This window comes from Ligilactobacillus apodemi DSM 16634 = JCM 16172 (genome assembly GCF_001434405.1).
Classification (GTDB): Bacteria; Bacillota; Bacilli; order Lactobacillales; family Lactobacillaceae; genus Ligilactobacillus; species Ligilactobacillus apodemi.
The window spans coordinates 346,029-403,699 of sequence record NZ_AZFT01000053.1 but is presented as its reverse complement, the minus strand read 5'-3'; the positions used below and the strand labels follow the sequence as shown (position 1 = coordinate 403,699).

Genomic DNA, 57,671 nt, shown 5'->3' with positions numbered 1-57,671 from the left:
TTTGACTGCACATTTAGGTTCATTGATATGTAAACATCCCCTAAATTTACATCCTGCTTGTAATACCGTAAAATCTGGAAATAGTAACGGTAAAGATTCCTTGTCAATATCAAGTAATTCAAAGGACGAAAAACCTGGTGTATCAGCTAATAAGTTATCACCGATTGGAAGCAAAGAAACCTTACGGGTCGTATGTCTTCCCCGACTCAAAGCCTTGGAGATCTCACCGGTAGCTAAATTTAGGTTGGGCTTTAATTGGTTTAATAAAGTTGACTTGCCTGCCCCTGTTTGTCCCATTACGACGATAACTTGCTGATGAAGGTTAGCAAGCATTTCAGTTAAAACATTTTGGTCAGCTGGTAGCCCCCCTAAATAAACTGGGTAAAATTGGCGATAATACTCAACTATTTCCGTAATTTTTTTAGCTTTAGTCTCATCTAAAAGATCAAATTTAGAAAAATATAACACCGGTGAAACTTGATTTGCTTCAAGCATTACCAATTGACGATCGAGCAGATTACTAGAAAAATCTGGTTCCACACAGGCAGTTACTACGATAGCCGTATCAATATTAGCCATTGGTGGACGGATTAATTGATTTTTCCGCGGATAAATCTCTAAAATATAGCCTTCGTCGACCTTATCTGCTTTAAATTCTACAAAATCACCTACTAATGGCGTTTGTTTTTTTTTCCGGAAATTTCCCCGTGCTCGTGTACGATATTCTGCTCCATCTTCGGTAACAACATCATAATAACCGCTTAAAGATTGTCTAATTTGTCCTTTTGTCAATTAATTTATCACCTTTCTTAACTTTTTGCTACGGTAACTTCCAAGACATCGCCAGCATGAAGTGGTGTGCCAACAGGAGGCTCTTGACTGATCACCGTATTTTTTTCGATTTCCGTAGTAACTTTTTCTTTTTTTACCACTAATGTTAAGCCGCATTCTTCGGCATACGCTTTAACTTCACTTAGCGTATAACCGATCAAATCACGCATACCTTCCGTATTAGGTCCTTTGCTGACCGTAAAAGTGACCGTTGTTTTTGAAAAATCAACTTTTTTTGTAGGTGAGATCGATTGTGCAATAATTTCACCACGTGCCACACTGTCAGAATATTGCGACTTCTTTTTGACGGTTACACCTTGTTTCTTTAGCCGTTGACTAACATCGCTATAAGAGCGTCGGCGATAGTCACCAAACGCCTTTTTTTGGACACCTTTCGACAAAACTATGTCCACTTCACTCCACTGTTTGATTTTAGTCCCGCTACTAGGAGTTGTTGCACTAATACATCCCGCATCGTAATGTGAGTCATATTGGTAACTGACTTTACCCAGGGTCAATTTTTGGCTCTTTAAAAGTTGCATTGCTTCTCTTTGATGCATTCCTTTTAAATTAGGCATGCTGATTTCTTTAGGAATAAAATACAGATAGGCTAATACCCCCAAAATAAGTAAAATCACGAACATCACAAAAAATCTTACTAGTTTTCTTTTTTTACCCTTTTTCTTTAGCTTAGGTGGTTTTGTGTTAGCAATGTCTGAGTGAATTTCAATCGTTTCAGCTAAGTTTTTCTTAGCTAAATCAGCTGCAAAAAAATCAGGTAAGATTTTCGTTTCATCATCCACGACTTTTTGTGGTCGCCACTTAGCTTCTGACTTGCGTTCTTCAGCTAAACAAGTTTTTAAATCAGCTGCCATCTCACGCACATTTTGGTAACGCTCCGCTAAATTTTTAGCAGTTGCATGCAAGACGATATTTTCTAAGGCTTGGGGAATATTCTCGTCATATAAGCGCGGTGATGGCATTTGGCTGCGATAATGTTTCAACACGATAGAAACAGCCGTCTCACCATCATACGGCACATGTCCTGTTAGCATTTCAAATAAGATTATCCCTAACGAGTAAATATCGGATTGTTGCGTGATCATACTACCCCTAGCTTGTTCTGGTGAAATATAGTGAACAGATCCCATCAAAGTATTGGTCCTTGTCATTGTTTCTTCTGCGACCGCAACTGCAATTCCAAAATCGGTAATCTTTACATTACCTGCTTCATCCATCAAAATATTTTGGGGCTTGAGATCACGGTGAATAATGCCATGATTATGAGCCTCCAAAACTGCATTTAAGATCTGTTCCATGATCTTTATTACATGCTCATAACTTAGGGGCCTATTTTTTTCAATGTATTGTTTTAGGTCTGTTCCCTTAACATATTCCATCACTAAGTATTGCATGCCTTGTTCTTCACCCACATCAAAGATTTCAACGATATGTGGGTTATCAAGCTCGATCAACGAATTTGCTTCACGATGAAAGCGACGCACTGCAGATTTATCATCGCGTAGATCTAGGCGCAAAAGTTTTACTGCCACATCACGTTTTAAAATTAGATCATGGGCCAAGTAAACATTTGCCATTCCACCTTCACCAAGGGTTCGTATCATTTGATAGCGGCCACCCAAGATGTAGCCACTTCTCATTTTGGTTTGCCCCCTTGATCTACCTTGATCAGTAATACCGTGATATTATCTGACCCGCCTGCCAAATTGGCCTGGTCGACCAACTCAGAACACTTATTTTCTAAACTAGTAGTCTCATCAACTAAAATCGTTTGAATCTTTAAATCATCGACCATGTTAGTCAACCCATCAGAACACAATAGAAAAATATCCCCCTGTTGTAAAGAAACAACTTGAGAATCGACCTTTGCTTGCTTAGAGATACCTAAAGTTCGGGTAATAATATTTTTATGCGGATGATGTTTGGCTTCTTCTTTACTGATCTCACCACGTTTAACTAATTCATTGACATATGAATGATCTTCTGTGATTTGTTCAAAATTACCATCCCTTAAACGATACGCTCGACTATCACCAATATTTGAGATCATCGCCTTGTCAGTAAACAGCAACGCACATACGAGTGTAGTCCCCATGCCAGCAAGATCTTGATACTGATCTGCCCGCTGTAAAATACTATCGTTTTCAACGACTACTTGCCCTTTTAACCATTCACTAGCATCAGTCACATTATCTAAGGATGTTTCTTCAAATAAATAACCTAAATGAGATACTGCCATATCCGAAGCAACTTCGCCACCTAAATGACCACCTAGACCATCGGCTACAAGTGCTAAAATATGACCTCTTTTATTCTCAAAAGCCCCTACACGATCTTCATTTACTTTACGGACTTTCCCTACATCACTCGTATATACGATCTGCATGTTTACACCTCAATTCTTCTTTACTAATGTTGCAATATAAAAGCCATCTGATAAATAATCATCTGGATAAATCGCCAAGCCTAATTCCTTGCGTTCAGGTTTTAGATTAGCTGCAGTCTGGGTTTTTACCTGTTCAAATTCTGGATGCTGTTGTAAAAATTCTGTCACAGTTTGTTGATTTTCTTCATCTAAAATCGTGCAAGTACTGTATGTTAAAATTCCACCGACTTTTAAGTGTGGTGCCACTGCATTTAAAATCTCTACTTGAATCCGATGAAGATTTTTAGAATCAGCTAGCTGTTTTTCATACTTAACTTCCGGTTTGCGTCGCATCAGCCCGATTCCAGAACACGGGGCATCGACCAAGATCTTATCAAAACTCTCTTTTTCAAATACTTCTGAAACTTTACGCGCATCTAACTGCTTAGCTTGGACTTGTGTTTGGACTTGAGCCCGCTTGGCATTTTCTTGAATAAGCTTTACTTTATGCTTATGAATATCTAGCCCATAAACCATGCCATCTGTTAAATTTGCAGCAATTTGGGTCGTTTTTCCGCCCGGAGCCGCACACGCATCTAGTACCTTGTCATTTGGCGCAATATTCATTGATTCAACTGCAAGCATCGCACTTTCATCTTGAACGATCACTTTACCAGCCTTAAACGTCTCGCTTGTGGGAATAAAGCCCGATTCGATCTGTAACGCTAACGGGGTCACCAAACTTGGCGTAGCAACGATTTGTTCTTTAGCCAAACTTTCAATGACTTGTTCTTTAGTCTCCAACTTCGTATTTATCCGAATAGTTTGCTTAGGTGCTTGATTAATTGATGATAAAATCGAGCTGGCCTTTTTTTCGCCCAGTTCTTTAACTAGTTGTTTAACTAACCATAATGGCGTACTCGTTTTGACACTTAAACGTTCAAGCGGATCATTGATCTGTTCGATCTTTGGCAAACCTTTGCGATCAATCGCATGTAAAACGCCAGTCACAAATTTTCTGATCCCAGCATGACCTTTAACCTTAGCGATCTCGATCGTTTCATTAAAGACTGCTCTTTTAGGAATATTATCCAAATAAAGCTGCTGATAAAGCGCAGTTAATAGCAATTGCTTGACCCAATTTTGTAATTTTTGGGGATTTTTGATAAATGGAACTAAATAATATTCCAAAGTCAATTTATGTTGGATCACCCCATACACGATATTTGTCAGTAAATGAGCATCGCGCTTACTTAAGTCATTACTTGTAATTGCTTGATTTAACGCTAAGTTAGAATAAGCGCCACTTTTTTCAACGCGTTCCAATAATTCGACTGCCAAGTAGCGCGGAGTTTTATTGATTTTGTTTGTCATCTACGATCACCTTTTGTCCGACCTTTAATCCTTGGCCCACTCCATTTAAATAATCGGTAATTTTTAATTTTGGTTTTCCAGCAGGTTGTAAAACATTGATCCGATAGACGGTATGATCAGCAGCCGTTAAATATAATTCATGTTTTGTAACATGAGCTACTACTCCTGGTTCAAACTCACTTTTCATTTCGATCGGTTCAACGTCCCAAAGCTTAGTCCGTTTTCCCTTAAAATCAGCAAAGTAAGCCCCTGGTGCTGGTCTTAAAGCGCGCACTTTCCAATCGATCTGTTGAGCTGTCATATCCAAAGAAAGAGTTTCTTCTTCCGGCTTGATCGTTGGTGAAAAGACAACTTGTGTTTCATCTTGAGGCGTAGCTTTTAGCTTACCAGAAATAAGATCAGGTAACAGCTCTAAGAGCGTATCACGCCCTAAAATACTCATTTTACTAAAGATCGAAGCAGTGTCATCATCTTTTTTGATTGGCATTTCTGCTTGCGCTAACATATCGCCTGCATCCATTTTTTTGACCATATAAATAATCGTTACGCCAGTTTTTTGCTCACCATTCATGATCGCATATTGAACTGGGGCACCCCCACGATATTTAGGCAATAATGAACCATGAACATTGATCGCACCTATTTTAGCAGCTTCGATCAATTTCATGGGTAAAAATTGCCCAAAAGCAGCAGTAACGATCAAATCTGGCGCCAATTCGATAATTTTTTGCATTTCCTCACTACCAGAGATTTTTTCTGGTTGTAATACTGGAATATCATATTTTTGCGCTATTTGTTTAACTGGAGAAGCAGTTAAAACTCTTTTTCTTCCGGTATAGCGATCTGGTTGTGTCACCACTGCTTTAACGTCATAATCTGCGTTGATCAGACCTTCTAAAATTGGGGCAGCAAAAGCTGGTGTTCCCATAAATACAACTGATGTCATTTTTAATTCATCCTTTTATCTCTTTAATTACTTATAAGAAATTGACCGGGTCACGATCGATCACGACCTGGATCCCTTTTCTTTCACCCTGCTGACTTTGCAACAATAACTCGTGCAAATAAGTTTCAAGTGCAGGTTCACTCTTATATTTTATCACTAATTGGTAATAAAACCGATTGTTGATCCGTAAAATCGAACTAGGCGTTGGTCCTAAGACAATTGCCTCAGGGCTTAAACATTGATCTAAGGACTTTTTGATCGCAAAACTTTCTTTAGCCGCGGCTGCCTCAGTTTTTGCGCTAACTGTTAACCTGATCGTATAGTAATACGGTGGATAGTGATTTAAATGACGCAAATTCATTTCATAAAAGAAAAAGCGTTCATAATCTTGTTTACAAGCTAACTGGATCGCATAGTGCTCCGGATTATAAGTTTGGATCACTACTTGACCACTTTTATCTGCACGTCCTGCACGCCCACTCACTTGGGTCAATAACTGAAATGTTCGCTCACTTGATCGGTAATCTGGCAATCCCAAAGCAGTGTCAGCATTTAAGACTCCTACTAACGTTACATTAGGAAAATCTAATCCCTTTGCGATCATCTGCGTCCCTAGTAAAATATCGGCTTCATGTGCGCCAAATTTTGCCAGTAACCGTTCATGGGCACCTTTTTTACGTGTCGTATCAACATCCATACGTAAAATCCGCGCGTTTGGGAGTAACTTTTCTAGTTCTGCTTGAACTTTCTGCGTTCCCGTTCCATAATATTGGATCTTTTTACTATTACAACTAGGACATCTCTGGGGAATTGCTTCTTCATGTCCACAATAATGACATTTCATTGAGTGCGTATCCATATGCAATGTTAAAGAAACGTCACAATTAGGACACTTCAAAACAAAGCCACATTCCCGACAAAGTACAAACGAAGAATAACCACGCCGATTTAACATTAAAACAACTTGTTCGTTACGAGCTAAACGTTCTTTGATCTGCGCCAATAAAACTTCCGAAAAATCTGGACGTGGTGCGGTTCTGATTGCCTGGCGCATATCAACTAACTCTACTTGTGGTAAAGCATTACCATTGATCCGTTTCGTCAATTTTAAATGGCGATAAACGCCCTTTTGTGCCCGTGCTCTAGTTTCAAGCGCCGGTGTAGCCGATCCTAAAATAACGGGACAGTGATGATACTTAGCACGCCATAATACTACATTCCGTGCATGATAACGGGGCATATCTTCTTGTTTGTAACTTGTTTCGTGTTCTTCATCAACAATGATCACGCCTAAATCACTGACGGGAGCAAATACCGCCGAGCGTGCCCCAACAACAACTTTAGCTTCTTTTCGTTCGATCCGTCGCCACTCATCATAGCGTTCACCATCTGATAGTGCACTGTGAAGCATGGCAACTTGACTCCCAAAGCGTGCTTTAACTCTTTGGACCATTTGGGGGGTCAAAGATATTTCAGGGACAAGCATCAAAGCTGTTTGACCATTTTTCAAAGCATGAGCGATAGTTTGCAAATAGACTTCTGTTTTTCCACTCCCAGTTACCCCTTGTAATAAAAAAGGTTGGGCTTGTTTAGCATCAATTGCTTGTGAAACAGCATCTACTGCTACTTGTTGTTCAGCAGTTAATTTTTGTGGTTGCGTCTTTTGAACTTCTTTAGTGGCATATGGATCACGATAAGCTTCTTTTTCTTCCAACTTGATCCAACCAAGTTCAGCAGCTTTTTTTAGTTGGCTTAAAGTTTGCACTAAATTTGTTGGTAATTCTGAGCGTGCAAAGGTTTGCCCTGATTTTTGCGCTAAAAAGGCTAATAACTCAAGCTGACGAGTCGCGTTTTTACGAACTTGTTTTTTTAGCATTTCATAATTTTCTCTTGTAACTAGTGAAGTGATCATCATAACCATTTTTGGTTTAGCTCGATCATTTACTTGATAAATAACTTCTAAAGCATCTTTTTTCCTTAACAAGGTTAATTCACGTAGTAGTTTTGTCGAAAGCTGCTCTTCATTAAATTCAACTTCCGCTTGACCGGCAAAAAATAGTTTCACTTCATCAGAAAGTAATTCAGGTGAAAGGACCCTTAGTTTTTTAGTGTAACTTGCGCGCATCACATTAGGTAACATCGCTTGTAAACAACTAATTTTAAAAGAAAATGTTTTTTGCGCTAACCAATCTGCTAGAAGTAGCCCTTCTTTTGCCAGGACTGGCGCTAGATCCATCGTACTGATAATTTCTTTGATTTCAATATTTTCTACAAACTCTTCTTTGGTCGCAAAACCGACCACAAATCCTTGGATCTTGCGTTCACCCTTGCCAAAAGGTACAATGACTCGCATCCCACATTCAAGTTGTGACTGCAATTTTGTGGGAATTTTATAAGTATATGGGCGATTGGTTTGCATCGTTGGGACATCAACGATCACTTGTGCATATTCAGCCATCTTATTCCCTTTCTTTCGCTAGTTCTAAAAGACGATCATAAATCAAATTTGCTAATTGTTGTTTTGTCATCTTACCCGTTTCCTGTGGTGCTTTATCTCTAGTCAATAATAAAGCTGCATTATCATTGGTCCCAAAACCAATATCTTTTCTTGAAACATCATTTGCCACCAATAGATCTACATTTTTTTGGCGTAATTTTTCGGTTGCATGTTTCACTAGTTCGGTCGTCTCAGCAGCAAATCCCACTAAAAGTTGCTGTTGTTTCAATTCACCTAGATGCTTTAAAATGTCTGGATTGCGAACCAAGTTCAATTGCCAAGTCTCACCAACTTTTTTGACTTTTTGCTCATAAACTTGGGCAAGACGATAATCAGCGACAGCAGCTGCCATGATCACAAAATCTGCTGTCGCGTAATGAGCTAACATTTCAGCTTCCATTTCACGGGCAGTTTTAACGTTGATCACTTCGACTCCTTTAGGTGCTTTTAAAGCAGTAGGACCAGAAACTAGTGTAACCTTTGCCCCTCTACTCTGAGCAACTTCTGCTAAGGCATAGCCCATCTTACCACTGGAGCGATTAGCCAAATAACGAACTGGATCGATCGGCTCGATCGTTCCCCCTGCACTAAGTAAGATCTTTTTTCCCGCAAGGTCTTTTGCAAAATTACTAGCTTGTGTTCCTTCGATCCAAGTTAAGATTTCTTCTGGTTCTGGCATGCGCCCTTTTCCGTCGTAACCCTCAGCTAAAAAGCCAGTTGCTGGTTCTAACACATTAACACCATCAGTTTTTAGTTGTGCAACATTTCTTCTAGTTGCTGGATTTGCCCACATTTTATTATTCATTGCCGGTACAACATATTTCGGGACTTCCGTAGCCAAAAGTGCCGTTGAAACAAAATCAGCAGCGATTCCTTGCGCCATCTTAGCTAAAATATCAGCAGTTGCTGGTACTACTACAGCCAGATCACTCCAATCGGCTAATTCAATATGTGGCACTGGTGAGCCATGTTTAGAAAATAAGTCTGTATAAACTTCATGATGCGTTAATCCCTTAAAGGTCAGCGGTGTCACAAATTCTTGGGCAGCTTTAGTCATAGCTACTCGAACTTTTGCTCCTTTTTTAATAAAAAGTCGCGCAAGCATTGCTGCTTTATAAACAGCAATACCGCCACTTATATATAATGCTATATGTTTATTTTTCACAAGATCAATCCCTTTATTAAAGCTATTTCCATTGTAGCAGAATTTAGAAATTTGATTAAAAACAAAAAATGAGACCAAGGAATTGCCCTGGTCTCATTTTATCTGCGGTCTTAACCTTCTTCGCCAACAGATTTGATCTTAAGATCACCTGCAACGATTTCTTCTAAAGCACGACCAACACTTTTTACTGATTCATATTCACTTAACATTGGGCGCGCACCAGCATCCAATTCATGGGCACGCTTAGAAGCAAGCATGATCAATGAATAACGTGAATCTACTCGTTCTAAAAGTTCATCAACTGATGGATATAAAATCATTACTTTACATCTCCTAACTGTTTCTTATAATCAGGTAAGAAGCGTTTTACCCGCCAACGTTCGGCGCGAATGATCGTCTTGATCTTTTCTGCTGCCTTTGGTACTTCATCATTTACCACAGCATAATCATAATTTTGCATCATTTCGATCTCATCTTTTGCCTTTTCCATACGCTTATTGATCGTTGCTAGATCATCAGTTCCACGGTTAATGATCCGTTGGCGCAATTCCATCAAATCTGGTGGTGTCAAAAAGATAAAAAGTCCATCTGGAACCTTTTTACGAACTTGCATTGCACCTTTAACTTCGATCTCTAAAAAGACATCCTTACCTGCATCAAGCATCTCATTAACGTATTTTAATGGTGTACCGTAGTAATTGTCAACATATTGAGCATATTCAAGCATGCCATCTTCTGCGATTTCTTTTTCAAATTCTTCCTTGGTAACAAAGTAATAATCCTTACCATCAACTTCACCCGGTCTCTTTTGCCGTGTTGTCATTGAAATCGAATAATCAAAGTTGTTACTATCTTCCGAAAAGATCTCTTTTCTAACGGTTCCTTTACCAACACCGGATGGACCCGAAAGAACGATCAACATTCCTCTTTTAGCCATGCTTAATAACTCCTCAATTTATAAGTTTATATACCATTTTGCACTTTTTTACTATTATTTTCAAGTCATCGTCGACGTTTTTTAGCATTTTCATTGAAATTTCTCAGAAAATTATTTTCAAACTAGCAACAACAGATAAATATATTTTAATTTAAAAGGGACTTGATTTATCGAACAAACGTTCATATAATATAAATATCAAACAAATGTTCTAGGAGGAGATATTTATGTCACTTAAAAAATTTTTTGACTCAAAAAAATTAAACCAACTAACTAAAACCTTCCATGATAAGGCACAGTCTTTCTTCGAACCTACTGAAATCACAGAAACACCCACAGAACATTATGCCGTTATTCCTCCAAAACAACTTCAACTATTTTTAAATCAAGCTATTAAATCAACCAAAACTGCTACCTTGATCCTTTTAAAACATAACGGTCAATTTGAAACAGTCAGTGGTAAACTTTATCGAATCGATAATCACTTAGATGCAGTTTATCTCAAAGTATCCCCTAAACAAAAACGACTTATTTTCACTAAAGACATCGTACACCTAGGCTTAAATCAAATCACATCACATGATTTCCCCACTTCTGACCAATTGATCAGCAACTAAAATAATCCCCTTAACGCTCCTGACCCGGAACATTAAGGGGATTAATTTCTTATTAGTAAAGTTCTAAGTATTGATCACGTTCCCATTGTGAAACTTCTTGACGATAAGCTTCCCATTCAAGACGCTTAGCTTCGATAAAGTTATTGTACAAGTGTGGTCCCATTGCGTTTTTGATCACATCATCAGTCTTTAATGCTTTTAATGCGTTATGCAAGGTCGATGGGAGATCCTCGATCCCACTTGCTTTACGTTCTTCTTCATCCATCACATAGATATTACGGTCAACTGGTTTTGGTGGTTCGATCTTATTACGTAAACCATCTAGACCAGCAGCTAAAACAGCAGCCACCGCTAAGTATGGGTTAGCTGAAGGATCAACACTTCTTAATTCGACCCGAGTTGATAAACCACGAGCAATCGGCACCCGAATCAATGGTGAACGGTTATGACCAGACCAAGCAACGTAAACAGGTGCTTCGTAACCAGGTACTAAACGTTTATATGAGTTTACCGTAGGATTCATAACAGCGGTATAATTGCGCGCATGTTTGAGCAAGCCACCTAAGAAGTAACGTGCTTCATCGGAAAGTTGTTCTTCACCATTTTCATCAAAGAAAGTATTACCGTTCTTATCAAACAATGACATGTTCAAGTGCATCCCTGAACCATTGATCCGATCAAGTGGTTTTGGCATAAAGGTTGCATGCAACCCATATTTTCTAGCTACCGTCTTAACGACTAATTTAAAGGTTTGGATATTGTCACAAGCGTGTAACGCATCAGCATATTTAAAATCAACCTCATGTTGACCTGGAGCGACTTCATGATGAGAAGCTTCGACATCAAAGCCTAGCTTTTCTAATTCTAATACGATATCACGTCGGCAATTTTCTCCTAAATCAACTGGAGCCAAGTCGAAATAACTACCTTTATCATTTAAATGTGTCGTTGGCTTACCAGTCTCAGGATCTAATTTAAATAAGAAAAATTCTGGTTCTGGTCCGATATTAAAGTCAGTGAAGCCCATTTCCTTCATTTCATCTAAGATTCGAATCAAGTTGTTTCTTGGATCACCATAAAATGGTGTACGGTCGGCATTGTAAACCTCACAGATCAAACGTGCTACTTTGCCATGTTCACTTCCCCATGGAAAGATCAACCACGTAGAAAGATCAGGGTAAAGCCACATATCACTTTCTTCGATCCGCACAAAACCGTCGATCGAAGAACCGTCAAACATCATTTTATTATCTAAAACTTTATCTAACTGACTGATCGGAACTTCAACATTTTTGATCGTACCGTATAAATCAGTAAACATTAGGCGTAAAAATTGGACCTCTTCTTCTTTTGCCATTTTACGAATATCGTCTTTAGTATAGCTAGGTTTTCCCATCATGATCGCTCCTTGTTAATTAATTAGAGTCCGTTATTTCGGAAAGAGAACTGATTTTGCTTACTCAAGCCACTGACCGCAACAAATTCATCGTGCAAGATCCGTCTGACATCTGCGTCAGTCAGTGATTTTTCGCGCTTAGCTTGCTTTTCGGCCTCTTCTTGTGCTCTTTCTTCATAGATTCGCTTGATCCCAGCCATATTGATCCCTTCAGCTAAGTAATCCTTAACTTCCAATAATTTATCAATATCATTCAACGAATACATCCGCCGATTTCCTTCGTTACGTGCTGGGATAACCAACCCTTGCTCTTCATAATAACGAATTTGGCGCGCAGTCAAATCCGTTAGTTTCATCACTGTTCCAATCGGTAAAACAGCGAGCGAACGTCGTAGTTCTTTTTCCTTCATAACACCCCTCCTTTGATCACTCCATAATCATAGCAACTTTAAAATTACTTGTCAATAACCTATGTTACATTTTATAACATGAAACTAAAAAAATAAAAGATGTTTCGCAAAATACGAAACATCTTTTAACATCAATTATTTATTTTCTTTGTAAAACGCTTCATTAGCAGCTGCCGTTACCGCTAATTTAACGTGAGCATAAGATAGACCACCTTGAATATATAAGCAGTATGGCGGACGCAATGGACCATCCGAGGAAAGTTCGATCGTTGAACCTTCAGTAAAACTCCCCGATGCCATAATAACTTGATCTTCATACCCATCCATATAACTAGGAACTGGGTCAACAAATGCATTCATTGGTGAATTATGTTGGATCGCTGCACAAAACTTGATCATCGGTTCTGGTTTACCAAATGTAACGGTCTGAACAAGGTCTGTCCGGGGTGCATCCCACTTAGGCGAAACATCCATCCCTAATTCTTCTAATAAAGCAGCAGTGTAAATCGCACCCTTAATTGCTTCACCTGTCGTATGAGGTGCCATAAAGACTCCTTGGTAAAAATCACGTTGATAACCCCAAGTAGGCCCTTCAGCTTTACCCAAGCCAGGAGCATAAAGTTGAGCTGCCGCTTGAGCGATCAAATCTTTACGCCCCACAAGAAAGGCACCCCCTTTAGCGATACCAGCACCAGCATTTTTAAAGAGCGATCCTGCCATTAAATCAGCTCCATAGAAAGATGGCTCAGTTGTTTCAGAAAATTCACCGTAGCAATTATCAATAAAGATAATCGCATTAGGCGCATACTCTTTAACAAATTCGATCATTTCACGAACTTCATCGACCACAAAACTTTCACGCGTAGCATAGCCACGAGAACGTTGGATCGCAACAACTTTGATCGAATCATCAGTAGTCAATTTTTCTTTAACACTATCGTAATCAACCTTACCGTTTTCTTTTAGTGGAGTATAGTCAAAATTAATGTCATACTCATGCAAAGTCTTTGGATTATCACCCACGATCCCGATCACTTGTTGGATCGTATCATAAGGCATTCCTGTCATATAATATAACGTGTCGTTTGGACGTAAAACGCCGTAAAAGGCAGTAGCGATCGCATGCGTCCCAGAAATCAACTGTGGGCGCACCAAAGCATCTTCTGCTTTAAAGTAGTCCGCAAAGATTGCTTCTAATTTTTCACGTCCCATATCGTCAAAGCCATAGCCCGTCGAACCAACTAGATCTTCTTCGGCTACGCGATGTTTTCTAAAAAGGCTAAGTAGACGTTGTTGATTATACATCACTTGTTCATCGATCAGTTGGAGATGATCTTTGATCTTTTCATCTACTTTTTCAACTTTTGCAACTAAATCAGCTGGTAAATCAGCTTTCCAAGAATTTAAAACCATTTTTTTATTGCTATATCTCTATCCTAAAATATAGCTTTCCTTTCTCAATTTTTATTTTGCTAGCCAGTCTGCTACTAGGTCATCAATCTGACTTCTTTGCTCTGGATGTTGAACAATATCAAACCAATTTACATCCATTTTATTGCGAAACCAAGTCAATTGGCGTTTCGCATAATGGCGCGAGTTTTTTTGAGCTGTTTCGATTGCCTCAGTTAACGAAATATCCCCAGAAAAATAAGGATAAAACTCTTTATACCCGATTCCTTTTCCTGCAGGTAACTTCTCGCCCCCATTTTCGTAGAGGTAACGTGCTTCGTCTAACAGTCCATTTTGAACCATTAACTCAACGCGCTGATTTATCCGCTCATAAAGTAACACACGCTCAGTTGTCAACCCGATCACTAAAGGATCAAATTCCTGATTTTTTTGATCTGCTTGACTTGAAAACAGTTTACCTGTTTTTTCATAAACTTCAAGTGCACGTACAATGCGTTGTTCATTTTGTACCGGGATCTTAGCTGCAGCTTTGGCATCGATCTGCGCCAATTTATCCCATAGCTTTTGTTTTCCATGTTCTTTAGCAAATTGATGCCATTTTAACCGATTCTTGATTTGCTCATCGTAACTATCTTGCCCCAAATGAAAATCATTTAGTAGTGCATGCAAGTAAAAGCCTGTTCCACCTGCAATGATCGGTAAAGCTTCATTTTGGGCGATCGTAGCGATATCAGTTTGACAAAGCTGAATAAAATCAGCAACTGAAAAACGTTCATCGATCTCATTTATGTCTAGCATGTAATGCTTTACACCTTGCATTTCTTCGGCAGTGACTTTAGCCGTTCCAACATCAAGTTTACGATAGACTTGCATCGAATCTCCCGAAATGATCTCACCATTAAACTTTTGAGCTAATTCGATCGACAACGACGTTTTGCCAACAGCTGTTGGACCCACGATCAATAACAGCTTTTGTGTCATCGTTTTTCCTTTCTAAGATCACAGTTTTTAATCTTTCAAAAAATTAATACTAACCCATTTTAACACTTCCGCTTAGCTTTTTTTAGCCCAATTTTTAGATATTTACTTTAAATCCAACTCAGTTCGTAGTATAGTTACTGTAACAAAGATGTATTACTGGATATTTTTTTAACAATCATTCATAATAAAGTTGTTAGTAATTCAAAAAGGAGGAATTTCCTATGAAGACATTTGGAAAAGGCTTCTTAGTTGGAGCACTTACAGCATTTAGTGCTGTAGCAGGTTGTGTTTTTGCCTTTAAGAAGACCGTTATTGAACCAATCGAAGAACGTGAAGCTGTATTAGACGAACACCGTAGACGCGCATTGCGTAAACGTCGTTCTTCACACCAAGGATAAAAATAAGCTGACCACATCAAAATTTTTGGTGTGGTCTTTTTTCTTCCCTTCAATGATATCATTGTGATATTATTAAGCTATAAATAATCAGGTCAAATAGGGGTTTTTTATGGAAAAAGATGATATGACAACTTTTTTATTTCGCTTACCAACGTCACTCAAAGAGAAACTCAGTAAAAAGGCGAAACAAGAAAACAAAAGCGTTAATGCAACTTTACAGACGATCGTCAACGAATCATTATCACTTAAAGGCAATTCTTCGGAACCCTTGGAACAAAGATTATTTTTAGGAAAACTCGTCAAGCCCGAACAATTTGATGAAATCGATGGTCTAGTTAAAGTTGAGGGAATCTACTATCGTTATTTGATCGAAAGCAACCAACCTTTTGAGCCAAATTTAAACTACATCATTATTGAAGTTTTGGGAAATATTTTGACACTGCGTCCGTTAAAACAGGAAGGGGAAAAATAACTATGCTTGGAATAAAAATCGTACGTCAAAACTGTAAAGGTCTCGTTGAAACGTTGGGAAAATATTCATATTCAGTCGATGCAGGGTTAAAATTTTACATTCCGGTTTTTCAAAAGATCCGGATCGTCGAACTCGCAATGCATCCACTACGCTTACAAAAATATTCTGTTATCACGCAAGATAATGCTGATATCGAAGCGAGCGTGACCCTAAATTACCACGTAACAGACGCACAAAAATACACCTACGAAAACTCTGATTCAGTTGAATCGATGGCCCAACTCGTTCGCGGACACTTACGCGATATTATCGGACGAATGGATCTTAACTCTGCTTTAGGTTCAACTTCAAAGATCAATGCTGAATTAGCAGCTGCGATCGGCGATTTAACTAATATCTACGGAATCAATGTTGATCGGGTCAACATTGACGAATTGACACCTTCAAAAGAGATCCAAAAGGCAATGGATAAACAATTGACGGCTGACCGCGAACGTGTCGCTGCAATTGCAAAAGCTGAAGGTGAAGCACGTAACATCAAACTAACGACCGATGCCAAAAATAAAGCATTAGTCGAAACAGCGCAGGCACAAGCACAAGCAACTAAAACTCGTGCGGATGCTGAAAGCTACCGGATCCAAAAAATCCAAGACGCCCTTCGCTCAGTTGACGAAAACTACTTTAAAGACCAAAGTATCTCTGCTTTCACAACATTAGCAGAATCAGATACAAACTTAATAGTTTTATCAAAAGAAGACATCACTAATTTAGGACAAGTTCCTGTAATCAAAAAATTATTGGAAAAATCCTAATCAACTAATTAACCGTAAATCAAAATAACCTGTCTCCAAAATTCGAGACAGGTTATTTGTTATATATGTGTCTAGCGCTTAATTCTTTTTACTCTTCGTTTTGCCATCCCACTTCGAATAGCCACCCTTTAACACATAGATTTCTTTAAAACCTTCTTTTTTCAAACGAGAAGCGATTCTGATCGGCATTGCCCGTGTCGTATCATAAAGATAGACTGGTGCATCCTTACGTAAAGAATTTTCGTATAATTTAAATTGTGCAAATGGCATGTTACGAGCACCTAAAATATGAGAACGATCAAATTCAGCACTATCACGTAAGTCAACGATCTGTCCCTTACGTAAACCCTTTTTAAATTCTTCACTATCAACGATATGAGCAACTTTTTTGCCACGATACCACCAATATAATTGCGTTCCCAGCATCCATAACAAGATTAATACTAAAACTAGATCGATCCAAAACCATGCAGATATTTTACCCAACATCAAATTCATTTCTGAGCCCTCGCTATAAAAATATAGCATTCCTTTCTTACTTCAATTAATCTTTTTTTGGCTAAAAGAACAAAGTTTATAATTATACATATGAACGTTATATCACTTTATTCAAAGATATGCCAAAATTTTGCTGTTTATCATAAATATTTATATTAGACCAAAACAGCCTCACTAAAAGCGAGACTGTTTAATTAGGAATAAGCTTATTTAAATTCTAAAGCTAATGAAGCTGCACCGATAACACCAGCAGAGTTACCTAATTGTGCTAATTTAAGCTTAGTTGTATTGCGAATTGTTGGGAAAGCATATTCTTTAAAGTAATTTTCAACTTGGTTAAGTAAGAAATCACCTGCAGCAGAAACCCCGCCACCAATAACAACATATTCTGGATGTAAAATACTACTGATGTTAGCACTTGCTAAACCTAAGTAATAGCACACACGATCAACAACACGTTTAGCCAAAATGTCATCTTGCTTAGCTAAGTCAAAGACCATCTTAGAACTGATTTCTTCCCCGTTATCTAGGGCACGCTTAAGTTCTGAATCACCCGCAAATTCTTCTGCCATGTCACGAGCTACCCGAACAACACCTGTTGCAGACGCATAAGTTTCTAAGCAGCCATGGTTACCACATGTACATAAGTAACCACCTGGTTCAACGTTGATATGACCAACTTCACCAGCAGCACCTAAACCGTGTAAAAGCTTACCGTCAGCGATCAAACCACCGCCAACACCTGTTCCTAATGTGATAAAAGCAACATTATCAGCATTTTCACCGGCACCTTTCCAGCGTTCGCCTAAAGCAGCAACGTTAGCGTCATTATCAAGCGCGAACTTGATTCTTGTACCAGCTTCAATTTCTTCTTTTACATTTTGAACTGTCTTCCAATTCAAATTATAGGCACCAACAACCGTACCAGCTGCACGATCAACTGTACCAGGTGTTCCCATCCCGATTCCGATGAATTGTTCTGGTTCCATTTCGTATAAATTCAAATGATGGTTGATTGATTCAATGATATCAGGCACAATATGTGAACCTTCATCTAAAACATTTGTTTCAATACTCCATTTTTGTTGAATTTCACCATCAGCTGTCAAAATTGCAAATTTAATAGTTGTCCCACCAAGGTCAACCCCGATAAGTTTCTTATCCATACCGCAAAATCACTCCTACTATTCTAAATTATCTTTAGCAGCTTCATATTCTTCCTCTACGCGATGCTCCCGCGTGAGTACAAGCTTGGCACTTAAAAAAGCTTGTTTATCAATGGCATTTGCCTTATACAAATTATCGATCTCGATCGCCATCAATTCAATATCCCACATTCGCTTTCCAACATAAACAAACACACCAAAATGCTTTAATAGCTGTTGAACATCATATAGAGTTTTCATGAAAACCTCTCCTTTAAGATTATACTGGATATTGTCAATTATTAAAACCTGTTTTCAACAATAATCCATATACAATTACTAGAGCTAGCGCACTTAAAATTCGTTTTAACTTCGGAATATTACCTAATTTAGGTACTCCGACTAGATAAGAGGCTAAAAAGCCGGCAAATAAGCCGCCAGCATGTCCCCACATATCGATTCCGCCAGTAAACAGATCAAATGCAAAGTTCAAAACGACCAATACTAAAAATTGACGTGAAATCATCCGAATATATTGATTATGTCGGAATGATTCTCCTAACATTAAGTATGCTCCAAACAAACCGAATAACGCTGTACTTGCACCTGCTGAGACATTATTTGACAAGGCAAAACTAAAAATATTGCCCCCAATGCCACTTACCAAGTAAAGCACTAAATAACGCCACTTCCCAAAAAGCTGTTCTAGCTGGATCCCTAAAAAGTAAAGCGTTAGCATATTTAGCGCTAAATGTTCTAAACCAATATGAATGAACATGGGGGTCACTAAGCGCCACCATTCACCTTGAATGATCAAGGGATTATATTTAGCTCCCCAACGAATCAAGTTAGCTACGTTTTCACTACCACCACTTAACGTCATTCCAATAAACACGAGTAGATTGATCGTGATCAATCCATACGTAATAATCGGTTTTCGCTGAAAATTATTCATGACCGATCCTCCAATCACATTAGCTTATCTTGTCCTAGCATCAACTATACGCAAGATTTTGCGCTTATGCAACCGGTTCATTAAACTTTCAAAAAAAAACAACAGGGTTTTAAACCTGTTGTTATTTTGTTTCGCGATGTACTGTAACCTTGTGATCGCGTGGACAATACTTCTTAAGTTCAAGGCGATCTGGGTTATTACGCTTGTTTTTGTTTGTCAAGTATGTTTGTTCATGACATTCTGTACATTCTAATGTAATATTTACGCGCATAATTCTAAACCTCCAATGCATATCAGTTCATAAAAAATGCTCTTGGCATCTTCAACGTTTAATATCATATCATTTTTTGGATCTGATTACCAGTATTTTTTAGTTATTTGTTAAGGAAAATTCCTTGACAGCAAAAAAATATGCAGAAGCATCAAATTTTGAATACTTCTGCATATTTTCAAGTGTTATTTTTTAGCTATAACCGTCACTAGATTGAACTGTCTTCCAGTAAGCTTCGTAGATTTGCTTAACTACTTCTGTATTAATCTTACTGCTTGTATCAGTAATATTTGGGAAGGCAACTACCACAACAACTTGTGGATCAGTTGCTGGCGCATAACTGATCGCACTTAAAGTTTCAGTTTCAATATTGTTGTAGTAAGTTTGCGCAGTACCAGTTTTAGCCGAAATCTGTGGCGTGATCGATTCCATCGAGCCACCAGTCTTATATTGATTTGTCCCGTGAACAACTAACCACAGACCTGTTTTGACTACATTCCACTGTGCCTTTGTCCCACTAACAACGTTTAAGACATTTGGCTGGAATTCATACTTAACTGCACCTAACGAACCATCTTTATTCGTTGCCCGAATCGATTTTAGAATATGTGGTTGTAAACGATAACCACCGTTTGCAATCGTTGAGGCATATTGAGCCAATTGGATCGTCGTATAGGCATCATAGTTACCAAAGGATAAGTCAAGCGCATTACCAATGTGTGATTGATCGGCAGTACCTTCGTACCCACTAGATTCACCTGGAATATCGATCCCGGTCTTAACCCCTAAACCATACTGTTTGAAGTTTTGACGCAATTTACTAAAAATGGATGTTGGTAAGTTTAACGCAGCTCCGGAAGTATAGGTGAAACCACCTTCAAGCATTGCTAGTTTCATCATATATGTGTTAGAAGAAACTTCAAGCGCTTCAGAGGCTGTCAAATTCATATTAGCAGAACCAGTTTTATTGAACCAGGAAGCCTTAGTTGCAGTCCCTGCTAACTTGATCGGTTCTTCTAATAAAGTATTATTAGTTGGCGTAATGACACCATCGGTCAACGCCCCCATAACCATCGCACCTTTAACAACAGAACCCATTACGAAGGTTTGATTGATCGTACCAAGGGCATTTTCAGTGATCTCACCGGTAGAAACATCACGGCTAACGCCAGCTAATGCATAAATCGCACCGTTTTTAGGATTCATTACGACCGCATAGCCCCCTGGGATATAAGGGTTAGAAGAAGCAGCATTAGAAACAGCATCTTGCACGATCTGTTGCACTTGTGATTGAAACTCAGCATTGATCGTTAACTGGATACTATCACCATCGCTACCACCATATTGAGTAACTTCTTTAACAACCTTATTATTTCTCGTGATTACATTAATTATTTGTTTAGTACCTTTAAGAACATTTTCGTATTGTGATTCGATATAACTTGAACCCACACTATCGTTACGGGAATAACCTTGAGCTAACAAGGTATTGATCTTATCACTTGGTAGCCCTTGTTTTTCTGTAGTAACTGTCCCGATAACACTCTTAACCGATTCACCGTTAGGATAAGAACGGGAAGAACTTGTTCCGACCTTGACCCCAGCGAGAGTGGACATATGTTCACCAACCTCGGCCATTTCAGTATCAGTTACATCACTTGTCTTAATATAGACTGTGGATAAAGCATAAGCACCTGACATCTTATTATAGATATAAGCAGCTTCCTTTTGATCCGTAGTAAAATTTTTCACTAATCCGTGTTCTTTGACATATTTATTTTGTAACTTTGTCAACTTACTTACAGAAAGAGACTCAGCGTTTTTGATATGTGCATTGACGTTTTTGGTATTGGTCGGATTAGCCAAGTAATAAGCAATCTTATTAGCTGTTGTCAATGTATCAGTATCCACCGTGATATACTTCGCTAAATTCGTAGCCACTGTATACATTTCGCTAGAAGTAACACTCAAAGGTTTAGTATAGGTAATAGCACGCGTGGTGTTATTAGCAACTAAAAGTTTACCTGAAGAATCATAGATCAGCCCACGCTGAACGTTTTTAGTTTCAGTTTGGTTGTTACTACTGGTAGCTTCAGACTCAAACTGATTACCGTTAATGATTTGCAAGTAAACCAGTTGCCCAATCAACGCTGCAAAAAGGAAAAAAACGATCAAAAAGAGAAAATTCAATCTAAAGGGTATCTGCGACCGTTTTTTCTTGTTTTGACCGCTGGCTTTTCTTAAAAATTTCACTAAAAATCTCCTCTTCCAAAATTATTAACAACATAATTATCCTAGCACAAAATTGGCTAAAGAAAAATATCTCTGTACAATCTTAATATATAATAAGTTTGCATCTATTATTATATACGATAAATCACCTTTTAAATAATAATTTTTCTCAAAATTAACTCTTTTATCGGGGTTCGTAATCTTTTTTAGGTTATGGTATTCTAGAAGCTATAGAATTACAATCTGAAAGGATCTTTTTCAGGATGAAAAATTATTTCAAAAAACATTATCCGTTACTACTCAGCTTTTGGACACCGTTTTTCATTATGCTTGGGTATTTTATTTATCGCGGATTTTATCCGTTTGGCACTTCAAGCGTTTTAACTGTTGATTTAGGTCAACAGTACGTTGACTTTTTTGCCTATTTTAGGCATACCATCTTGCATGCTCCCACTGACTTCTTTTATTCATTTTCTAAAGCCTTAGGTGGGCAAATGCTTGGTGAATATGCTTATTATTTACTAAGCCCCTTTAATTTGATTTTTCTACTATTTCCCGGAAAATATCTGACTGCTGGGTGTCTCGTTGTTTTACTTTTAAAGTACGGTTGTGCAGGCTATACATTTGGACGCCTACTCAATAAAAATTTAAAAATAAATGGGCTATTAGTCCCTACACTAGCTACTAGCTATACCTTGATGGGATGGTTGATCGCTAACCAACTTAATATGCTATGGTTAGATGCCCCAATTTTCTTACCACTAATTATTTCAGCATTGTATAAATTATTATCAACTAAGAAAAGTACCGGCTATGTTTTGTTTTTAGCAGCAATGATCTTTATTAACTATTACATGGCGTATATGATCTGCTTGTTCTTAGCACTTTTCTTTATTTGGTATCAAACAGAATACTTTAGCAACAAAAAACAGCTTTTAAAGCAAACTTGGCTTTTTGCTAGTCGCTCACTTTTAGCGATCGGGGTCGCTTCTGCTTTACTGATTCCAACGCTATATTCGTTAACAACAAGCAAAGGGCAATACACAGAAACTAACTTAAGCTTTAAATTCGAATACTTGCCATTTAAAATGCTTTCTAAATTTGTTATCGGTGCGTTTAACTTTGATCAAATGCCCGAAGGCTACCCTAACTTATTTATCGGAAGCTTAGCTTTATTTGGCTTTATTCTTTACTTTTTAAATCGCCAGATCAAGCGTCATTCTAAAATTGCTGCAGGTCTGATCAGTCTTTTCTTAGCAATTTCGATGTGCTTTGAACCGCTTGATCTTTTATGGCATGGGATGCAATTCCCTGTTTGGTATCCATATCGCTTTTCTTTTGTAGTAAGCTTTTGGATGATTTTTCTAGCAGCTATTGCATTAAAAAAGAGCGACCTCGCTCTCAAAAATTGGCAAACGCTCATTATCCTTGGCTTAGTGAGTGCGACGCTGGTTTACGTCTACCTTGACCGCAAAGATTTGGACTATATTTCAAATCCGACCTTACTTTTCACGGCACTCTTTAATGTTTTGGTCTTATTACTTTTGACCTTAAAGAAAAGTGAAGTTCATCGTTTGCTGACACCATTTACGCTTTACCTAGTGGTCTGCCTTGAACTTTTAGCTAATACTGCTTATTCACTTAACAATATCAGCTATTTGACCCAAGAAGAATTTGAAACACCATCCACGGCACTGACTACCGATGCAACGACTTTATCGCAGTTAGATACTTCTTTTTATCGCACGGCCCAACTTTACGCACGTACAAAAGATGATGGGTTAGCTCAAAATCTAAATACCGGTTCATACTTCAGTTCGGCGTTAGAAAAGAGCATCCCTGATTTTTATGGTCAAATCGGGCAGCCTGATGGTGATAATTACGTTGGTTATTATAATGGGACTTTGATCAGCGATTCATTATTAAACGTAAAGTACCTCTTGCAAGCTAAACAAACCTCTGAGCTTACAAGTGGTCAATCAGATACTGCACTAAAAGCGGTAAGTTTCCGTCCTGATGTAAGTCTTTATCAACTTCAGACCCAAACTAACAAAACACGGATCTATCAAAATCCATACGCTGTTGGTCTAGGATATGCAGCTAATAAAGCACTGAAAAATGTTAAAGTTTTATATAACCAACCGTTAACTTATCAAACTAATTGGTTAAATGCTGCGACTGGTTCGGCTGCAAGTACAAAATATTTCTATGCTTCAAACTTTAATGAAGTTGTTTTTGAAAATACTGGTAAGCAAGTCAACTTGACTGGTTCATATTTCAAAAAAACTGATCTCTCAAAAGATGCCCAGATCATCTTTAAATTTACCCCGACAACTAATGATTCCTATTATTTGACCTTAGGTTCTAATTTAAGTGGAGATTATGCTACTTGGTACAACGGAACTAGTGAATACTCGCTTTACGATACCTTTAGACATACTGTTGTCTTAAATCCAGCAACTTCTGAAAAAGGGCAAGAACAAATCATTACCGTTAAATTCAAAAAGAATACGCTTTGGCTGGATAGTTTTGTGCTTTACCGCATGGATAATAAGTTAGTCGAACAAAAACTCAAACAATTACAAAAGAGTTCTTGGAAAATAACTTTTTATAATTCACGCAAGTTAACTGGGACGATCAATATTACTAAAAAGAATCAGATCTTTGCTACAACAATTCCATATAGCAAAGGTTGGCACGCCACCGTTGATGGAAAAAGTGTGAAGACCTATAAGATTCAAGACACTTTCATCGGCTTTAACATTGGCAAAGGAAAACATACGGTTACCTTGACCTTTACGCCACCTGGTTTATGGCTTGGTTGTATCATTTCCTTGATTTCTCTTGGAATTACGTTATTACTCTACTTACAACAACGTAAAAGACAAAAATAATAAGCACAACAAAAAAGCGAATCGCTCTACATGGGCGGTTCGCTTTTTTAATTATTTTATTGTTGAGTCACAGCGTTTAAACTCGAACCACTGAGATTTTGCCACTCTTTACTATAGAAGTAATTATTGATCTTATAGTTAGGTGATTTTTGTTCCTTTGTTAAAAATGGTGCGACAGCTTGATCCATCTTTAACCAACCACGCCAGCCTAGGTGGATCGTATCTTCCATGAAGTACTTTTCGCCACCATCATTAGAAAGATCAACGATGTTAGTAAAGCCTTGTTGTTCAAGTTGATACTTAATTTTCTTGTTAAATTGTTTTAACATCTTTTCTGATAAACCAGTGTACTGACTCCACTTATGATTTACCGGTGGAATCACAAACATCACATTCGTGTTATTTTGAGCAAATTGATTTAATACCAGTTGGAAGTCTGCATATTCGGGCGATTTAACGTAATTATAATTACGTTGCTTATTTTTCAGTTTTTGATACTTATTAGCTAAATTCTTACTAAAGAACTTGTTATTAATTTCAAACTGATTGTTTGTCGTATGTTTTTTACCCATTTCATAAGCAAGAAGATCCAATTTTTCAAAATTATATTCTTGTGGCAACTTGGAAGCAACTTTAGCAAGTTTAGTGGTATTATCCTTAAGTGCCATCGTTGAAAATAATTCGTCTTCATGTTCAAGCTGGTTATACTTCAATTTCAAGTATGTTTTCATCCAGCCCTGTAGTTTTTTACCTTGTGCGATCTGTAAAATACCTTGCTTCAAAATCTTATCATTTTGTACCGATGGCATACTTAGCAAACGTTTTGCAGCATAACGACTCATTTTGTCGTTTTTGGCATTTTTTAACCATGTAACTGCTTCAAGGTTAGAATAATACAGGCTAAATGCACCTGGATCAGTTCCCTTCTTCACAAACCACTGTGGCGAAATGATCATAACGGCCTTTTTATTTTTTAGTTGCTGGTTTATTCCTTGCATCCCAAAAAATTGTGAAAGTGAAGTTGAACCTGGTCCCCCTAACAAGAACGGACGGTAACTGCGATTATAGCGCATAGCCAATGAAGAAGGATGAAAAGAATCCATTCGTGATAATTCTGATGACCCAAAAAAAGCCACATAATTTTCTTCTAACGCTTGTTTCTTAACGGCAGTTCCCTTAAAAATGTTCTTTGACTGTGAAACAGCTGCTATCTCAAGTGTCTTTTGATCGATCTTGCTAAAATTAAAAGGTGATATCAACAAAAGAACCAATAAAACAGCTGCTAAAACAGCTGGTCCAAAAATCTTGAATAGCTTCTTTCTTGTATTCATTATTGCATACTTTCAACTTTCGCAATGATCTTATTTGGCGTATTCCATTCTGTTCTTTCAAATTCAGAAACGGGCACGTCGATTCCACATTGTGCTTGTAATTCTAATAACATTTGAACAGTTCCCATTGAGTCCAAGAGACCTGTTTCAAAAATATCAATGTCTAAATCATTTCTTACTTCATCACTGCCTGTTAATTCTTCTAAAATATCTAAAACTGTATCTTGCATTATTTTTACCTCCAAAAATTATCTGTTATACAAAGAATAACTTATCCAAGAATCCTGAGAATATTAAGAAACTAAAACATACAACATTAAATGTCGTAAAGATCGCTAGCGCTTCGGTAAACTTATTATGTGGAATTTTTTCTTGGTGTTTTTTCTTAAACCTTAACCAAGCATCACATAAAATAATTGCGACCGCATGATACAAACCATACACAATATAATACCACGTAAGGCCATGCCAAAAGCCCATGATCAAAAAGAGCGTTAAATAACCGACATTAGCAATTGCAACTCGATTTTTCATGAGTTTCTTCTTCATGATGAAAAAGACTAGTCGCATGTAGATATAATCTCTAAACCAAAACGATAACGTCATATGCCATCTATTCCAAAAATCTTTAATATTCTTAGAAATAAATGGTTTATTGAAGTTCATTGGGGTCTCAACCCCCATTACATAACTGATTCCGACCGCAAATAAACTGTAGCCCGCAAAATCAAAGAAAAGATCCATCGCGTAAACATACATATAAGCGACTACCCACCAGGACCAGCCACCATGTGATAAAGCTAAAGCCGAAACTTTCGGCAATAATAAGGTACCAAAAAAGTAAGCCAAAATGAACTTATACAAAAAACCTAAGAAAATGTACCAAATTGCTTTATCAAGTAACTTAAAATACTTATCACGTTTGATTTTCTTTTGATAGTCGCCTAAAAATCTTCGATACCGGTCGATCGGTCCAGATGAGATCGTTGGAAAGAAAAGTAAGAAGTGAACGACTTCTTTAAAATTAACTGCCTTAATGATCCCGTCTCTAATTTCCATGATCATCCCGACAACTTTAAAGGTCAAATAACTTATCCCTAAAAAGCCCAGAATTGATTCACGCCCTTGATCAAAGAGTGGTGAAACTTTAACGATCACTAACGGTAAAATCGCTAAAATAACCGCTAAGTTAAAGACTAAAGAGGCATTTTTTCGCTTACGATATGCCAAGTACCCGTAAATGAGTAGCAGTTCAAAAATTGTATAAGCAATTAATGCTAGCCCTTGTTCCCACTTAACACCACCAAAGGTCAAAAGTAAAAATAAAAACGAGATGATCGTTTCATATACCCGAAAACGTTTTTCATAGAGCATACCGATCATGATCGGTAATAACCCTAACGCCAGCAAAACGAAATAGGTCGGATCTTGATATGGTTGCATATTAAGCATTAGCTATTGACCTCTTTCATCAAAGATTTGCGGTCGATCTTGCCATTAGCAGTCAAGGGCAAAGAATCAACATAGACAAATTTTTGTGGCATCATATATGACATCATTGTCTCAAGTAATTCTTTTTTGATTGCTTGAGTTACTTTAAAATCACTTTCGAATTCCGCTATTTTGTCTTTATCTTTAACTACATAAGCGACTAATTGATTAACTTTATGATCTTTACCATAATGTGGGACCGTAGTTGCTTGCGAAACATAACTGACTTTGTCTAAGTGATGATCAACGTCTTCTAATTCGATTCTGAAGCCATGCAATTTAATTTGGAAATCAATTCGTCCCTTATACAACAATTGACCATTTTCATCAAACTGACCTAGGTCCCCTGTTTTATAAGCTGGACGAGCATTATAAGTTACAAAGGCCTTGGCTGTTTTTTCAGAATTATTGAGATACCCTTTAGAAACACTTGGACCCACGATCAAGATTTCACCACTTTCACCAGTAGCTACTTCTTTACCGTTTTCGTCAAGTAAGACGATCTGGGTATCTTGTTTGGCTTTCCCAATCGGTAAACGTTGATAATTTTCTAAAACTTCAGATGTGATCTCTACTGCACTTACAGCCACAGTTGCTTCTGTTGGACCATATGTATTAAAGATCTTTGCTTGTGGGAAACGTTGTTTGAGTGTCGCCGCTGTTTTATGCGTCAATTCTTCACCACAGAAAAAGAAGTGCGTCAACGCTGGTAAATGTTTTGCATCAAAAGTCGGCTGTAACAAACAAATATCCATAAATGACGGTGTTGAGACCCACTCACTAACTTGAAGCTCGGGTAAAACACTGAACAATTCTTTAAAGTTATCGGTAGTTTCCTTTGGTAAAACTGCTAAACGTTTTCCTGCAGTTAAAGTAGGATAAAGATCCATCACCGATAAATCAAACGAATATGGTGGTTGGGATAAACATACGCCATCTTTACTCAAGCCAAAATCGGTCTGCATCCAATTATTAAAGCTCACTAAATTATCATGACTGATCTGAACGCCCTTAGGAACACCAGTGGTTCCAGAAGTAAAGATAATGTAAAAATTCTCATCACCACTTACATAATTTGCTACATCATGGTATGGTGTTTTAATAGCAAAGATTTCATTTAATTGCGTTGGGGTAATGACTGGTAAATCTGTAAATTTAAGTGGCAATTCATCCACCGCAATGCAAGCAGCTGGTTGAGCAATTTCTTTAATGATCTCAACTCGTTCAAGCGGTGAATGAGTATCAACGGGAATATATGCATGTCCCGTTTTTACTGCAGCAAGAAAGGCTGCGATCATTTCAAATTTTTGTCCCCCAAAAACGATCAGTGGTGCCCCTTTAGGCAAAGCCATTTGTTGCAAATAAGCTGCTAATGAATCTGAGTACGCTTTTAAATCAGCGTAAGTATTAGTCTTTCCCAAATAATCATATGCAACTTTTGTTGGCTCTGTGATGGCCCATTGATCGATCATTTTGATCAAATTTTCTGACAAGTTACTCACCACTATATAAACAATGGAATTATATAGATTTATCTTCCATATAACTAGAAAGAATATAGTCTTCCTTTCCTGATTTTACTTAACGTTTGAGCCCTTCTCTAAAACAAATAATGTAAATTTTAAAGAACGGTTTCCCCTAGCCAAAGTTTTACCCTTTAGCCAAAACGTCCCACCTTCCATGTTTTTCTTTCTAAGATAGGCGTAAATTTTGCATTTTTATTTTTAGTACTTATTACAGCTAAAATTCATTATAAATGAAATGTGGCTGGTTTACCCCACTATAGCTATATAAATAGACCAATGCAAACAATACAATAAAATAAAAAATTGTCTTTAAGGTAAACGAAACATAGCTATTCCTTAAAAACATCAGCCATTTTTCTTTCATTTTCATGCCTCCAAACACTCAAGGCCTAATTTCCCTAACGTAGATAATAGTACATAATTTACAGATGCATTACAAGCTTTGCACTATAATTATTTCTTACTATAGATTTAAATAAAAAATAATACATTAACGTGAATTCATTAAATCTTCAAATTGATCGATCGCATCCTTAGGTCCAGCCACTAAAATGCTATCACGTGGTCCTAAAACGTCATCAGCTGCTGGCAGATTCATTTCACTTTTACTGTGTGCGATCGCAATTACATTTAATTTATACTTATCGCGAAAATCCAATTCAGCCAAAGAGCGCCCAAAGAATTTAGGATTAGTTATCAAAATTTCTGCCATCTTGAAGTTTGAATCTAAGTCAAGATAATCGATCATGTTTTTAGAAGTCAAACTGCGCCCGATCCGTACCCCCATATCACGTTCAGGGTGAACGACACGATCAACGCCTAATTTTTCTAAAACTTTAGCGTGATAGCCGTTTTGGGCTTTGGCAGTAACGTATTTTACCCCTTGTTCTTTAACCATTAAAGTCACTAAAATACTAGCTTGAATATCCTCACCGATCGCAATTATCACATGGTCAAAATTTCTGATCCCAAGCGAGCGCAAAACATCTTCATCTTGTGCGTCTGCCACAACGGCTTGGGTTGCGATATCTTTGTAATCATTTACGCGTGCCTCAGCTTTATCAATCGCTAAAACTTCTTGTCCTGCATCAGCCAATGTTTGACAGACACTACCACCAAAACGTCCTAAACCGATCACTGCAAATGTCTGTTTTTCCATCTTATTCACCTCAACTCAAAAAGGGTCAGTCATTTTCATTGACTAAACCCTAAAAGCTTTTAATATTCCATTAAACAGAGTGTATCGTAATCTTTAAGTCGTTCACGTCCATTTAAATCTTTTAATTCAATGATAAAGGCACAGCCGACCACTTCACCACCAAGTTGTTCAACTAAGTCGATAGTTGCGCCGATCGTTCCCCCAGTAGCCAAAAGATCATCTACGATCAAAACTTTTTGCCCTGGTTTAATAGCATCTTTATGCATATAAAGCGCAGAAGTACCATACTCTAATTCGTATTTTGCTTCTACCGTTTCACGCGGTAATTTGCCAGCTTTACGTGCAGGCGCAAAACCAACACCTAATTCATAGGCTACTGGACAGCCCACAATAAAACCACGTGCTTCTGGGCAAGCTACCATTTCAACCCTTTTATCTTTGGCAAATTGGACGATGCGGTCAGTAGCTTGACGATATGCTTCGCCATCAGCCATTAATGGGGTGATATCTCTAAAGATGATTCCTTTTTCTGGATAATCAGGAATGCTTGCGACGTACTTATTTAAATCTAAAGCCATTATTCTTTCTCCTTTTACTCGGTGCATTAACTAAAATGTCCTAACAACCATTGTTGCAATGAATCGTCAGTACTGTACAGCAATGCATCGGCCATCTTTTTTTGTTGGTCACTGACCTGATAGCTCTTTGTATCTTCCAATCGATGTGCTTTAGCACCTGCAACACCGGTCAAAACTCCATTGTCTATTGTAACAAATCCCGCTTCAAAAAACACTTTTAATACTAAGGTGAGTTCTGCTACTGACATTTGTAAACCTTGTGCTACTTGGTTTAAATCTTTTGGTAGCTCGAGCTTCCCTAGCTTAAATATGGTTTTATAGACTTGGGCAAATGTTGCACGAGCTGGAACCGCAAAGTCAGTTTTTTTAGTATAAAAGATGGCAGTAATCTTTTTAAAATCAACTCGCTGTAAAACGAATTCTAATTGTGCTAAATTTTGTGGTAAATCGACCAAAATCAATTCTTCACCTTGCAAAGGCTCTAAGTGACCATCGAAAATAACAACTTGAGCTTTAGCAGGTAAATGAGCTTTGATTTTTTGTGCCAACTGCGGGTTAAAGAAGCCATACGTACTCTCATTTTCAAACATTTCAGTGGTCAATTTTTTAGCTCGACCAAGTTGAATCTGCGGTACATTGTTGGTAGTAGCCGTTGTCAGGTCTTTGATCATCAATTGCACACTGGTCTGACCACGCCATTCATTTTTATCTAGGGCAGCAACAAATTTAAGCGTTGCTAAAGAATTTAAAACTGCAGGAATCTCAGACCCTAGACCAAAATCTAAGGCGGTAAGCTTTTGCTCACTAAGATCTGCTTGCAATTCTAAGCGTAAGTGTTCTTGTTGTTTTCCAATTGCCTTGCCACCAAGCGCATGAAAATCGGTTATTTCAAAAAGTGGCAGTTCATTATCAACTCCAAAAGGTGCTAATTTTTCGAGTGATTCATATAACTGTAAATCGATTTTAGTTGCACTAAGTTGCCCGATGATTGCTAAAGGTGCTTTTTTAGTTACATCAAGTCCTTGATTATTTGCTTCTTCAACTAAAACCGCACGTAGTTGATCCAAGTTATCTGCCCTTAAACTTAGACCACAAGCCATATGATGCCCCCCAAAACTAGTTAACAAGTCGCGGTGACCATCAAGTGCTTTAAACAGATGAAAATCTGCCACCGAGCGCCCAGACCCTTTAGCTATATTATTCGCGCCAATGTTCAAAACTAGCGTCGGACGTCCTGTTTTTTCAACTAAGCGACTTGCTACGATTCCCAAGACACCCTCATGCCAGCCTTCTCCAGCCACGACATTCACCAGTGTTTCTGGTTGTTTAGCAATTTGTGACTCAGCTTGTGCTGTGATCTCTTCGACTAATTTTTGACGTTCAACATTTAACTGCTGAGCTTCTTTAGCCAATTTTTCCGCTAATTCATCATCAAGCGTCGTTAGTAATTCGACCCCACTTTGAGCATGCTGCATCCGCCCGATCGCATTTAACCGTGGTCCGATCAAAAAACCGATCGTATCTGCGGTGATACTTTGTTGCTCGATCCCAGCTAATTCATACAATGCCAGTAGTCCTGGACGTAAAGTATTTTCCAACGCTAACAAGCCAAATTTCACCAACGCACGGTTTTCACCTGTCAGGGAAACTAAATCAGACACAGTCCCAATTGTTGCTAAATCCAACAAATCTTGTGGAATTTCATCTAGTAAGGCAGTTGCGACTTTAAAAGCAACACCCGCCCCAGAGAGTTCCCCAAACGGATAGTTACCTGCCGGATGTCTTGGATGAATGATCGCATAGGCTTCAGGTAGTTTAGGAGGTAGTTCATGGTGATCAGTCACGATCACGTCGATTCCTTTTTGCTTTGCAAACTCTAAAGCTTCAAAGCCAGAAACACCATTATCAACTGTAACGATCAATTCTGTCTGTTCTTCAGTAATCAAACGTTCATAAACATCTTTATTCGGACCATAACCATCTTTAAAACGGTCAGGGATATAATACACCACATTGGCCCCTAACTGTGTTAAAGTTTCGTACATAATAGCCGTACTTGTTAAACCATCGGCGTCATAATCACCATAAATCGTGATCTTTTCACCATTTACGATTGCGGTTTGAATGCGGTCCACCGCTTTTTGCATGTCAAATAGAGCATAGGGATCATGAAAACTTGTGATCGAAGGTTCTAAAAAAGCTCGCGCCTTATCGATCGTATCATATCCACGTGCACATAAAATTTCTGCAACTAACGGCGCAACCCCTAACTCTTTTGTGAGTATTTCACTTGCAGCAGTTTGATTTAACGCTAATTCATGCCACTCATACTTTGCTGAAATCAATCTCTTACCTCCTATATGCTAATTTTGCTTCTTAGTAGCATCTTTAGGGGTAGTTTTTACTGTACGTTTCATCTTTTGATTGGCTTGAAGTTTGTGGTTTAATTGTTTTATTTCACTTCGTTGTTGTAAGATCGTGGTCATTGAAAATAGCACTGCGATCACGACCCCCACTAAAACAGAGACAACTAAGATCACAACTAATGGCATGGTAACTTGAGCAAAACCAAAATTAACGGTTACCGATTGCCCGTTCATCCATGAAAATAACACGATCACTAAAACTAAGACTAAAATTCCTATCAAACTCCATTGTTTTTTCACAACAAAGGCCCCTTTCACTATTTCTTATTGAAAATTCCGCCAGCTAAATAGTCACCTAAACGTGGAAATACTTGATAACCATGATGAGCCCATTCCATATACGAAGGTAAATTAAGCTCACGTTTGTTGGTGCCGATCGCCTTTACGATCTTTTCAGCTACAATTTCAGGATTAAGTGCCATCCACTTAACACTATTTATATAGTCGCCTGTTTCATCAGCAATGTCAAAAAATGCGGTTCTAATTGGGCCTGGATTGACAGTCATTACTGTGATACCTAGAGGCTTTAATTCTAATCTAAGTGAATTTGAATAAGCAATTACAGCTGCCTTAGTTGCAGAATAAACAGAAGCTTTAGGGGTAGCGATCTTACCTGCGATCGAAGCTACATTGATGATCATCCCCCGTTTTCTTTTAGCCATATTCAAGGCTGTGTACTTAGTAACATACATCAAACCCAAAACATTGACCCGAAACATGCTTTCTGCAATATCCATATTGAAATTAAGTGCTTGTTTCATCATGCCAAAGCCTGCATCGTTGATCAAAACATCGATCGGTCCGACATTTGTTTCGATCTCATCGATCACTTTTTCAATTTCAGCTGGTTGGGAAACATCCAATTGATATGCGTATGCTAAACGACCAGAAATAGCACGACAAACAGCCATAACTTTTTCTAGCTTATCTTTACGTCGTGCACATCCCACAACGATCGCACCTTTTTTAGCAGCTTGATACGCAACTTGTTCACCCAAACCTGATGATGCACCTGTGATCAACACAACTCGATTGGTCAAATCTTTTAATTGTTTATAGCCTGTCATTAAAAATCAGAACCTTTCTTTTTAAACGGGATATCGATGACTTCAAAATCTTTTACAACTCGGGTGTTGGCAAAAATACTGCGCGCATCACGCTCTAATTGCGTTGCTAAAGCTCCTACATAGCGCGCTGAAATATGATTTAGCAACAATTGCTTGACTTGTGCTTTTTGGGCAATTTTCGCTGCTTGAATACAGGTTGAATGATAATAATTACGGGCTAAACGAGCCTCACCTTTGCCAAATGTACTTTCATGAACTAAAACATCAGCATTTTTAGCTAAAGTCAAGATTCCTGGTGTTTGGCGCGTATCACCTAAAATCGTAACAACTCGCCCTTTTTGTGGTGCACCGATATAATCTACCCCATGTAAGACACGTCCATCTTCTAGCGTGACCGTTTCACCTGCTTTGATTCGCCCATAGATCGGACCTGACGGAACATGCTCAGCGCGAAGTTTGTCGATCAAAAGTTCGCCAGGGTGATCTTTTTCTTCGATACGATAGCCTAGACACTCAATGCGATGGTCTAAATGACAACAAGACACTTTAAATTTATTATCTTCAAAAACGACTCCATCTTCGGTCAATTCAACAAAGGATAACGGATATGACAGATGGGTCTGTGAAACTTTTAGACTGATCTTCACAAAATCCGCAATCCCCTTTGGTCCATAGATCGTTAAGGGACGAATCTCTTCACCACTTTGAAAAGAGCGGCTACTTAAAAAGCCGGGTAAACCAAAAATATGATCTCCATGTAAATGTGTAATAAAGATCCGCTCCACTTTACGTGGTCTAATGGTCGTTCTTAAAATTTGGTGTTGTGTACCTTCCCCCACGTCAAATAGCCAAACTGCATTTACTTCATCAAGCAATTTGAGAGCAACAGCAGATACGTTACGAAACTTAGCTGGCGATCCAGCACCCGTTCCTAAAAACTCTAATTCCATTTATTTACAAATCCTATTCTAATCGGTCAATGCCGAAGTAGTTTTCTTCATACCTTTATACATTTTATCATCATTTCTTACAGGTGACAAAGGCACCAATAAATAAAATATTTTAAAACTTTTATGTATAACATGCAACTTTTTTTGAGATTAATATGAGATAATGTAAGTACAGTTACTTTTAATTCGAGGTGATTTGATGATCATTAGTGATTTTTTAGTTTTAACTACCGATCTATCTCCTAAATTAAATGTTTTTTTGCAATCTCATGGTGAACTTTTACCAACTGGCGTTATTCGTGTTTTAGATGAACAAGTAATTTTATTACCACTTGCTAAACCCTTTACCTTAGAAAAAGTACGGCAAAACTTAGGCAAAGCACCACATTCTCTTCCGATTTATGCTCTACTTAACGAAGAAAAACGGCTTATTTTTGGATTTAAATTGACTTCTCAAGGTTTAGTGCTTGCGTCTAACTGACAAAAATAGATCCCCTAAATTGGTTTTTCCAATCTTGGGGATCTATTTTTGTTTATGTTAATTAGCTTAGGATCTGTTTAGCAATATATGGGGCATAGTATTGTAAGCCCTCTTTGTTTGGATGGACATTGTCACTGTAAAACCAACTGCTATGATCTTTACTGTAACTATACCAGTCAATAATATGCAAATTACTGTACTTCTTAGCCGAAGCTGCTAGATCGCTATTTACTTGATCTTGCCACCGACGAGTCGGTACATGCACGTTTACCCAATATACTTTTCGTTGTGATCCTAAGATATCCATGATCTGTTGCATTTCTTGTTCTGAGTAAGGACCATTAGTCCCTTCACTGATCAAGACTGTATTAGCTAACTTTCCACTCTGCGACAAACTTTGTAAAATTGGAATAATTTCACGTGGTTGTCGTCCCACTTTAGCATCAATATACATATTAGGGAAAATCTCTTGTAAAGCAGCGGAAGCATCCGCTAAAACTGAATCACCTACTGCCGTGATCTGTAAAGTTTTAGCCGTTTGCAACTGTGCTTCCGTTAATTTTGGAGCGTCGCTAGCAGTCGAACTTGCTGAACTTGCACTTGAGCTAGTTGCAGAAGTTGCTGATGAAGACGTTGCACTCGTAGAACTACTATTTTGAGCAATTTTCTTATTTTGATCAGCGACTTTTTTGTTATTAGCTGTGATTGCCTTTTCCAACGCACTATCGCTACTCGTTGAACTATAAGCTGGTGAGATGATCGCCCCAGTTAAAGCAACCAAAATGATTGTACTTGGCAGTGCTAAATACCAACGCTTTTTTCCAAAATTCGAATCAGGTTTAACGATCTCTTTTAGCGTACTCCAAGTCTTAGAGTAGTCAAAGCGTTGCAACGGAATTTCCAAGAAACGATAGGAAATATCACTGATGATCAAAATCAAGATCACTTCAATGAGCCCATAGAAAAATGGATGATCAGCAACATTTACCTTTCTTTCAAAAAAGACTAACACAGGATATTGGTAAAGATAAATACCATAACTTCTCTTCCCGATCCAAGTAAATACTGGATTGGTCAATAGCCGATTAAGATCAGCTCCGGGATGAGCAACGATCGCTACAAAGACCATTGAAACAACAGAGAAGAAAAACATCCCGCCACGGTAAACTAAAATACTTTCACCAGTCATGTACATAAACATCAGTACTAATAAAAGTAAAGCTCCTAGCCCGATTCCATCAAGGCCTAAACGTAAATTTTTCGGCAACTTCTTTTTCATTGAAGTGCTTGGCCAAACGACCGCCAAAGCCGTGCCTAAAAGAATGGAAAACATGCGTGTATCCGTCCCGTAATAAACGCGTGAAGGATCTTGACCATTATGATACAAAAGAGCCATTAACAAAGCTGAGATGAAGGCTAAAACGACCATCACATCAAAAATTGGTTGCTTTTTCTTTACAAATTTTACTAATAACAAAATTATTATTGGCCAAAGTAAGTAAAACTGCCCTTCGATCGAAAGCGACCAAAGATGAGTAAACGGTGATTGCGAGCCAAATTTATCAAAGTAAGATTCATGATGTGAAACTTGAAACCAATTATAAACATACAAAAAATTGGTAACGATAATCGCTCGAATATTGGTCAATAAGTCACGTGCAAACAAAGTTATATATGCAGTAGTTACTAACACCAGTGCAACTAAGGCAGGGTACAGCCGTTTAACACGCCTAATATAAAAACCTTTGATATCGATCCGCCGATTTTGATTCCACTCTTGAAATAACAAATCGGTGATCAAATATCCAGAAACAACAAAGAAAATCGGTACCCCGAGAAACCCACCTTGAAATTGGTAAGGTGCCAAGTGATACAAAATAACCGCAACAACAGCGATGGTCCTAATACCATCAAACCCAGTGATATACCTACTCTTTTTTAACCTTTTTCCCATTTACCTATTCCTTAATATTGTGTGCTCCTATTCCACAAATTCAAATGTAAAGTTGCCGATACGTACCAAGTCGCCATTTTGAGCACCTCGACTGCGTAATTCTTCGTCAACTCCCATACCTCTCAATTGACGAGCAAAACGCATCATACTTTCTTCATGATCTAAGTTTGTCATCTTAAAGAGTTTTTCTAACTTCTCACCGGAAAGGACCCAAGTAGCATCTGCAGCACGCGTAAGTGTGAATGCTTTTTCTTCGGTCTCTGGGGTAAATTCGTAGAGTTTTTCTTGTTCTTTTTGTTGCTTTTCAGCCATTGTTTCAAAGGCTGGAGTTTGTTCCAGCAAGGCTGCTGTTTTATGCAACAATTCATCTAAACCTTGATGAGTCATCGATGAGATCGGTAAGACCTCAGGTAAGGTAGGTAATGTTTTATCCTTAGCTAATTTTTCTTTGAACTCAGCTAAATTTTTCTCAGCATCTGGCATATCCATCTTAGATGCGACAACGATCTGTGGCCGTTTTAAGAGCTCTGGATCATATTTTTCTAATTCAGCATTGATCTTTAGATAGTCTTCAAACGGGTCACGGCCTTCAGTGCCTGACATGTCTACTAAGTGTAAAATGACCCGCGTTCTTTCAACGTGCCGCAAGAATTGGATCCCTAAACCGACACCTTGGGAAGCCCCTTCGATCAAGCCTGGAAGGTCAGCCATCACGAAATCTTGCCCATCATCTAGACGAACCATACCCAAATTTGGTACTAACGTCGTGAAATGATAATCAGCAATTTTAGGCTTAGCACTAGTTACAACTGAAAGTAACGTAGACTTACCCACGGAAGGAAAACCAACTAAACCAACATCTGCTAAAACTTTTAACTCAAGTTTTAATTCACGTTCGATCCCTGGTTCACCATTTTCAGCGATCTCAGGCGCTGGATTTTTCGCAGATGCAAAGTGGATATTTCCGCGACCACCACGACCGCCTTTAGCTACTACTAGTTCTTCGCCATTTTCAACTAGATCGCCCAAGATCTCGCCAGTTTCATTATCAATAACCGTTGTTCCTTGAGGGACAGAGATATATAGATCTTTAGCACCACGACCGTACATCCCCTTGATCATCCCGTTTTGCCCCGGCTTAGCTTTAAAGATCCGATGGTAGCGAAAATCCATCAGTGTCCGTAAGCCTTCATCAACTTTTAAGATGACGCTACCACCTTTGCCACCGTCACCACCAGCAGGGCCACCATTAGGAACATATTTTTCACGCCGGAATGCAACTGCTCCATCGCCCCCTTTACCTGCTTTAACTTGAATTTTTACTTGATCTACAAACATTTAATTCACCCTTCTAACTTGAACCAACAAACATAATTATTTAGTACTAAAATATGATCTACTTATTTTTAACGAACATACTTAAATTAACAAATTTAAGCTAAAAGCAATAATTATGTTAGTCTTCAATATAACAGTTTTTTTCACTAATCGTCAACTAAGAATCGCTTAATTTTAGCGACTCTTTACTGGTTGTTTAAACTTAATTTGATCGTTTGTGCCACCTTTTTAGAAATACCCTTAGACTGCAATTCTTCAAGCGAAGCATCCGCAATTTTCTTTAGTGAACCATATTCACGCAAAAGTTTGATCCGTGTCTTTGGTCCTACACCGGGGATTCGTTCTAAACGCGAAGAAAGCGAATTTTTCGAGCGTACTTGGCGGTGGAAGCTGATTGCAAAACGATGGACTTCTTCTTGAATCCGATTTAAAAGATAAAAGCCTTCACTTTTTGGATCTAAACCGATTTTTTGCCCTGTTGCCGAAATCAGATCAGCTGTTTTATGGTGATCATTTTTGACCATCCCAGCAACTGGAATCTGGATCCCTAGCTGATTATGCAAGACATCAATGGCAGCATCAACTTGAATCATCGCCCCATCCATTAAGATCAAATCAGGCAAGGGCTTTTTTTCTTTCAACAAGCGACTATAGCGCCGATAGATGACTTCTCTAGTGCTAGCTGCTTCATCAGCGTGATCGACCGTCTGGAGCTTATATTTGCGATACTCATTTTTTTCTGGTCGTCCGTCAATGAACGTGACCATTGCCGATACAAGGTCACTACCTTGAATATGTGAGTGGTCAAAGGCTTCGATTCGATGCCCAGGTGCCATTCCAAGAGCATCAGTCAGTTCTTTCATCGCCCCAGTCGTTTTACGATCATCTAACTCCAAGAGCCTAAATTTTTCTTCTAAGAGTAGTTGAGCATTTTTTTGTGCCATTTCCAATAATTCCCTTTTAGTTCCCCGTTTTGGGGTCTTAACGGGCGTATTTAAAATATCCGCTAAAATTTCTTTATCAATTTCTGCAGGCACTAAGATCTCTTTTGGTAAGATCCGATTTTTCTGATTATAAAATTGTAAAATAAACGAAGCTAGCTCTGCTTCAGGCGTGTCGATACATGGAAATAGCCGTTTTTCTCGTTTCATCAAACGCGCTTGCCGAATGAAAAAGACTTGAATCGAAATCCAGCCTTTATCCATATAAAAAGCAAAGAGATCACGGGGTGTATTATCATTTGAGATAATTTTTTGCCGTTCAACGGTAACTTCAACATAGCGAATTTGATCTCTGATCTCGGCTGCTCGTTCATATTCCATCTCACTAGCAGCTTTTTCCATCTTTTTAGTTAATTCTTTTTTGATCCCGGCAACATTACCACCTAAAAAGGATTTGATCTTCTTAATATTTTTTTGGTATTCTGCTTGATCAACTTCTTTAAAACATGCCCCTAAACACTGCCCCATGTGATAATACAAACAAGGTCTTTTTTGATAACCATGACAACGCCTCAAAGGATAAACTTTTTGGAGCAATTGCATTGTTTCTTGGGCAGCATACACATTAGGATATGGACCAAAGTAATAACCACCATCTTTTCTTACTTGACTGACGATTTTTATTACTGGGTCTTTTTCCTTGGTAATTTTAATGTATGGATAACCAGTACCTCGTTTTAATTTGATGTTATAGTGGGGCTTATGCTTTTGGATCAGCGTGATTTCTAACAAAAAAGCTTCTTTATCAGTCGAAGTAACGATCGTTTCAAAATCATAGATCTCTGAAACAAGCTTTGCTGTCTTACCTTCATGCGAGCTTTTAAAATAAGACCTGACCCGATTTTTTAAATTTTTAGCCTTACCAACATAAATAATCTTGCTATTGATATCTTTCATCAGATAACAGCCTGGTAGATCTGGTAAAAGTTTTAATTTGTTTTCAATATGCTCTGAGGCCATCTTTTCTTGATTCCTTTCCCAACTTCTACCTTAATTATACCGCAAAAATCATCAAAACGTTTGCTCAAAAATTGAACAAATGTTTTGTTTTTATAAAATTTCTTCAGTTCATTGATTTAATACTGATTATAAGATACAAAAAAGACTAACTACGACTTTCACATCATAATTAGTCTTTAACTCTTCTTAGACAGAAAAAATTAATTTATTTTTATAAGACTTTTGCTAAGAAATCTTTAGCCCGTTCAGATTTAGGATGTTCAAAAATTTCTTCTGGCTTACCAATTTCTTGAATATAGCCATCTGCCATAAACCAAACTTCATCAGCCACTTCACGCGCAAAGCCCATTTCGTGAGTTACCACGACCATTGTCATGCCACTATCGGCTAGATCTTGCATAACTTTTAAAACTTCACCGACCATTTCCGGGTCTAAAGCTGAAGTTGGTTCATCAAATAAGATCACTTCTGGATCCATTGCTAAAGCACGTGCAATTGCCACCCGTTGCTTTTGTCCCCCAGAAAGACTATCTGGATATTGATCAGCTTTATCTAATAAGCCAACTCGATCGAGTAATTCTTTGCCCCGTTTTTCCGCTTCTTCTGCGCTCACTTTTTTAACTTTCATTGGAGCCAACTTAATATTTTCAAGAACACTCATATTAGGAAAGAGATTAAACCCTTGGAAAACCATGCCCATTTTTTCCCGTAAAACATTCAATTCTTTTTCAGAAATATGAGCTAAATCTTGACCATCAAAAATGATCTTGCCACTAGTTGGTTGTTCCAACACATTTAAACACCGTAAAAAGGTACTCTTACCTGAACCAGAAGGACCGATCACACAGATAACTTGGCCTTTTTCTACATTTTCAGTAATATCTTTTAAAACTTCATTTTTACCAAAAGTCTTTTTCAAATTCTTGATTTCAAGCATATTATCCATGGTTTAACTTCCTTTCAAATAAGTTGAGCAACTTGGAAAGTCCAAATGTCATTACAAAGTAGATCAACATTGCGATAAAGAGTGGTAGAACCCCTTTATAAGTTGCTGATTGAACCAATTGGGTCTGATACATCAAATCGCTGACCCCAATGATCGAAACGATCGAGCTTTCCTTGATCAATGTTACAAATTCATTTCCTAACGCAGGCCAAATATTCTTCAATGCTTGAGGAATCACAACGTAACGATAGGTTTCTTGTTTACTCATCCCTAATGAACGAGCTGCTTCAGTTTGACCAACTGGAATAGATTCGATCCCAGATCTGATAACTTCTGCAATATAAGCTGCTGAATTAAGCGAAACTGCAATGATCCCTGCGGTAAGTGCTGGTAAGGATTGAATCACCGCCCCGATTCCAAAGTAGACAAACATTACTTGCACCATCAATGGTGTTCCTCTGACAAATTCAATATAGCAAACAGCTACACTGTGAAGCAACTTGCTTTCTGAAAGACGCATCAATGAAAGGAATGTCCCTAAAATAAAACCAAAGAAGACCCCTGCTATCGTGATGATCAAAGTATATTCGATCCCTTTAGCAAAGTAAGTCCAATAACTCCACATAGTATTGTTTTTGGTACTTGTTGACATATATTTAGCTGCTTGGGGGATATATTTCTTGTTGATCAAATCTTGTTTTTTGATCTGTGCGATCGTCTTATTTGCTACTGCAACCAAGGCGGGTGAATTTTTCGCAAAAGCAATCGCTGAGCCATTTTCACCGCTAGATTCAGTAAATCCTGGATCAATTGCAACTAGCTGACTATTATTAGCTGCATAAGCTTTAGCTGTTGGTTCTTCCATTACGATCCCGTTAACTTTACCTGATTGAAGGGCGATCACAAGGTCACTTAACTTTGAAAGGCCCTTTAAAGTACTACTTGATAATTGCTCTTGGACTAATTCATATTGGATCGAACCTTTTTGGGCACCGACCGTAGCATTTTTAAAATCAGATAATGTTTTATACTTGCTGGCATCTTTTTTATTGATCAGCATATATTGCTTACCAGTGTAGTAAATATTTGAGAAATCAACACTCTTTTTTCGTTCATCGGTTGGACTCATCGCAGAAATAATTGCATCAACTTTATGTGACTCTAAGGCTACCAATAATGAATCAAATGACATGTTTTTGATCTCAAGTTTAACACCTAAATTTTTCGCCAATTGTTTAGCGATCTCAATATCGATCCCAACATATTTTGTTTGCCCGTTTTCTTTAACGGTAAATTCATATGGTGGGTAATCAGCGCTAGTTCCGACAACTAATTTACCACTTTTTTTGATCTGTTCCACTGAATTATCAGTCGAATCCGCTTTAACGCTTACCTGTTCAATGGAAAAGAACACTGCAAACATTAAAGTGCAGACCAAAAATAATCTCTTTAATTTGCTCATGCCTAATAACTCCTTTGTTTAATGTTTTTTAATAATTTATGAATATTATACCCGGTAAAGATTATTTATGCAATATTTATTTATCAAATTTATTTTTATACAGTTTATCTTGAATATATTCTATTTGAAAAAACACTTTATAACTGGTATTCTAAGGATAAATTCAAGAAAGTAGGGATTAACCATGGGTCTAAAAATCAATCAAACGACCGATCTTGATGATCTTTTCAGTAAATTTGCAATTGAGCCCAACAAAAAAAGCAAAGAAGAAGAAAAATCTGATCCTAAAAAAGAAGATAAAGATAAGAAAAAAGGCAAATAATTTTGGATAATAAAAAAGGGAGCGCTTCGTACGTTCCTTTTTTATACTATGCATTAGGTGTAAAACCATTTGGATAGCGACGGTTTAACGTATCAATATTATCTTTTGCTACTTCATCAAATGGAATGTCCGCCCATTGAGCGATTTGCGAAAGATACCACAAAACATCGCCCATTTCGGTGATCAACTTTTGCCGGTCAAGATCTTTGCCCTTAAAAGTATAATCTTTAACTAAATCGATCAATTGTCCACTTTCACCTGCTAGACCAAGGGCACAATTGGTCAAAACTTGTTCATTTCCATATAAAGTACGGTTAGCTGCTTGTTGATACTCGTTAAATTCCATCTAGATGTTCCCCCTAATTAATTAGTATGTTTTTCGATCCACTCCCAGACCTGATCCTTGCCCGTTTTTGTGACAGCAGAAAAGAGCACCACTTCATCTTCAGGATATAGTTTTAATTTCTTGCGAATGATACTCTCACTCTTATTCCACTTACCACGGGCAATTTTATCGATCTTAGTACCAACGACTAAAATCGGTAAATTATAATAATGTAAAAACTCGATCATTTGGCAATCAAGTTCAGTTGGCTCATGACGCGCATCGACAAGCGAGATCACACCCCTAAGCTCTGAGCGAGTTTCAAAATATTTTTCGATCATTTTGCCCCACTTCTCACGGTCTTTTTTAGAAACTTTAGCATAACCGTAACCTGGAACGTCGACAAAATATAGCTCATCTTCAATATTATAAAAATTAAGCGTCTGTGTCTTCCCTGGTTGGCTTGATGTTCGGGCATAATTTTTACGGTTGATCAAAGTATTTATCAAGGATGACTTTCCCACATTAGAACGACCCGACAAAGCAATTTCAGGATAGCCTTCAGCAGGATATTGGGCTGGATCGACCGCACTGATCGTTAATTCAACATTATGGACGTCCATAAAAAAACCTCCGTTAATCATTTAAATTTAATTCTACCATAGATTTCTCTTTTAGTGTGCTTTTGCCTTTCAATAAAGAAACGCCCCACGATCCGCAGATCGGGGGCGTACTTTCAAGCAAAAACTAATAGGGCCATGGTCCCATATCAGTAATTAACTTGCATTATTTAGTTTTTACAACTTCTTTGTCACCGTAGAAACCGCAAGATGGGCAAACATGGTGTGACTTTCTCAATTCACCACAGTTAGGGCAAGCGCTCATGCCAGGTACTGACAATTTGTAGTGTGTACGACGTAATCTCTTACGTGTCTTAGATGTTTTACGTGCTGGTACAGCCATCGAGAAACACCTCCTTTAAAATTTTGAAAATATTCAACAAAAAGAATTTTACTTGTTATTCATCACTTTTGCAACTAATCTTGCGAATTTTTGAAAAAATCCTGCAATTTTGCTAAACGTGGATCAATCCCATTTTCATCTTTTTGCATCTTCTTTAACTGGCCTTCACTGACGACATTCCAATCGCCACCTTCGGGCATTGTAGCTTCATCTTGTTGCTCAGCATCAGTTAAAACCTGCATCGGAATTTGTAACAAAATATTGTCTTCGATCACGCTGTTTAAGTCTAAAATATCATTTTCTAAAACGATCACAACATCTGTATCCTCAAAACGTGATAAATCGCGCTCATGATAGCTGACATAATGTTCTGTAAAATCAAAGTTTAAATCTAACTCAGCCGGTTCAAGTGAACGCGACGACGGTAAGACGATCTTTACTTTAACTTTGGCATAGCCTAAGACACCTAATTCGTCGACCGAAAAGATGCCTTTGACTAAAACATCGGATACATCCAAAATATCTGGACGCCGTTGTTTCAAAGATTCTTTAAGATCTAAAGTTTCTTCAAACATCAACGGTTCATCAGCAGTTTGGCGCAATTCATTTAATGACCATTTCATGCTATATTCCTCCTAATGCAACAAAATTGATTATACTTGCTTTAAAAAGCTTTGTCAATGCTTTTTCCTTGACACCCTACGAGAAAATGCGTATTGGCGCCCTTTTTAAGTCCTGCTCGAACATATTTTGTAACTGATATATTTTTCCTGCACGATAATCAACGCGATATGCTTTATTCTTATCATCTTGTGAAACTTTAGCGATCAATTCGCAAGTACTTGTTTTTTTCGCTTGGCGCAAAACTTCTTGGCCAGCTTGATCAAACCCTAAGATCCGTAAATAAGGTTGCTCATTATACTCCGCCACTTCTTTAGGCGTTAAATTGAGTAAAATTGCACAAGCTAACCGGGAAAGACGTGTATACGTAAAACGTTTAGTCTTCACCGCTTTGAGCCATTCATCAAATGTCACTGTGGGCTTAGCTCGTTCTAATTGATCTTTTAATCGGTACTCAATTCCTTCTGCCATCCCGTAAATATTTTGCAATTCTTCTGGTGATGATGCTAAGAGCTTATATTTTAAATACGGGAAAAAATCATCCCAATACAATAATTTTTGGGTACGTAGAGCTTGAGCACTTTCTTGGGGCAAATACTGTGTCAAAGTTGCACGTTCGCCCTTAGCGTAATGGCTTCTGATCGCTGAAGCACTGGCGATCGTCCCTTTTTTTAGGATCAGATCATGATAACCCGCTTGTTTACGTTGGATCGGGTGAAGCTTTAACGGTTCACCTAAATTTAGGTTAGCTTTAGCATAAGCCAAGCCCAACAAATCATTGGGACTATCGACTGGGTGGCCGATTTTTTCAGTCACAGCCTTTTGAAAAGTAGCTGCATAAGATTCATTATATGTCTTAAACTCGCCATGGGCTTCTTTGACTAAACGTGCAAATTTTGCAAAATCATATTCAGCGTGTTCTGCGCCAAAAAATAAATCACTCACCCCTAAAGAGGCTAAAATTTGTACACCATTAAAGGCAAAACGATCAGCTGGTTGCACACAAGCACTGACCGGCATTTCCACGACTAGATCAGCACCATTTTGCAAGGCCAACTTTGCTCTGGTCCATTTATCTAGACATGCCGGTTCTCCGCGTTGCAAGAAATTACCACTCATCGCAACTACGATCGGTGTGTCAGGCATAGCTTCTTTGACCGCTTTTATTTGATATAAATGCCCGTTATGAAATGGATTATATTCTGCAATGATTCCTGCTACTGGCATCGTGATCTCCTACCTTACTTTTGACAACTAAAGAACCAACGCGTCGTTTTCTCATCAGGAACCGCTTTGCCAAAATCGGCACTGACTTGAATATTTTTAAAACCTGCTTTTGCTAGTAATGCTAAATATTTTTCCAGCTCATAGGTGCGTTCATGATGGACCTCACTGACCCGTTCATAACTTTGCAAGGTTTCATTCCACACAAAAAATGTGAGCTCATGAACAGCGCTATGTTCAAAATCATCGGCAAAACTTGACCAAATAAAGGCTTGGGTTTCATCCGTATAGTTATACATATACCCTGGATAGATCTCATCTGTTTGATAAGGCGTGATCACATCAAAGATAAACTTGCCATCAGCTTCTAAATGGTTATAAACCTCATTAAAAGCTTGCAAAAGTTGGGCTTCATCTTTTAAATAACAAAAGGAATCGGCAAAACACGTAATGGCACTAAAAGTTGCCAGTTCTGAAAGATCAAGCATATTACCTTGCATAAATGCAAGCTCCAAGTTAGCTTCACGCGCGTGCATTTCAGCTAGTGAGAGCATTTCTTCTGATAAATCGACCCCACTAACTCGGTAACCCGCTTTAGCCATCATGACGGCTAAACGCCCTGCCCCACAGGCTAAATCTAAAACTTCACCTTCTGTTGGGTCAAGCTCTTGGTTCACAAATTCAAGCCATTGATCATACATTGTTGGATCCATCAACTCATCATAGAGCTTGGCAAAACTTGAATAAATCATCTTAATCTTTGACCCAAGCGCTGATATCAACTAGTGGTGCATCAGACCATAATTTTTCTAAGTTGTAAAATTGGCGTGTTTCTTCTTTAAAGACATGAACGATCACATCACCTAGATCTAATAAGATCCAGTTAGCGCCATCTTTACCTTCAACACTCTTGATATCTTGGTGTGTTTCATGCATTTTTTCAACGATTGCTTCGGTGATCGCCTTAACTTGACGTTCAGAACCACCTTGCATGATCACAAAGTAATCAGCTAATAAGCTGACATTTTCGACGTCTAAAGCTACAATTTCTTCAGCCCGCTTGCTGTCAGCAGCTTTTACAACTAATTCTAATAATTCTTGACTATTCATTAAATTTCTCCTTCGTACTGTGTTTTATTTAGCAACGTAAGCATTATACGTTAAGATTGCAGCGGGATAAATCGTTTTATTGCCATTTAATAAATAAAGTAAGGTGTGTTTTGTCTCAAAGGAAACGGCTGCAGTTAGGTCTTTAGCAGCAATTTCACGTGCTTCTGATACCCCCGGAAAATCACGTCCAGCTTCAATAAAATCAGCAACATAAACGATTTGATCCAGAGTCGACATTTGTGGTGCCCCCACGGTATGATGACGCACCGCATTTAAAATCGTGTCATCGGTGATCTTCAATTCATCTTTAATGATCTCTGCACCCACGACTCCATGCCAAATAAAATTGTTCCAATTCAATAGATCGGGAGCAAGTCCCTTTGCTTTGATCACGTTACAAAATTCTTCGGCGCTGCGCTCTTTTGCATAATCATGAACTAAGGCTGCCACACTAGCTGCTTCGACGTCAAAGTTATTAGCTTTAGCAAGTTCAATAGCAGCTTGTTCGACCCCTAAAATATGGTCAAAGCGTTTTTGACTTACTTGTGCTTTAACTTTGGCAACTAATTCTTCGCGTGTGCCTGGGTAATAATGCTTTTGATATTCAACTGTTTGTGTCATGATAGAGACCTTCTTGTTTGATATATTTTTCAACTTCGGTAGTTACTAAATATTTGATCGATTTTTGTTGGGCGATCTTGTCACGAATCATTGATGAGCTAATATCGATTCGCGGAACATCGACCCAAATAAGCGGATAATCACTCTTTTTTTCATAACCTTTTCGCTCAACACTGACAAATTGGATCATGTGAACTAGTTCATCGATCTTATACCATTTAGGTAAATAATCGACCATATCACCACCGATGATAAAATAAAAATCAGTGTGCGGATAAAGTTCCTTTAGCTCTTTGACCGTATCATAGGTATAACTGATCCCACCACGTTTGATCTCAAGATCTTCTAGTTGAAATTTTTCTTCGTTAGCGATGCTTAACTCAACCATTTTTAGCCGATATTCCGGTGCGATCGCACTTTTTTTATCAACGTGTGGTGGTAAGTTATCAGGCATAAATAAGACTTTATCAAGATCAAGCTGTTCTTGAACTTGTTTAGCCATGATCAAATGCCCTAAATGAGGCGGATTAAAGGTGCCCCCCATGATCCCGATCCTTTTTTTCGGTGCGTTCTCTAAGGGTTCGACTTGAACTTTAGGAGCGATCGTTGTTACTTGAGTCGTGCTCATGAGTACTTACCTCTATAATTTGGCTACTTCAAGTGAGTAGGAACGATTATCTTTCTTGTTAGCTTGTTTAAAGAGCACTAACACATGCCCGATTTTTTGAACTACTTGAATATCAGTATTTTCTTCGATAAAAGCGATCACTTCTTCATCTTCAACTAAAGCGTTTTGCAAAATATTAACTTTAAACAATTCACGCTTTTCGATGGCATCTTCGATTTGTGCTAACCAATTTGCACTTAAGCCTTCTTTTCCAACTTGAAATAATGGGCGCATATCATGTGCTTGTGCACGTAAATAACGTTTTTGTTTACCCTTTAATTGCATACTAAAATAAATCCTCTCTAAATCATTGCTCTTCTTAAAATAACGGCAACACCTTCTGGCGCCCAGCCAGCAACGATGCTATTAGCCTTGACCGTGACCCAACCAAGTCCGGCAAAAACAAGATCACTTTTTTCAGTTGTCTTGAACTCAAAGCGGACTAGCTTAGGAAAGTCTTTCATTTCAGCTTCAGTTGGTGGTGTCAATAATGTTCCTGCGTGTTTAGCGTAAAATTCGCTGGCCTTTTGCGTCTTAGTCCGGTGTGTCATTAAATTATTGTCCATATAAACTACAACGCCTTGTTTACCACCTGAAATATAGTCAAAACGCGCCAAAGCCCCAAAGAATAGGGTCTGACCTTCATTTAATTGATAAACTTTAGGCTTGATCTCTTTTTGAGGTGCAGCTAAACGTAATTCTTTTGGTGATAAATAGTGTGCCATTTGATGCTTATGAATGATCCCTGGAGTGTCGATCAAGTAATGTCCGTCACCAAAAGGGATTTCGATACGATCAAGCGTGGTTCCTGGGAAACGCGACGTTGTGATCAAATCTTTTTCACCGGTAGTTTCGTTGATGATGCGGTTGATCAAGGTCGACTTACCAACGTTTGTTACCCCTACGACATAAACATCGCGCCCTTCACGGTACTTATCGATCAATTCCAAGAGAGCTTCTAGATCTTTACCGCTCTTAGCACTTGTCAAAGCTACATCAACTGGACGAAGCCCTTGTTTGTTGGCTTCTTGGCGCATCCAATCTTTGATTTTCGTCCGTTTCAAAGAATGAGGTAAAAGATCTTCTTTATTACCTACTAAAAGCACGGGATTATTGCCTACAAAACGGTGTAACCCTGGAATCAAAGAACCATTAAAATCAAAGATATCGACCACATTAACGATCAAAGCGTCAGTTTGGCCGATTTGATTTAATAAACGCAAGAAATCATCATCAGTCAAAGAAACATCGGCTACTTCGTTGTAGTGACGTAATCTAAAGCAACGTTGACAATAGAGTTCGTTATTTTCTAAGCCCTTTTGGATCGCTGCTTTGGGTGTATAACCAGGTTGGCTCTTGTCATCTGGTTGAATCTTAGCCCCACAGCCAATACAATATAGTTCTTCATTTTCAGTCATCTAATGTGTGCCCCCATTTTGTACTAAATCGATTATTTTTGATCAAATATTGCTTGATCTGTTTTTCAAAGAAACGATTGATCTTAGTATTCCAAGCATCAGAATCAACTAATGGCTTAACTAAAATACTTCTGATCCCAGCATTATTAGCTGCCATCACATCAGTCATCAACTGATCTCCTACTAAAACAGCCTCAGATTTTTCTAAATCGTAGCGTTTTAAAGCTTCGTTGATCCCCCGAGTTAATGGTTTTAAGGCACGGGAAACAAATGGCAAGGGAAGATCTTTTAAAGCACGTTTTATCCGTTCATGCTTATTATTAGACACAACAACTACTGGGATCTTTGCTTCTTTCATCTTTTGCAACCAAGCACGTAATTGCGGCGTGCCACTTGGGTTATCCCAGGCAATCAAAGTATTATCGAGATCCGTTAAGACCACTTTAATACCTTTTTCTTTTAATTCGGTCGGGGAAAGGTCATAAATCGATTCGACCATCCATGTCGGCTCAAATCTTTTAAACAATATATTTTCTCCTTCAAATCTTAGTCTCTAACTACCATTATATGCTAGTAAAAGCATATTTAGCAAAAATTTATTCTATGAAAGAAAAAGCCGAGACAAGTGCTGTCCCGGCCTTTTCATACATGACAAATTATTTTGCCAAAGCTTTCTTAGCTTCATCAACAAGAGCTGTGAAAGCAGCTGCATCGCTGATTGCAAGTTCTGCTAACATCTTACGGTTAACATCAATGTTAGCTAATTTCAAACCGTGCATCAACTTGCTGTAGCTGATATCGTTCATACGAGCTGCTGCGTTGATACGAGCAATCCATAATTTACGGAAGTTTGATTTTGTCTTACGACGATCGCGGAATGCGTATTGGTAAGACTTCATAACTTGTTGCTTAGCTACCTTAAATTGGATATGCTTTGAACCGCGGTATCCTTTAGCTAATTTAATCATTTTTTTACGGCGTTGACGCGTAACTGTTCCACCTTTAACACGTGGCATGGTTAATTCCTCCTTAAACTTAGCCCGACGTTATGCGGGACTCACAAAACTGATCTGTGCGCTGAAAAAACGATTCAACAATCGTCATCGCAAAGCACAATTATGCAATGTTAAATTGCAACCGAGTAATAGAATCTCAATAATTATTTCATTTGAGAAAGCATTTGCTTGATACGTTTCATATCTGAAGCAGATACCATAGCTGGTTTACGCAATTGACGGCGTTGTTTCTTTGTCTTGCCGTGGAAACGGTGAGATGTGAAAGCGTGAGCACGCTTCAAACCACCATTTCCTGTACGCTTAAAGCGTTTTGCTGATGCGCGGTGTGTTTTTTGTTTTGGCATAATACTGTACTCCTCCTAAATAAACTATCAGCCTATTTTTCGGCTTTAGGCGCAAGCATTAAGAACATGCTGCGTCCATCCATTTTTGCTTTAGATTCGACTGTCGCAACATCATCTGTTTCTGCAGCAAATCTATCAAGAACTTCGCGTCCGATCTCTTTATGTGTGATCGCACGACCCTTGAAACGAATCGAGACCTTAACTTTATCACCTTTACCTAAGAACTTACGAGCATTCTTAACTTTAGTGTTAAAGTCGTTTGTATCGATCGTTGGGCTCAAACGAACTTCTTTAACGTTGATCACTTTTTGCTTTTTACGAGCTTCACGCTGTTTCTTCTGCAACTCAAAACGATACTTCCCATAATCCATGATCTTGGCAACAGGTGGTTTTGCTTTAGGTGCTACCAAAACAAGGTCTAAGTTAGCTTGCTCTGCCAACTTCAAAGCTTCTTGCTTAGATTTGACCCCCAACTGGGAACCATCATCAGCAATCAAGCGTAACTCACGTGCGCGAATGCCTTCGTTTACCATCTTATCAACTGCTATGGCGTTTCACCTCCAAAAAATTTCAGAGAAAATGCAGAAAAAATGCGGGTATCTCATAAAAATTTACAAGACACCCGCACAGATCCGTTTTTATCGGAATTACATTTCATAATTCTGCCCCGGGACTTGCTTGTCCCTTAGGCGAGAAGCGGGAGCCTCTGCTTTTTTTCTCAACTGCTATAGCATACCACAACTTTTAGCGAGGGACAACTCTTTTTGCAAAATTTATTTTAAATACTTACTGCCTTCACGGATACTAAGTGGATTTAAGCTAGCTTGATGAGTCGTAATAAAGTCTTTTACCCAGTCAGGGGCAGTCTTAGAATAGTCGCGTAACGCCCAACCGATCGCCTTATTGATGAAAAATTCGGTGCTTCCAAGATTATTTTGGATGATTTTGGCTAAGAGTTCAGGATCGGTCTGCTCTTTTAACAACAACTGTGCTTCAAGGGCGATCCGGCGACACCAAAAATTCTCTGCCACGCTCCAACTAAGCAGTACTTGAGTCATCTCTGTTGGATAGCGCAAGTACAACTCGGTAAATAGTTTGACCAAAGTGTCGACCGTATCCCACCAAGACTTAGTCTCAACTAGTTCTTGTAGCTTAGATAGGTCGGCAAGAGTGAGATACTTTTTCATTTTTACTAAATAGTCACACGCGATGTACTGAAATTCACGCTGTGGCTTTTGCCAACAAAAAGTGACAAACTCCCAAGAGATCTCACCAGTAGTAGCAGCTTTAGCAAATATCTCTCGACACAATTGCCGGCGTTTAGGGGTCTTGATCCCCAAAAACTCAAACTGATCACGCATATAAGCCGCCATTTGTGCAGCCGTGGGTGGATCACCAGCTAAAATCAACGCATCTTCTAAGGTGAATAAATCATTTTTTGCTTTCATACATATCCCCTATTTATCCTGAGACTAAAAACTGGTCATAAAACATGACCAGTTAAAGTTTATTTTTAAAAATCTGCTTCACGATAGCCCGCTTCTTGCGCATTTTTACGGCCACGTTGCAAGATATAGATCGCAACAATAACTAAGATGATCCCCACAACTTCGATCCAGTTCATCTCCAACCCTAAGAAGATCACACTTAAAACAGCCGTGACCGCTGGTTGTAAGGCATCCATGATACTGATAACATCTGAAGGTGCAAACCGCGAACTGTAAAGCAACAACCCAAAAGGAATGATCGTTCCAAATAAGATCACGGTCGAAAGAGTTGCCACTAATGTTCCGGTGATCGCTGGATGATCGCTCCATACGGGATGATATAAATTAAATAAGATCCCGGCAATCAACGTTCCCCAGCCCAAGATCACGATCGGGGGATGATCTTTAGCAATTGGCTTAGGTAAAACCACATAAAAGGCAGCCGTGATACCCGAACCGATCCCCCACACGAGTGAATCAAACGGAATCGACATCTTGGTAAAATCACCCTTAGTAAGTGCTAAAACGACACCGACTAACGCAATGATAAACGCAAGCATATCCGTAGTAAGCGGACGTTGGCGCTTGATAAAGATCCCACCTAAGACGATAAATAACGGACTTAGATACTGTAAGATCGTTGTTGCCGAAGCATTACCGCGCTGGATCGAGATGTAAAAGGTCAACAAATTAGCCATCAGTCCAAAGACAGCATAGGCTAATAACCAACCAAAAGTTTTCCAATCAGAAAATACGCCAAAAGTTCGTTTGCCATACATAAACAAACTAATAATCAACAAAATCACACCCGCGCCAAGCGTACGGACCGATAAGTACCAGTCAGCCGGAATATTTTGATTTTGTGAAATAAACTGCACCGTTGTCCCCGAGATCCCCCAAACAGCAGAAGCGACCGCTGCCCAAAAGATCCCTTTCATAACGGCATTATTAGATGTTGTTTTCATATATTACCTATTACCTCCAATTATACAATTATATTCGGAGTTTGGATTTTTGGCAATCTCACATGTTAGAAAAAGTTACAAAAACTAATCTCTGAAATGGAAAGTAATGTGTAATCTTATAGTTACTCTTTTTGACGTTCACCTATATTGAATCAAGAATAGCTACATCTTGTGTACGATTTTCAAATTCAGCTTCCTTACCGTGAAAAATATGATATGTATATTTTTTAACAAATGATACAGACGAGCACATTTCCAACTACCATTCTAATAAATATCCAGTCATCACTTGATAACTACGTATTTAAGAGTCTATTACTTCTACACTGATGAAGGGTAATTAACGAATCTAGGCGCTTGAAGAGAGTACCGATTTTTTGTTGTTCAATACCTTTCGGAATTTTTATCATTATCCTTCCTAAATCTTTAGAATTAATTGCTGGGTAACTTGTTCCTGTACAAAAATTTAAAACAGTAGTTACAAATTTTTCTTCCTGTACACAGTTCAATAAAAAGTTGCTATCCACGCCGGAGTATGGTCGTAATTGCGCATATCCAGTAGAAAAAATATAATTATTATATTGTAATTCATATAAATAGTTGTTTTTCTGGTATGGTCGAACAGTTTGATAAAATACATCACCTTTTTTTGCCAATCTTTGAGCACGCGAAGGAGCACTTTCTTTAAGAGTTTTGGTATGCTTAATCAAATCCGTCCCAACTACACTGCCCAAATCAACATATTCAAAAATATCTGGTACTTTTTCAGTTTTAGGATTAATTTCTAAAATCTCTTTTAACTTCCGCAGTTCCCAAGCGTTCGTAACTTTTTTGAGAGAATATCTATGCGCTTGACACAAACTATCGCAGCATAAATTAAGCAAAAAATCGTTATGACATCACTTGATCTAAACAATGTCATAACGATTTGTGAATATTTATTACTACGTTAAAAATATACCCTCAAAAATATCTACAGCTATTTCTCTAAAAAATTCTACGATATTTTATGCAAATTAGCTACTAAAACCAAAAATTCTGCTTAGTCAAAATTGACAATACTACATACCGTCAGGCTCAAATTTACACTTACTTTACCTTATTACTTACAATATTTTACAGCATCTGCCTAAAATACTCCCAAGATCCTTTAATAGTTACACGATTTTAACTCACACTGATGAAGGGTAATTAGCTCATCTAGGTGCTTGAAGAATGTGCCGATTTTTTGTTGTTCTTCAAAATTTGGAATATTTAAGACTAGCTTTTTTATGATTGAACCAGATAAATTGCCTTGTCCACCTTGTAAGTATTTATCTGTTATCTTCTGTTTTTGTAGCTTTAACCACTGCATTATGAATTGAGAACTGTATCCATCACATGGCTTAATAGCTAATATCGCTTGATTAATCGCTCCATTAATTTTAGATATACCTACTTCACCACTAGTTGCTCCATATAACGCATATAAAAGGTCTCCCTCTAATACTAACTTTGCAGATGAATTTTCGAGACCTGATTCTGTCAAAAATAAAGCTGTCCCACTACTATTTATTTCCCCAGAACGAATAAATGGAATATTACCGTTGTAGTAACTGGAATTCCCAACTGATGGTGTACCACCAGAAAATGAATTTGCAATTTCCCCCAACTTCCGCTGTTCCCAAGCGTTTGCCACAGATAACATTACCCACGCTTTTTTTCAGTTGCTAACTTATTTCTTGAAATTTGCTAAAAATTCTTGGAGTTCTTTATCTGCTTCAGAGGTAGTTCCCACTAATTCATCGAGTAAACCATATAACTCATTTGTTGTCTTTTCGATCTCTGCTCTAGTTTCATTAATGTTGGTAACAATTTCAGTAAGTGGCACAACTTCTTCTTCCTCAAAAGTATCAACATAACGAGGAATATTTAGATTAAAATCATTTTCTTTGATCTCATCAAAACTTGCAACATGGGCGAATTTATCGATATCTTCCCGTTTAATATAAGCATCCAAAATCTTTTGAATATGCTCATCAGTCATTGTGTTTTGATTTTTACCTTTGTCGAACTCTTTTGAAGCATCAATAAATAAGACATCACGATTGGTACGATTCTTCTTTAAAATGATAACAGTCGTCGGAATGCTGGTATTATAGAAAATATTTGCTGGCATACCGATAATCGTATCGATCGCACCTTCTTCCAGTAAGTGTTTACGGATCTTACCTTCTGCGTTACCACGGAATAATACACCGTGTGGCAAAACGATCGCCATCACACCACCATTTTGCTTCAAATGATAAAAGCCATGAAGTAGAAAAGCAAAATCAGCTTTAGACTTAGGTGCAAGAACACCAAAGTTAGAAAAACGAGGATCTTGCAAAAAGCCCTTATCTGCACTCCATTTAGCTGAATATGGAGGATTCATCAAAACGGCATCAAAGTCAGTTGGTTCATCAGTTGGCCAATCTTTATCTAGCGTATCAGCATTGTGTAACTTTTGGTTTTCATTTGCAACACCATGAAGTAACATATTCATTCTAGCTAAGTTATAAGTTGAAGTATTTAATTCTTGCCCATAATATGAAATATACCCCGGTTCATTACTGTATTTTTTTGCATTTAATAACAGTGACCCAGATCCCATCGTAGGATCATAAACGGTAAAACCTCGTTGATTTTCTCTACCATGTATTGCAATTTGCGTCATTAACTTTGCAACGGGTTGTGGTGTATAGAATTCTCCTGCTTTTTTTACTGATTCTCCCGCAAATTTTCCGATAAGGTCTTCGTAGGCATCGCCAAGTAATTCACCAGAATGTCCAGCAATATCTAGAGTGGATAGTTCTTTCATGATCGCTGAAATCGTAGCATTTTGCTTTTGTGGTGTTTGACCTAACTTTTTAGAATATAGATCAATGTCTTCAAACATATTTTCAAAAATTTCGTTTGCTTGTTCAATATTTCTAAAACCTTGTGCTAGCGATTCTAATTGAAATTCACCTGTATTTATTTGATTTACCAATGCTGTAAAAGTCAATTGTGGTTCGATAGCATAGGCTATTTCCTCTTTTAAGATATTTAAAATATCTTCTTTTTGTTCTGGATCACTATATGCTTCTTCATAAATTTTTTGTGCTAATTGTAAGTCATCTGTTTCTTCTTCCAAAAGATTATTAGCAGTATAGAGTAGTACCTTATCCGATAAAAATTTATAAAAAACTAGCCCTAAAAGATATGATTTGTAATCATTGGCGTCCATTTTTGAACGTAAAATATTGGCGCTATTCCAGAGCGCTTGAGATA

General features: G+C 38.1%; 62 protein-coding genes and 1 other annotated feature (2 of these 63 cut by a window edge). Of the genes, 7 read left to right on the top strand and 55 right to left on the bottom strand.

Annotated elements, in window-relative coordinates; all coding sequences use genetic code 11:
* The 9 genes from rsgA to gmk all read right to left on the bottom strand — a co-directional run.
* On the bottom strand, window positions 1-792 hold the 5' portion of the coding sequence (rsgA, locus tag FC32_RS07230) for a ribosome small subunit-dependent GTPase A (RefSeq protein ID WP_056957354.1). 96 nt of this gene lie to the left of the window's left edge; only the first 792 of its 888 coding nucleotides appear in the window; its start codon is at window positions 790-792; the stop codon falls past the left edge of the window.
* Window positions 793-809: 17 nt separating this feature from the next.
* Entirely contained in the window at window positions 810-2,492 is a 1,683-nt protein-coding gene (pknB, locus tag FC32_RS07225) for a Stk1 family PASTA domain-containing Ser/Thr kinase (protein WP_025086925.1), read from the bottom strand.
* Window positions 2,489-3,238: a Stp1/IreP family PP2C-type Ser/Thr phosphatase gene (locus FC32_RS07220; RefSeq protein ID WP_025086926.1), complete on the bottom strand. Its 750-nt coding sequence runs from the start codon at window positions 3,236-3,238 to the stop codon at window positions 2,489-2,491. The genes pknB and FC32_RS07220 overlap by 4 nt, the downstream gene beginning before the upstream one ends.
* A gap of 9 nt (window positions 3,239-3,247) precedes the next feature.
* Window positions 3,248-4,591, bottom strand: coding sequence for a 16S rRNA (cytosine(967)-C(5))-methyltransferase RsmB (gene rsmB, locus FC32_RS07215; RefSeq protein WP_025086927.1), 1,344 nt, complete (start codon window positions 4,589-4,591; stop codon window positions 3,248-3,250).
* Window positions 4,572-5,537 (bottom strand): methionyl-tRNA formyltransferase, encoded by a 966-nt coding sequence (fmt, locus tag FC32_RS07210; RefSeq protein WP_025086928.1) that lies wholly within the window; start codon window positions 5,535-5,537, stop codon window positions 4,572-4,574. The genes rsmB and fmt overlap by 20 nt, the downstream gene beginning before the upstream one ends.
* A 31-nt stretch (window positions 5,538-5,568) precedes the next feature.
* On the bottom strand, window positions 5,569-7,995 hold the full coding sequence (priA, locus tag FC32_RS07205; RefSeq protein WP_056957353.1) for a primosomal protein N': 2,427 nt from the start codon (window positions 7,993-7,995) through the stop codon (window positions 5,569-5,571).
* Window position 7,996: 1 nt separating this feature from the next.
* Window positions 7,997-9,199 carry a bifunctional phosphopantothenoylcysteine decarboxylase/phosphopantothenate--cysteine ligase CoaBC gene (coaBC, locus tag FC32_RS07200; RefSeq protein ID WP_056957436.1) on the bottom strand — a complete coding sequence of 401 codons (1,203 nt, stop codon included), beginning with the start codon at window positions 9,197-9,199 and terminating at the stop codon, window positions 7,997-7,999.
* Between the two features lie 110 nt (window positions 9,200-9,309).
* Window positions 9,310-9,519 carry a DNA-directed RNA polymerase subunit omega gene (gene rpoZ, locus FC32_RS07195; protein ID WP_025086929.1) on the bottom strand — a complete coding sequence of 70 codons (210 nt, stop codon included), beginning with the start codon at window positions 9,517-9,519 and terminating at the stop codon, window positions 9,310-9,312.
* Window positions 9,519-10,136, bottom strand: coding sequence for a guanylate kinase (gene gmk, locus FC32_RS07190; RefSeq protein WP_025086930.1), 618 nt, complete (start codon window positions 10,134-10,136; stop codon window positions 9,519-9,521). Before gmk ends, rpoZ begins: the two co-directional genes overlap by 1 nt.
* Window positions 10,137-10,363: 227 nt before the next feature.
* On the opposite strand from gmk, the gene FC32_RS07185 reads away from it, so the two are divergent.
* Window positions 10,364-10,753 (top strand): hypothetical protein, encoded by a 390-nt coding sequence (locus tag FC32_RS07185; RefSeq protein WP_056957352.1) that lies wholly within the window; start codon window positions 10,364-10,366, stop codon window positions 10,751-10,753.
* Window positions 10,754-10,805: 52 nt separating this feature from the next.
* Here FC32_RS07185 and glnA read toward each other — a convergent pair whose 3' ends face one another.
* The 4 genes from glnA to miaA all read right to left on the bottom strand — a co-directional run bounded on the left by glnA (window position 10,806) and on the right by miaA (window position 14,950).
* On the bottom strand, window positions 10,806-12,149 hold the full coding sequence (glnA, locus tag FC32_RS07180) for a type I glutamate--ammonia ligase (protein ID WP_025086931.1): 1,344 nt from the start codon (window positions 12,147-12,149) through the stop codon (window positions 10,806-10,808).
* A 23-nt stretch (window positions 12,150-12,172) separates the two neighbouring features.
* Window positions 12,173-12,559: a MerR family transcriptional regulator gene (locus FC32_RS07175; RefSeq protein WP_025086932.1), complete on the bottom strand. Its 387-nt coding sequence runs from the start codon at window positions 12,557-12,559 to the stop codon at window positions 12,173-12,175.
* Window positions 12,560-12,694: 135 nt separating this feature from the next.
* Window positions 12,695-13,972: a methionine gamma-lyase family protein gene (locus tag FC32_RS07170; protein WP_025086933.1), complete on the bottom strand. Its 1,278-nt coding sequence runs from the start codon at window positions 13,970-13,972 to the stop codon at window positions 12,695-12,697.
* A gap of 51 nt (window positions 13,973-14,023) precedes the next feature.
* The gene (gene miaA, locus FC32_RS07165; RefSeq protein ID WP_025086934.1) at window positions 14,024-14,950 is read right to left on the bottom strand and encodes a tRNA (adenosine(37)-N6)-dimethylallyltransferase MiaA; all 927 of its coding nucleotides are present in this window, start codon (window positions 14,948-14,950) and stop codon (window positions 14,024-14,026) included.
* Between the two features lie 221 nt (window positions 14,951-15,171).
* On the opposite strand from miaA, the gene FC32_RS10435 reads away from it, so the two are divergent.
* The 3 genes from FC32_RS10435 (at window position 15,172) to FC32_RS07155 (ending at window position 16,632) form a co-directional block, all read left to right on the top strand.
* Window positions 15,172-15,348, top strand: coding sequence for a DUF3042 family protein (locus FC32_RS10435; RefSeq protein ID WP_081780054.1), 177 nt, complete (start codon window positions 15,172-15,174; stop codon window positions 15,346-15,348).
* Between the two features lie 109 nt (window positions 15,349-15,457).
* Window positions 15,458-15,820 (top strand): Arc family DNA-binding protein, encoded by a 363-nt coding sequence (locus FC32_RS07160; RefSeq protein ID WP_025086935.1) that lies wholly within the window; start codon window positions 15,458-15,460, stop codon window positions 15,818-15,820.
* 2 nt (window positions 15,821-15,822) lie between these two features.
* Complete coding sequence (locus FC32_RS07155; protein WP_025086936.1) at window positions 15,823-16,632, top strand: SPFH domain-containing protein; 810 nt, start codon at window positions 15,823-15,825, stop codon at window positions 16,630-16,632.
* A gap of 78 nt (window positions 16,633-16,710) precedes the next feature.
* On the opposite strand, the gene FC32_RS07150 is transcribed toward FC32_RS07155, so the two are convergent.
* The 6 genes from FC32_RS07150 to FC32_RS07125 form a co-directional block, all read right to left on the bottom strand.
* A complete protein-coding gene (locus FC32_RS07150; protein ID WP_051533641.1) occupies window positions 16,711-17,130 on the bottom strand; it encodes a rhodanese-like domain-containing protein in 420 nt (139 codons plus the stop codon).
* 206 nt (window positions 17,131-17,336) lie between these two features.
* Window positions 17,337-18,296, bottom strand: coding sequence for an ROK family glucokinase (locus FC32_RS07145; protein WP_025086938.1), 960 nt, complete (start codon window positions 18,294-18,296; stop codon window positions 17,337-17,339).
* 18 nt (window positions 18,297-18,314) lie between these two features.
* Window positions 18,315-18,536: a YqgQ family protein gene (locus FC32_RS07140; RefSeq protein WP_025086939.1), complete on the bottom strand. Its 222-nt coding sequence runs from the start codon at window positions 18,534-18,536 to the stop codon at window positions 18,315-18,317.
* A gap of 34 nt (window positions 18,537-18,570) precedes the next feature.
* A complete protein-coding gene (locus FC32_RS07135; RefSeq protein ID WP_025086940.1) occupies window positions 18,571-19,230 on the bottom strand; it encodes a rhomboid family intramembrane serine protease in 660 nt (219 codons plus the stop codon).
* 121 nt (window positions 19,231-19,351) lie between these two features.
* A complete protein-coding gene (rpmG, locus tag FC32_RS07130; RefSeq protein ID WP_025086941.1) occupies window positions 19,352-19,501 on the bottom strand; it encodes a 50S ribosomal protein L33 in 150 nt (49 codons plus the stop codon).
* A gap of 192 nt (window positions 19,502-19,693) precedes the next feature.
* Window positions 19,694-21,754 carry a peptidoglycan D,D-transpeptidase FtsI family protein gene (locus FC32_RS07125; RefSeq protein ID WP_025086942.1) on the bottom strand — a complete coding sequence of 687 codons (2,061 nt, stop codon included), beginning with the start codon at window positions 21,752-21,754 and terminating at the stop codon, window positions 19,694-19,696.
* Between the two features lie 242 nt (window positions 21,755-21,996).
* Here FC32_RS07125 and FC32_RS07120 point away from each other — a divergent pair, with 242 nt between their 5' ends.
* On the top strand, window positions 21,997-24,627 hold the full coding sequence (locus FC32_RS07120; protein ID WP_035459683.1) for a YfhO family protein: 2,631 nt from the start codon (window positions 21,997-21,999) through the stop codon (window positions 24,625-24,627).
* A 56-nt stretch (window positions 24,628-24,683) separates the two neighbouring features.
* Here the strand turns inward: FC32_RS07120 and dltD are convergent, their stop codons facing one another.
* From dltD to rnz, 11 genes are all read right to left on the bottom strand, one after another.
* Window positions 24,684-25,958, bottom strand: a complete 1,275-nt coding sequence (gene dltD / locus FC32_RS07115; RefSeq protein WP_025086944.1) for a D-alanyl-lipoteichoic acid biosynthesis protein DltD — start codon at window positions 25,956-25,958, stop codon at window positions 24,684-24,686.
* The gene (gene dltC, locus FC32_RS07110; RefSeq protein ID WP_035459685.1) at window positions 25,958-26,188 is read right to left on the bottom strand and encodes a D-alanine--poly(phosphoribitol) ligase subunit DltC; all 231 of its coding nucleotides are present in this window, start codon (window positions 26,186-26,188) and stop codon (window positions 25,958-25,960) included. The genes dltD and dltC overlap by 1 nt, the downstream gene beginning before the upstream one ends.
* Before the next feature lie 25 nt (window positions 26,189-26,213).
* Window positions 26,214-27,410, bottom strand: coding sequence for a D-alanyl-lipoteichoic acid biosynthesis protein DltB (gene dltB / locus FC32_RS07105; protein WP_025086946.1), 1,197 nt, complete (start codon window positions 27,408-27,410; stop codon window positions 26,214-26,216).
* A complete protein-coding gene (dltA, locus tag FC32_RS07100) occupies window positions 27,410-28,942 on the bottom strand; it encodes a D-alanine--poly(phosphoribitol) ligase subunit DltA (protein ID WP_082587125.1) in 1,533 nt (510 codons plus the stop codon). The genes dltB and dltA overlap by 1 nt, the downstream gene beginning before the upstream one ends.
* A gap of 247 nt (window positions 28,943-29,189) precedes the next feature.
* The gene (locus tag FC32_RS07095) at window positions 29,190-29,339 is read right to left on the bottom strand and encodes a teichoic acid D-Ala incorporation-associated protein DltX (protein ID WP_025086947.1); all 150 of its coding nucleotides are present in this window, start codon (window positions 29,337-29,339) and stop codon (window positions 29,190-29,192) included.
* Between the two features lie 126 nt (window positions 29,340-29,465).
* Complete coding sequence (locus tag FC32_RS07090; protein WP_025086948.1) at window positions 29,466-30,134, bottom strand: potassium channel family protein; 669 nt, start codon at window positions 30,132-30,134, stop codon at window positions 29,466-29,468.
* Window positions 30,135-30,193: 59 nt separating this feature from the next.
* Window positions 30,194-30,712: an adenine phosphoribosyltransferase gene (locus tag FC32_RS07085; protein ID WP_025086949.1), complete on the bottom strand. Its 519-nt coding sequence runs from the start codon at window positions 30,710-30,712 to the stop codon at window positions 30,194-30,196.
* Between the two features lie 26 nt (window positions 30,713-30,738).
* Window positions 30,739-33,057 carry a single-stranded-DNA-specific exonuclease RecJ gene (gene recJ / locus FC32_RS07080; RefSeq protein ID WP_025086950.1) on the bottom strand — a complete coding sequence of 773 codons (2,319 nt, stop codon included), beginning with the start codon at window positions 33,055-33,057 and terminating at the stop codon, window positions 30,739-30,741.
* An 18-nt stretch (window positions 33,058-33,075) separates the two neighbouring features.
* Window positions 33,076-33,378 (bottom strand): lipopolysaccharide assembly protein LapA domain-containing protein, encoded by a 303-nt coding sequence (locus FC32_RS07075; RefSeq protein ID WP_025086951.1) that lies wholly within the window; start codon window positions 33,376-33,378, stop codon window positions 33,076-33,078.
* Between the two features lie 17 nt (window positions 33,379-33,395).
* Window positions 33,396-34,205: an SDR family NAD(P)-dependent oxidoreductase gene (locus FC32_RS07070; RefSeq protein WP_025086952.1), complete on the bottom strand. Its 810-nt coding sequence runs from the start codon at window positions 34,203-34,205 to the stop codon at window positions 33,396-33,398.
* Window positions 34,205-35,155, bottom strand: coding sequence for a ribonuclease Z (rnz, locus tag FC32_RS07065; RefSeq protein WP_025086953.1), 951 nt, complete (start codon window positions 35,153-35,155; stop codon window positions 34,205-34,207). The genes FC32_RS07070 and rnz overlap by 1 nt, the downstream gene beginning before the upstream one ends.
* Window positions 35,156-35,354: 199 nt before the next feature.
* Between rnz and FC32_RS07060 the strand changes: the two genes are divergently transcribed.
* Window positions 35,355-35,636, top strand: coding sequence for a hypothetical protein (locus tag FC32_RS07060; RefSeq protein ID WP_025086954.1), 282 nt, complete (start codon window positions 35,355-35,357; stop codon window positions 35,634-35,636).
* A gap of 61 nt (window positions 35,637-35,697) precedes the next feature.
* Here FC32_RS07060 and FC32_RS07055 read toward each other — a convergent pair whose 3' ends face one another.
* The 5 genes from FC32_RS07055 to FC32_RS07035 all read right to left on the bottom strand — a co-directional run bounded on the left by FC32_RS07055 (window position 35,698) and on the right by FC32_RS07035 (window position 43,297).
* Window positions 35,698-37,590, bottom strand: coding sequence for an acyltransferase family protein (locus FC32_RS07055; RefSeq protein WP_056957351.1), 1,893 nt, complete (start codon window positions 37,588-37,590; stop codon window positions 35,698-35,700).
* A 27-nt stretch (window positions 37,591-37,617) separates the two neighbouring features.
* Window positions 37,618-38,928 (bottom strand): GTPase ObgE, encoded by a 1,311-nt coding sequence (gene obgE / locus FC32_RS07050; protein WP_056957350.1) that lies wholly within the window; start codon window positions 38,926-38,928, stop codon window positions 37,618-37,620.
* A 185-nt stretch (window positions 38,929-39,113) separates the two neighbouring features.
* Complete coding sequence (gene uvrC, locus FC32_RS07045) at window positions 39,114-40,889, bottom strand: excinuclease ABC subunit UvrC (protein WP_056957349.1); 1,776 nt, start codon at window positions 40,887-40,889, stop codon at window positions 39,114-39,116.
* 211 nt (window positions 40,890-41,100) lie between these two features.
* Window positions 41,101-41,826, bottom strand: a complete 726-nt coding sequence (locus FC32_RS07040; protein ID WP_162150518.1) for an amino acid ABC transporter ATP-binding protein — start codon at window positions 41,824-41,826, stop codon at window positions 41,101-41,103.
* 1 nt (window position 41,827) lies between these two features.
* Window positions 41,828-43,297: an ABC transporter substrate-binding protein/permease gene (locus tag FC32_RS07035; RefSeq protein ID WP_025086956.1), complete on the bottom strand. Its 1,470-nt coding sequence runs from the start codon at window positions 43,295-43,297 to the stop codon at window positions 41,828-41,830.
* Window positions 43,298-43,481: 184 nt separating this feature from the next.
* Between FC32_RS07035 and FC32_RS10800 the strand changes: the two genes are divergently transcribed.
* Complete coding sequence (locus FC32_RS10800; RefSeq protein WP_169816521.1) at window positions 43,482-43,619, top strand: SPJ_0845 family protein; 138 nt, start codon at window positions 43,482-43,484, stop codon at window positions 43,617-43,619.
* Between the two features lie 46 nt (window positions 43,620-43,665).
* Here FC32_RS10800 and FC32_RS07030 read toward each other — a convergent pair whose 3' ends face one another.
* The 20 genes from FC32_RS07030 to FC32_RS06940 form a co-directional block, all read right to left on the bottom strand.
* Window positions 43,666-43,965 (bottom strand): nucleoside triphosphate pyrophosphohydrolase family protein, encoded by a 300-nt coding sequence (locus FC32_RS07030; protein WP_025086958.1) that lies wholly within the window; start codon window positions 43,963-43,965, stop codon window positions 43,666-43,668.
* 17 nt (window positions 43,966-43,982) lie between these two features.
* Window positions 43,983-44,567, bottom strand: coding sequence for a ribosome biogenesis GTP-binding protein YihA/YsxC (yihA, locus tag FC32_RS07025; protein ID WP_056957348.1), 585 nt, complete (start codon window positions 44,565-44,567; stop codon window positions 43,983-43,985).
* Between the two features lie 163 nt (window positions 44,568-44,730).
* The gene (gene rpmF / locus FC32_RS10430; protein WP_081780055.1) at window positions 44,731-44,907 is read right to left on the bottom strand and encodes a 50S ribosomal protein L32; all 177 of its coding nucleotides are present in this window, start codon (window positions 44,905-44,907) and stop codon (window positions 44,731-44,733) included.
* Window positions 44,908-44,981: 74 nt separating this feature from the next.
* The gene (locus FC32_RS07020; protein ID WP_025086959.1) at window positions 44,982-45,530 is read right to left on the bottom strand and encodes a YceD family protein; all 549 of its coding nucleotides are present in this window, start codon (window positions 45,528-45,530) and stop codon (window positions 44,982-44,984) included.
* Window positions 45,531-45,606: 76 nt separating this feature from the next.
* Window positions 45,607-46,755, bottom strand: a complete 1,149-nt coding sequence (locus FC32_RS07015; RefSeq protein ID WP_025086960.1) for a nucleotidyltransferase — start codon at window positions 46,753-46,755, stop codon at window positions 45,607-45,609.
* 14 nt (window positions 46,756-46,769) lie between these two features.
* Window positions 46,770-47,504, bottom strand: a complete 735-nt coding sequence (locus FC32_RS07010) for a class I SAM-dependent DNA methyltransferase (RefSeq protein ID WP_056957347.1) — start codon at window positions 47,502-47,504, stop codon at window positions 46,770-46,772.
* Window position 47,505: 1 nt separating this feature from the next.
* The gene (rsfS, locus tag FC32_RS07005) at window positions 47,506-47,862 is read right to left on the bottom strand and encodes a ribosome silencing factor (RefSeq protein ID WP_025086961.1); all 357 of its coding nucleotides are present in this window, start codon (window positions 47,860-47,862) and stop codon (window positions 47,506-47,508) included.
* Between the two features lie 24 nt (window positions 47,863-47,886).
* The gene (gene yqeK, locus FC32_RS07000) at window positions 47,887-48,483 is read right to left on the bottom strand and encodes a bis(5'-nucleosyl)-tetraphosphatase (symmetrical) YqeK (protein ID WP_025086962.1); all 597 of its coding nucleotides are present in this window, start codon (window positions 48,481-48,483) and stop codon (window positions 47,887-47,889) included.
* The gene (locus tag FC32_RS06995) at window positions 48,467-49,111 is read right to left on the bottom strand and encodes a nicotinate-nucleotide adenylyltransferase (RefSeq protein ID WP_025086963.1); all 645 of its coding nucleotides are present in this window, start codon (window positions 49,109-49,111) and stop codon (window positions 48,467-48,469) included. The genes yqeK and FC32_RS06995 overlap by 17 nt, the downstream gene beginning before the upstream one ends.
* A 12-nt stretch (window positions 49,112-49,123) precedes the next feature.
* A complete protein-coding gene (yhbY, locus tag FC32_RS06990) occupies window positions 49,124-49,435 on the bottom strand; it encodes a ribosome assembly RNA-binding protein YhbY (RefSeq protein ID WP_025086964.1) in 312 nt (103 codons plus the stop codon).
* Window positions 49,436-49,452: 17 nt separating this feature from the next.
* On the bottom strand, window positions 49,453-50,568 hold the full coding sequence (yqeH, locus tag FC32_RS06985) for a ribosome biogenesis GTPase YqeH (RefSeq protein WP_025086965.1): 1,116 nt from the start codon (window positions 50,566-50,568) through the stop codon (window positions 49,453-49,455).
* Window positions 50,561-51,094 (bottom strand): YqeG family HAD IIIA-type phosphatase, encoded by a 534-nt coding sequence (locus FC32_RS06980; RefSeq protein WP_056957346.1) that lies wholly within the window; start codon window positions 51,092-51,094, stop codon window positions 50,561-50,563. Before FC32_RS06980 ends, yqeH begins: the two co-directional genes overlap by 8 nt.
* Window positions 51,095-51,224: 130 nt before the next feature.
* The gene (gene rplT / locus FC32_RS06975) at window positions 51,225-51,584 is read right to left on the bottom strand and encodes a 50S ribosomal protein L20 (protein ID WP_056957345.1); all 360 of its coding nucleotides are present in this window, start codon (window positions 51,582-51,584) and stop codon (window positions 51,225-51,227) included.
* Between the two features lie 143 nt (window positions 51,585-51,727).
* Entirely contained in the window at window positions 51,728-51,928 is a 201-nt protein-coding gene (gene rpmI, locus FC32_RS06970; RefSeq protein WP_004047272.1) for a 50S ribosomal protein L35, read from the bottom strand.
* Between the two features lie 32 nt (window positions 51,929-51,960).
* Entirely contained in the window at window positions 51,961-52,461 is a 501-nt protein-coding gene (infC, locus tag FC32_RS06965) for a translation initiation factor IF-3 (RefSeq protein ID WP_025086966.1), read from the bottom strand.
* A 45-nt stretch (window positions 52,462-52,506) separates the two neighbouring features.
* Window positions 52,507-52,646 (bottom strand) — a sequence feature (ribosomal protein L20 leader region).
* 55 nt (window positions 52,647-52,701) lie between these two features.
* Entirely contained in the window at window positions 52,702-53,376 is a 675-nt protein-coding gene (locus tag FC32_RS06960) for a DNA alkylation repair protein (RefSeq protein ID WP_025086967.1), read from the bottom strand.
* A gap of 65 nt (window positions 53,377-53,441) precedes the next feature.
* Window positions 53,442-54,380, bottom strand: a complete 939-nt coding sequence (locus tag FC32_RS06955) for a DMT family transporter (protein WP_025086968.1) — start codon at window positions 54,378-54,380, stop codon at window positions 53,442-53,444.
* 296 nt (window positions 54,381-54,676) lie between these two features.
* A complete protein-coding gene (locus FC32_RS06950) occupies window positions 54,677-55,264 on the bottom strand; it encodes a restriction endonuclease subunit S (protein ID WP_235804344.1) in 588 nt (195 codons plus the stop codon).
* Between the two features lie 266 nt (window positions 55,265-55,530).
* On the bottom strand, window positions 55,531-56,058 hold the full coding sequence (locus FC32_RS06945; protein ID WP_235804343.1) for a restriction endonuclease subunit S: 528 nt from the start codon (window positions 56,056-56,058) through the stop codon (window positions 55,531-55,533).
* A gap of 36 nt (window positions 56,059-56,094) precedes the next feature.
* Window positions 56,095-57,671, bottom strand: the 3' portion of a protein-coding gene (locus tag FC32_RS06940) for a type I restriction-modification system subunit M (RefSeq protein ID WP_025086971.1). It continues 34 nt past the right edge of the window; 1,577 of the gene's 1,611 nt are visible here — the last part of the coding sequence; the start codon falls outside the window, past its right edge — the gene reads right to left on this strand; its stop codon occupies window positions 56,095-56,097.

Coding starts and splice junctions, on each gene's coding strand:
- pknB (WP_025086925.1), bottom strand. CDS start 2,492: ATGAGAAGTGGCTACATCTTGGGTGGCCGCTATCAAATGATACGAACC.
- FC32_RS07220 (WP_025086926.1), bottom strand. CDS start 3,238: ATGCAGATCGTATATACGAGTGATGTAGGGAAAGTCCGTAAAGTAAAT.
- rsmB (WP_025086927.1), bottom strand. CDS start 4,591: ATGACAAACAAAATCAATAAAACTCCGCGCTACTTGGCAGTCGAATTA.
- fmt (WP_025086928.1), bottom strand. CDS start 5,537: ATGACATCAGTTGTATTTATGGGAACACCAGCTTTTGCTGCCCCAATT.
- priA (WP_056957353.1), bottom strand. CDS start 7,995: ATGGCTGAATATGCACAAGTGATCGTTGATGTCCCAACGATGCAAACC.
- rpoZ (WP_025086929.1), bottom strand. CDS start 9,519: ATGATTTTATATCCATCAGTTGATGAACTTTTAGAACGAGTAGATTCA.
- gmk (WP_025086930.1), bottom strand. CDS start 10,136: ATGGCTAAAAGAGGAATGTTGATCGTTCTTTCGGGTCCATCCGGTGTT.
- FC32_RS07185 (WP_056957352.1), top strand. CDS start 10,364: ATGTCACTTAAAAAATTTTTTGACTCAAAAAAATTAAACCAACTAACT.
- glnA (WP_025086931.1), bottom strand. CDS start 12,149: ATGGGAAAACCTAGCTATACTAAAGACGATATTCGTAAAATGGCAAAA.
- FC32_RS07175 (WP_025086932.1), bottom strand. CDS start 12,559: ATGAAGGAAAAAGAACTACGACGTTCGCTCGCTGTTTTACCGATTGGA.
- FC32_RS07170 (WP_025086933.1), bottom strand. CDS start 13,972: ATGGTTTTAAATTCTTGGAAAGCTGATTTACCAGCTGATTTAGTTGCA.
- miaA (WP_025086934.1), bottom strand. CDS start 14,950: ATGACACAAAAGCTGTTATTGATCGTGGGTCCAACAGCTGTTGGCAAA.
- FC32_RS10435 (WP_081780054.1), top strand. CDS start 15,172: ATGAAGACATTTGGAAAAGGCTTCTTAGTTGGAGCACTTACAGCATTT.
- FC32_RS07160 (WP_025086935.1), top strand. CDS start 15,458: ATGGAAAAAGATGATATGACAACTTTTTTATTTCGCTTACCAACGTCA.
- FC32_RS07155 (WP_025086936.1), top strand. CDS start 15,823: ATGCTTGGAATAAAAATCGTACGTCAAAACTGTAAAGGTCTCGTTGAA.
- FC32_RS07150 (WP_051533641.1), bottom strand. CDS start 17,130: ATGAATTTGATGTTGGGTAAAATATCTGCATGGTTTTGGATCGATCTA.
- FC32_RS07145 (WP_025086938.1), bottom strand. CDS start 18,296: ATGGATAAGAAACTTATCGGGGTTGACCTTGGTGGGACAACTATTAAA.
- FC32_RS07140 (WP_025086939.1), bottom strand. CDS start 18,536: ATGAAAACTCTATATGATGTTCAACAGCTATTAAAGCATTTTGGTGTG.
- FC32_RS07135 (WP_025086940.1), bottom strand. CDS start 19,230: ATGAATAATTTTCAGCGAAAACCGATTATTACGTATGGATTGATCACG.
- rpmG (WP_025086941.1), bottom strand. CDS start 19,501: ATGCGCGTAAATATTACATTAGAATGTACAGAATGTCATGAACAAACA.
- FC32_RS07120 (WP_035459683.1), top strand. CDS start 21,997: ATGAAAAATTATTTCAAAAAACATTATCCGTTACTACTCAGCTTTTGG.
- dltD (WP_025086944.1), bottom strand. CDS start 25,958: ATGAATACAAGAAAGAAGCTATTCAAGATTTTTGGACCAGCTGTTTTA.
- dltC (WP_035459685.1), bottom strand. CDS start 26,188: ATGCAAGATACAGTTTTAGATATTTTAGAAGAATTAACAGGCAGTGAT.
- dltB (WP_025086946.1), bottom strand. CDS start 27,410: ATGCTTAATATGCAACCATATCAAGATCCGACCTATTTCGTTTTGCTG.
- FC32_RS07095 (WP_025086947.1), bottom strand. CDS start 29,339: ATGAAAGAAAAATGGCTGATGTTTTTAAGGAATAGCTATGTTTCGTTT.
- FC32_RS07090 (WP_025086948.1), bottom strand. CDS start 30,134: ATGGAAAAACAGACATTTGCAGTGATCGGTTTAGGACGTTTTGGTGGT.
- FC32_RS07085 (WP_025086949.1), bottom strand. CDS start 30,712: ATGGCTTTAGATTTAAATAAGTACGTCGCAAGCATTCCTGATTATCCA.
- FC32_RS07070 (WP_025086952.1), bottom strand. CDS start 34,205: ATGACAGGCTATAAACAATTAAAAGATTTGACCAATCGAGTTGTGTTG.
- rnz (WP_025086953.1), bottom strand. CDS start 35,155: ATGGAATTAGAGTTTTTAGGAACGGGTGCTGGATCGCCAGCTAAGTTT.
- FC32_RS07060 (WP_025086954.1), top strand. CDS start 35,355: ATGATCATTAGTGATTTTTTAGTTTTAACTACCGATCTATCTCCTAAA.
- FC32_RS07055 (WP_056957351.1), bottom strand. CDS start 37,590: ATGGGAAAAAGGTTAAAAAAGAGTAGGTATATCACTGGGTTTGATGGT.
- obgE (WP_056957350.1), bottom strand. CDS start 38,928: ATGTTTGTAGATCAAGTAAAAATTCAAGTTAAAGCAGGTAAAGGGGGC.
- uvrC (WP_056957349.1), bottom strand. CDS start 40,889: ATGGCCTCAGAGCATATTGAAAACAAATTAAAACTTTTACCAGATCTA.
- FC32_RS07040 (WP_162150518.1), bottom strand. CDS start 41,826: ATGCTTGAAATCAAGAATTTGAAAAAGACTTTTGGTAAAAATGAAGTT.
- FC32_RS07035 (WP_025086956.1), bottom strand. CDS start 43,297: ATGAGCAAATTAAAGAGATTATTTTTGGTCTGCACTTTAATGTTTGCA.
- FC32_RS10800 (WP_169816521.1), top strand. CDS start 43,482: ATGGGTCTAAAAATCAATCAAACGACCGATCTTGATGATCTTTTCAGT.
- FC32_RS07030 (WP_025086958.1), bottom strand. CDS start 43,965: ATGGAATTTAACGAGTATCAACAAGCAGCTAACCGTACTTTATATGGA.
- yihA (WP_056957348.1), bottom strand. CDS start 44,567: ATGGACGTCCATAATGTTGAATTAACGATCAGTGCGGTCGATCCAGCC.
- rpmF (WP_081780055.1), bottom strand. CDS start 44,907: ATGGCTGTACCAGCACGTAAAACATCTAAGACACGTAAGAGATTACGT.
- FC32_RS07020 (WP_025086959.1), bottom strand. CDS start 45,530: ATGAAATGGTCATTAAATGAATTGCGCCAAACTGCTGATGAACCGTTG.
- FC32_RS07015 (WP_025086960.1), bottom strand. CDS start 46,755: ATGCCAGTAGCAGGAATCATTGCAGAATATAATCCATTTCATAACGGG.
- FC32_RS07010 (WP_056957347.1), bottom strand. CDS start 47,504: ATGATTTATTCAAGTTTTGCCAAGCTCTATGATGAGTTGATGGATCCA.
- rsfS (WP_025086961.1), bottom strand. CDS start 47,862: ATGAATAGTCAAGAATTATTAGAATTAGTTGTAAAAGCTGCTGACAGC.
- yqeK (WP_025086962.1), bottom strand. CDS start 48,483: ATGACACAAACAGTTGAATATCAAAAGCATTATTACCCAGGCACACGC.
- FC32_RS06995 (WP_025086963.1), bottom strand. CDS start 49,111: ATGAGCACGACTCAAGTAACAACGATCGCTCCTAAAGTTCAAGTCGAA.
- yhbY (WP_025086964.1), bottom strand. CDS start 49,435: ATGCAATTAAAGGGTAAACAAAAACGTTATTTACGTGCACAAGCACAT.
- yqeH (WP_025086965.1), bottom strand. CDS start 50,568: ATGACTGAAAATGAAGAACTATATTGTATTGGCTGTGGGGCTAAGATT.
- rplT (WP_056957345.1), bottom strand. CDS start 51,584: ATGCCACGTGTTAAAGGTGGAACAGTTACGCGTCAACGCCGTAAAAAA.
- rpmI (WP_004047272.1), bottom strand. CDS start 51,928: ATGCCAAAACAAAAAACACACCGCGCATCAGCAAAACGCTTTAAGCGT.
- infC (WP_025086966.1), bottom strand. CDS start 52,461: ATGGTAAACGAAGGCATTCGCGCACGTGAGTTACGCTTGATTGCTGAT.
- FC32_RS06960 (WP_025086967.1), bottom strand. CDS start 53,376: ATGAAAGCAAAAAATGATTTATTCACCTTAGAAGATGCGTTGATTTTA.
- FC32_RS06955 (WP_025086968.1), bottom strand. CDS start 54,380: ATGAAAACAACATCTAATAATGCCGTTATGAAAGGGATCTTTTGGGCA.